The organism is Catellatospora bangladeshensis, assembly GCF_016862575.1.
GTDB lineage: Bacteria > Actinomycetota > Actinomycetes > Mycobacteriales > Micromonosporaceae > Catellatospora > Catellatospora bangladeshensis.
The window spans coordinates 1-57671 of record NZ_BONF01000014.1 but is presented as its reverse complement, the minus strand read 5'-3'; the positions used below and the strand labels follow the sequence as shown (position 1 = coordinate 57671).

The following is a 57671-nucleotide window of genomic DNA, read 5'->3' as shown; positions in this document are numbered from 1 at the left end:
GCTCTCCACCGTGATCATGGCGCACCCCAGCCGGCTCGCCCTCGCCGAGGCGCTCGCCGACCGGCTGCCCGAGCTGAAGCCGGACATCGTCGTCGACCCCGATCCGCAGGGGCCGCCCTCGTCGCTGCGCACCGCAGCCGTCGCCTGGTCGTTCGCGCCCGAGCACGCCACCCACCACCTGGTGCTGCAGGACGACGCGGTGCCGTGCGCCGGGTTCGCCGAGGCCGTGCACGCCGCCATCGCGCAGTACCCGCAGGCGGCGCTGTCGCTGTTCACCGAGTGGACCTCGATGACCGCCCACCACCTGCGCCTGGCGGCGCTGGCGGGGGCGAACTGGGCCGGGGTGGTGGACGAGTACGTGCCCAGCGTCGCGCTGGTGCTGCCCGCCGCGATCGCGCGGGAGTTCGGCGCGGCCGCCGTTCGCAACCAGCGGGACTGGATCTCCAAGGACGACGTGTCGCTGATGACCTTCCTGCGCGGCCGCCAGATCGCCGCCATCTGCCGGGTGCCCAACCTCATCGACCACGACTCGCCCGACAGCCTGACCGGCAACACCGAGCAGGGCCCGCGCCGGGCGATGTGCTTCGCCGACGACGTGCCCCCGGCGCCGGCCGTCGAGCCGCTCGCGCTGGCCGACGTGCTGCCGACGTTCGCGCACTATCAGATGGGCGGGTTCGGCTCGCTGCCGTTCCTGGCGCTGCGCAAGCAGCTGGAGGATGGCGGGCTGCCCTGGTCGATCCGGTCCGCCGAGCAGTGGTTCACCGACACCGGCCTCGACGCGGCGGCCGTGACGGCACTGGCCCGCGTCCACACCGACCGGTGGCGGCGGCGTCATCCGGGGCTCGCCGACCCGCTGCTGGACCGGCTGTGGCTGACGCCGTTCTCGGTCGGCGCGTGCCTGACCGGGCCGGCGGTGCGGGTATACCACCCGGACGGCACCCCGCTGCCCAGCCGCTTCCCGGCCGCGGACGAGGCGGCACTGGAGAGGCTGCTGGCCGACCCGGTGGTGCGGCGGACCTTCGCCACGCTGCCGCAGGCGCATCTGCACCCGGTCGCGTCCCGCGACGTGCTGGACGAGCTGGCCGAGCCGCTGACCGAGTTCGTGCTCGACGCCGTCCGGGCCGGTTACCGCCACGCCCGGGAGATCCGGCGGCGATGATCACGCTGCGCCGCGGCGACCGGCTCACCATCGCCTCCACCGGCACGGCCGACGTGCTGCTCACCGGCGAGGGCCACGAGCCGGTGGCGCTGCCCGACGCCGACGGGTCGGTGGCAGCCCTGCTGCGCGCGCTGGACCGGCCGCTGACCTGGCAGCAGGTGCGCGACGAGCTGACGCTGGACGCCGCGCGCTGCGACGCGCTGGCCCGGCGGCTCGTCACCAGCGGCGTGCTCACCCTGGGCTGCGCCGACGAGCACGGTGAGGTGGCCACCGCGCGCGTCCACTCCCGCCTCGCCGCGCTGCGGCTCGACGGCGACCTCGCGGTGGGCGAGCCGGTGCAGCTTTCGCCGTACGCGCTGCTGCGCCGCTCAGGCGAGCGGGCCGTGGTCGAGTCCGCCCGCGATTGCACCGTCGTCGAGCTGCACCGGCCCGCGCTGGCCGCGGTGGTGGCCGGGCTCTGCGCACCCACCACCCCGGAGGCGGCGGGCGGGCTCGCCCCGGGCGGCCTGGAGCTGGTGCGGCTGCTGGCAGCGGTGGGCCTGGCGGGTCCACCCGGACCCGAGACCGGTCCCGCTCCGCACGCCGCGTGGGCGCACATCCGCAGCCGCGCCGGCCTGGTCGACGCGCGCGGCGTGCCCGTGCGCAGCCTCGACGAGCCGCCCCCGGCGCCCGCGGCCGACACCGACATCCCGCTGCCCGCGCCGGACCTGGCCGCGCTGCGGCGCACGGACCCGCCGCTGGCCGAGGTCATGGAGACCCGCCGCTCGGTGCGCCGCTTCGGCCGCGCGCCGCTCACCGTGGCCCAGCTGGGCGAGCTGCTCTACCGGACGGCGCGGATCCAGCGCCGGTTCACCCCCGACCTCGCCGACCAGCGCTCCTACGCGCACACGCTGCGCCCGGTGCCGTCGGCCGGGGCCATGCACGAGCTCGACTACTACGTCGCGGTCCGCGCCTGCCGGGATCTGACCCCGGGCATCTACCGATACCTGCCCGACCGGCACGCGCTGGCGCTGGTCAACCGCGACACCGTGCCGCTGGTCCGGCTGGTCAACGCCGCGTACCTGGCGATCAACCGGGAATCCGTGCCGCCGGTGCTGATCAGCCTCGCGGCCCGGTTCGGCCGGAACTCCGGCAAGTACGGCGACCTGGCGTACTCGCTGACGCTGCGCAACGCCGGGGTGGTGCTCCAGTCGGTGTACCTCTGCGCCACCGCGATGGGGCTCGGCGCGTGCGCGGTGGGCACCGGCGACGCCGCCGACTTCGCCGAGGCCACGGGCCTGGACCCGGCTGAGGTGTCGGCCGTGGGCGAGATCGTGATCGGATCCCTGCCCGGGGAGGGCGAGTGACCGAGGAACGGATCGTCTCGGCCGACCCGCGGCTGCCGCCCCTGGGCTTCCGGCGGCTGCTGCTGGTGGCGGCGGGCTCGCTCAACGCCGCGTTCCTGCCGCGCGACCTGGTCTGGCTGCGCACCGCGTACCCCGAGCTGGAGACGCAGGTGGTGCTGACCCGGTCGGCGCTGCAGTTCGTCACCCCCGGCGCCACCGGCGCCATCACCGGCCGGCCCGCGCTGGTCGACGAGTGGCCCACCCCGGTCCCCGAGGCCGTCCACGTGACCCTGCAACAGTGGGCACAGGCCGTCCTGGTGTATCCGGCCAGCCTGAACTACCTGGCGCGGCTCGCGCTCGGGCTGGCCGACTCGCCCAGCCTGCTCGCGATCCACTGCAGTGCCGCGCCCGTGCTGGTCGCCCCGGCGCTGCCGCCCGGCGGCTGGGACAGCCCGGTCACCCAAGGCCACGTGACCGCGCTCGAAGCACGGCCGACGGTCACCGTGCTGCCGCCCGTGCCGGTGCGCAGCTTCACCACCGGCCGCGACGACGCGTACGGGCCGCCGCCGTTCACCGCCGTGCTGGGCACCCTGGAACTGCACCGCCGCCGGATCGAGGAGAAGACGACGTGAACGCCGCACCACGAGTGCTGTTCCTGGCCCGCGGCCACGGCTTCGGGCACGCCGCCCGCGACCTGCGCATCGTACGGGCCATGCGCGCCCTGCGGCCCGACGTGGCCGTGGACGTGATGGCCTCCGGCAGCGCCGCCGTCTACCTGGAGCTGTACGGCGAGACGTTCGCCGACATGGGCATCGGCGACCACGAGGACATGTCCCCGGCGGCGGGCAGACGCGTGTGGGAGCTGCTGGACCAGCGGGAGCCGTACGACCTGGTGGTCGCCGACGAGGTCGTGTGGTCGCTGGTGTACTGCGCCAAGCGGTGGCGGCGGCGGGCCATCCTGCTGACCGACTGGTTCTACTCCGAACTGGGCGCCCCGGAGTCCGATCCCCTGCTGGACGAGGCCGGCGAGATCCTGCTGCTCGACTTCTCCGCGGCGCACCCGGGCCCGTTCGGTGTACGCACCCCGATCCAGGCGCTCGGCCCGGTGGTGGGGGAGTTCGGGGTGGACCGCGCGGCGGCGCGGGCGGCGCTCGGGGTGGCGGCCGCGGACACGGTCGCCGTGCTGACCGTCGGGGGTATGACGAAGATGGCCGACAACGCGGCGATCGCCGAGCTGACCGTGCGCACCTGGCTGGCGCACGCCCCGGCCGGGCACCGGCTGTTCGTGCTGGCGGAGCCGTTCTGCGAGGTGCCCGCCGAGCGGGCCGCCGACGTCGTGTGGGCTGGGTTCACCGCCGAGCCCGAGACGTACTACGCCGGGGCGGACCTGGTGGTGACCAACGCCAACGGCACCGTCACCTGCGATCTGGTGTGGAACCGGATCCCGGTGTTGGCCATGACCCACCCGGCGGTCTCCTACCCGGACTCGTTCGGGCTGCGGGTCAAGGCCATGAGCGCGGCGGGCATGACCGTGCACGCCGAGGCCACGGTTTCCACGGCCGAGCTGTGGCGGCTGATGGGCGAGGCGATGCGCAACGAGCCCCATCCGGACCCGGCGCTGGAGTGGACCACCGGCGAGCAGGTCGCCCGTCACCTGCTGGGACGGCTGGACTTCATGCTTGCTAAAGCCGGCAGCGCGGCCGCCTGACCGGCCGAGCGACCGTGCGGTCAGGCCGGGAGCTTGCCGAGCAGCTCCTGCATCCGCCGGATCTCGATCTGCTGGTCGGCGTTGACCTCGCGGGCGAGCCGGTCGCTCGCCGGTTCGATGCCGCCACCCGCCTGGTACAGCTCATTGACCATGGCGACCGCGCCCTGGTGATGCCGGATCATGAAATCGAGGAAGAGCCGGTCGAACGCGGCGCCCTTCGCCTGCGCCAGCCGGGTCAGGTCGCTCTGGTCGAGCATGCCCGGCATCAGGCCGCCGTGCCCGACGTGGTTCGCGTGCGCCGACGGCAGCGGCTCCCGGCGGTCGGCCAGCCACGCCTGCATCAGCGCGATCTCGTCCTTCTGCGAGATCTCGATCCGCTCGGCGAGCTGCGCGATCTCGGTGCGCCCGCTGCGCCCGGCGACCAGCGCGGTCAGCTCCAGGGCCTGCGCGTGGTGCGGGATCATCCGGCTCATGAACGCGACGTCGGCCGCGTTGTGGGGCGGCGCGGACAGCCGGGCGACGTCCTCGGGGGACAGCGTGCGCGCGGACTGGCCGGGCGCGCCCGGCTGCACGACGCGGTGGGTCGGGACGGCGGCCGGACCGGCGCCGTCGCCACCCGACACGGCCACCCCGATGAGGACGGCCGCACCGATCGCGGCAGCGGCGGCCACGGCGGCGACGACGATGCGGCGGGACGCGAGCACGAACCAGACGTTAACCGATGCCCGGCAGGCTCGGCGACCGCCCGAGCGGACTCGGCGAGGTTCGCAGCGGACTCGGCGAGGTCTGCGGCGGGCCCGGCGAAGGTTCGCGTGACATGTGGAGGGGCGGCCCACCGGCGTGGCGGGCCGCCCCTCGGCGGTCACGCCGGGCTCAGCCGAGCGTGGCGCACTGGCCCGCGGCGGGGCCGTTGACCGTGTTGGCCGCGCCGAGGTCGATCGGCGCGGGGGAGTTGCCGGAGCAGGCGATCGCGCCGCCGATCGTGCTGTCCGCGACGATCGGCTCGACACCCGGAGTGTTGTTGCCGGACAGCGAGACGGCACCGCTGACGGTCGCATCGACCACGGCCACGCTGCCCGTGCTGCCCGCGACGCTGAGCGCACCGCGGACCGTGCTGTGGTAGAGGTGCACCGCGGCCGCGCCCGACGACGACACCGAGCCGGAGATCGTCGAGTCGATCACGAGCAGGGTCGCGCCCCGGCGTACGGCGACCGGGCCGCTGATCGTCGCGCCGTCCAGGCAGGTCACCCCGGACACCGTGAGGGCGCCGTTGTGGCGGCCGGTGAGAGTCGTGGTGCAGGTGCGGGCCAGCCGGTCGAAGCGGGCGCGGGCGACCGCGAGGCTCGGCGCCCAGGTGATCGGCGTCTGCTGCTGCGCGTTGAACTGCGGCAGCCGCACCTCCCGCGCCGCCGCGATCTCCGCCGCGGTCAGGTGCGCGCTCGGCTTGAGCCCGAACACGTCCAGCCCGCGGGAGATCTCGCTGCCGTAGATCTCGCCGTTGTACCAGTACGCCGACCACATGCCGCCCAGCACGAGCCCGTTCGCCGAGATCGGGCCGCGGTCGAAGAACCCGATCTCCTTCGGGTGCGCCGAGTCGGTGTAGTCGACCAGCGACACGCCACCCTGATACCAGGCCTGGGCCATGATGTCGCGGCCCGGCACCGGGATCAGCGAGCCGTTGTGCGCCACGCAGTTCTCGGTCAGCGTCTGCGGCACTGGCAGCTTGTAGTAGCTGCGGAACTCCATCCTGCCGTCGACGATGTCGAAGACCGCGTTCGCGCCCCAGCTGGCCTGGTCGGTCGGGCGGCACCGTGCCGCCGTGCCGCCGCCCCACTCGTCGGTGAAGATGACCTTCTTCCCGTCGTTGCTCAGGGTGGCCGAGTGCCAGTACGCGAAGTTCGGGTCGGCGACCTCGTCCAGGCGCACCGGGTTGGCCGGGTCCGAGATGTCGATCAGGATGCCGTTGCCCTCGCAGGCCCCGGCCGCCAGCCCGAGCGCCGGGTACGCGGTCAGGTCGTGGCAGGCGTCGGTGATGGGCGTCGGGCCCCAGTTCGAGCCGGACGGGTGCGTCGGTGCGGGCGGGATGTTCTGCAGCCCGTCGATCGCGCCGGTCTCCGGGTCGGCGAACAGGCGCGGGCCGCTGACGACGGCCGCCTCGCCGGGCGCGTTCACCGGGACCTTGATGACGTCGATACGCCAGCGCGACGGGTTCTCGCCGCTCGCCGGGTTGTTGTTGCAGCCCGCCAGCGTGGCCGCCGGGCGCACCCCGGCGGTGCCGGACACGTACACGTACACGCTGGCCGGGTCGTCCGGGTCGGTCACCACCGTGTGGGTGTGCGAGCCCCGGCACAGCTGGACGGCCGCGACCTGCGTCGGGGTGGTGATGTTGCTGATGTCGAACACCCGCACGCCCTGGAAGCGCTCGCCGACCGCCGGGTTGGTGCCGCAGTCGACCCGGGCTCGGCTCTCCTCCACCGACATGAACAGCAGATCGCCGTGTACGGAGACGTCGCCCTGCCCGCCGGGGCAGACGACGCTGGTGACGACCGTCGGCGCGGCCGGGTTCGCGATGTCGAAGACGTTGAACCCGTTGAAGTTGCCCATGATGGCGTAGTGGCCGGTGAAGGCCAGGTCGGACGCGACGAACGCGAAGTCGCCCGGGTTCGCGGGGTTGACGAAGCCCGGGGGCTTGTCGACGTGGGCCAGGTGTTCGAGGTTGCTGATCGCCGACTGGGCGTCGAGCCAGCCCGCGCCGAGGCCGATCCGCGGATCGGGGTCGGCGGCGGCCCCGGCCGGCGTGGCTCCGATGAGGAGCAGGGCGGCCGCGCCCGCGGCCAGTGCAGGGCGGATGCTGCGTCTGAGGGTGGGTGCCATACGTCGCGCCTCTCGTCCTTGTGGGACCAACCGGCGCGGCAGGTAATGGGTGGACGCGCTGCCGCACCTCACCGGACGGTATCGAAGGAGGAAGATCAGGGCAAGCACCCACATCTGTTGCGAATCAAGCTGATCCCGTGGCACCGGGACCCGGCGGCCCCGGCCGCGTACGCAGGCCGAGGTCCTCCAGCCAGCGTACGAGCTGCCGGTGCACCGCGTCGGCGCCGATGATCTCGTCCGGGGCGGGCCACGCGGCGGGGTGGATCAGCACCGGCCGGGTCTGCCAGCCGCCGAGCCCGCCGTGGCAGCCGACCAGCTCCTCGAATGCGGCCACCTCGTCGGTCGAGGTGTCCAGCGGGCTGTTGAGCACGATGTCGCCGACGTGCGGCAGGGTGTCGTGCCGGGCCAGGTCGGCCGCCGCGTGCGGCCCGAACGCGGCCAGCGGGTCCGTGCCGTCGACCCGCCCGTCCGCGAGGTGGCGCACCCCGTCCCGGCCGAGCACGACCGCACCGCGCGACGCCGACCGCACCATCACGAACCCGATGCCGGGGTGGGTGACCAGGCCGGTGAGCAGGTTCGGGTGCTGCGTCTCGATCTCCTCCATGGTCAGCCGGCGGCGCTCGCGGGCCAGGTACACCATGCCCAGGTTGCCGGACGCGACCACGACCAGGTCCACGCCCTCGGCCGGGGCGGGCGCGGCCGGTTCGTGATGCGCCTCCAGCACGCTCGACGTCAGCCTGCCGACGACCTGCCGCTCGCCGCTGAGCTCGGTGAGCAGGGCGCGCACCCGGCCCCACTGCTCGTTCTCGGGCGCGCCCGCCACGTCCGCGTCCTCGCCCGACATGAGCCTGCGCACCAGGGCCTCCAGCGTGAGGCCGTGGCGCTGCAGGAACGTCGCCCCCTGGCTCTGCCCGTGATCGGACAGGACCACGAAGTGGTACGGCCGGGGCGTGTCCGCCGCGACCTGCTCCAGCGTGCCCAGCACCCAGTCGATGCCGTCCAGCGACGCCAGCGACTCGGCCCGGGTGGGCCCCGCGTGGTGCGCGATCTCGTCGTAGTCGACGAAGTCGCAGTAGATCACCGGCGCGCCCCGCATCATGTGCTCCGCGATCAGGGTCAGATTGAGGTCCCGCAGCAGCACGTTGGTCACCCCGCGCAGCGCCACGTACGACGCGCTGCGGTGCACCCGGGGCTCGATGTCGCGGGCGCGCTGCCGCCGCGCCTGGAACACCTCTTTGATCATCTCGCCGATGGTCAGCACCAGCGACCGGGTCAGCCCGAACGGGTCCACCAGATACGTGCTGACCTCCCGGGTCGGGCCGCGCCGCGCCCCCTTGCGGGCCACGGTGCTCATGGTCAGCAGGCTGACCGGTGCGTCGCCGGAGAACACGTTGCTCAGGCTCACCCCGCCGTCGGCCAGCAGCCCCCGGCCGTCGGAGAAGCCGCGCTCGACGTACTCGGCGTCCCGGGGGTGGTTGGTGACGACGAGCCGCCCGGTCTCCTTCTCCAGCCAGCGGAACGCGGGCACGTGCGCGCTCGCCCCGTGCAGCAGCCCGGCCTGGCTGGCCGGGGTCGTGGCGGGCAGCTGCGCGTGCCATTCGGCCAGCCGGTGGCTGCCCGAGCGGATCCAGCGGGTGAGCGCGGGCAGGTTGCCGGCCTGGACCGCCCAGCGGGCCAGCGGCGCGGACAGCCCGTCGATCTGGATGATCACCACCCCGGGCACGGTCGTGGTGAGCGCCTCGCGGCGGTCGCGGCGGGTGGTCCGCAGCAGGTGCGCCAGCACGGCCGAGTTGTCGCCCGCGGTGACGACCCACATTCCCGCGCTGACCAGGGCGGAGTAGACCCAGGAGCCCCAGAACGCGGGCCAGAAGCCGTGCACCTCGATGTTCGGGGCGGCGGACAGGGCCAGGTAGACGAGCAGGGCCTGGGTGAGCAGCCAGCCCGCGACGACCCCGGCCCAGCCGAGCCGGGCCGCGAACGCCGCGAACAGCGGCCGCAGCAGCGCGGCGGCGACCGCGAGCAGCACCGCCGCGAGCAGCACGTCCCAGCCGGTGTGCGCCGACAGCCCCGGGGTGACGGCGATCGCGATGCCCAGCGCCGCCCAGTCGAGCAGCAGCACGGGGATCGCCAGCCGGAGCTCGCTGATCGCGGGCCGCAGGCGTTTCACGGGTGCCACGTCAGCCCGCTGCCCGGCGCGAGCAGCGCCACCTCGGTCGGCAGTCCCCGGGCCGCGACGGCGGCGGCGAACGCGCGCGCGGGCGTACGCAGCCGGTCGGCGAAGAAGGGGCGCAGCCCGTATGGGAACAGCGTGCCCCAGTGCACTGGCACGGCGCGGCGCGGGCGCAGCAGCTCGACGGCGTCGGCGGCGCGCTCGGGGTCCAGGTGGCCGGGGCCGAGGTTCGGGCCCCAGCCCCACACCGGGATCAGCGCCAGGTCCAGGTCGGGGCACAGCCCGCGCATGCCCGCGAACAGGTCGGTGTCCCCGGCGAAGTACGCGACGGTCGGCCCGTCGCTGATGAGATAGCCGACCGCGGCGGCGCGTGGCCCGAACGGCTCGCGCCGCCCGTCGTGCACCGCCGGGGTCGCGGTGACCGTCACCGGCCCGACCTGATGGGACTCACCCGCCGCGAGGGTGACGACCCGGCGGAACCCGCGCTTGCGCAGGAAGCCCCCGGCTCCGTCCGGCGCGATCAGGCGCACGTCGCGCCCCAGCAGAGCCAGCGAGTGCAGGTCGCAGTGGTCGTGGTGCAGGTGCGACAGCACCACCGCGTCGACCTCGGCGTAGTGGCCCACGGCCACCGGCGCGGCGTGCCGCCGCAGGAAAAGCAGGCGACCGCGCAGCACGGGGTCCGTGAGCACCCGGACGCCGCCGATCTCGATCAGCACCGTCGAGTGACCCAGGAACACCAGCGAAGCGGACACAGCAACCCCCGGCGGGCAGCGCCTGCCCTCGTAGTCGCATTGTTCCCGCAGACGCCCGGCCAGGACGGCGGTTCCGCCGGGATCGGCCCTCCGGCACGAGTGTCAAGATCGCGGTCTTGTGTCAGAAAGTGCGGCTGGACCGCGGTTTCTGCACGAAACGCTGATCACCGGTGTCGCAGCGACGACCTGACGGGGCGGCTGATCATCAAGCGACGCCGCCGCCGATGACGCCGGCCGCGCGGAGCGCCGTGAGCTGCTCGGCCCCGACGCCGGATGCGCGCAGCACCTCGTCGGTGTCCTGGCCGATCTCCGGCGCCGGCCGGGGCTCCGCCGGGGGAGTGCCCAGGAAGCGGGGCGCGACGCCGGGCTCCGGCAGGCCGTCGGCGGTGCGCCGGTAGGTGCCGCGCGCCGCGTTGTGCGGATGGGCGGCGGCCTCGGCGAAGTCCAGCACGGGGGTGACGCAGGCCTGGGTGCCGTCGAAGGCGGCCGTCCACTCGTCGCGGGTCCTGGTCGCGAAGACCGCGCCCAGGCGGGCACCCATCTCCGGCCAGGCGGCGCGGTCGTGCTGGCGGGTCAGCAGCGGGTCGTCGGCCAGCCCGAGCACGTCCAGCATGGCGGCGTAGAACTGCGGTTCGACGCAGCCCACCGCCACGTGGCCGCCGCCGGCCGTGCGGTAGGTCCGGTAGAACGGGGCACCGCCGTCGAACAGGTTGGCCTCCCGGCCCTCCTGCCACAGGCCGGTGCGGAGCAGGCCGTGGATCAGGGCGAGCTGGATGGCGGTGCCGTCGGTCATCGCGGCGTCGACCACCTGGCCCCGGCCGGTCTGCCGGGCCGCGAGCAGCGCGGCGGTGATGCCCAGTGCCAGCAGCAGGCCGCCGCCGCCCATGTCGCCGACGAGGTTGAGCGGCACCGCCGGGTCGCCGTCGCGCGGGCCGATCGCCGACAGGGCGCCCGCCAGGGCGATGTAGTTGATGTCGTGCCCGGGGGCCTGGGCGAGGGGTCCGTCCTGGCCCCAGCCGGTCATCCGCCCGTACACCAGGCGCGGGTTGCGGGCCAGGCAGGCGTCGGGGCCGAGGCCGAGGCGCTCGGTGACGCCCGGACGGAAGCCTTCGACGAGCGCGTCGGCCTCGTCGAGCAGCCGCAGCACCAGGTCCACCCCGGCCGGTCGCTTCAGGTCCACCGTGATGGAGCGGCGGCCGCGGTGCAGGATCGGGTGCATCGAGGCGCCGCCGTGCTCGGCGGGACGGTCGACGCGGACCACGTCCGCGCCGAGGTCGGCCAGGATCATGCCGCAGAACGGGCCGGGGCCGATGCCGCCCAGCTCGATGACGCGTACTCCGGCCAGCGGTCCGGCCTTCTCGTGGGACATACCGTGGATCCTTGTCGGCGGTGCGGCGTTACGGCTGCGGCATGGGGATCTGCGCCACCGTGAGCTTGCCATGGCGGACCAGGTCGTAGTCGTGGTCCCGCTGCCAGCGGGCGCGCGCCAGCACCAGCGGGCTGGCGCTCTGGTCGAAGCTCAGGTGCGCGGTGCCCTTGCGGTGGGCCAGGAACAGTCCGGGGCGGCGGCTGGGGTTGAACCCGCCGAGCGAGGCCAGGCGCTGCGGGCGCCGCTTGGGCGTCACCGCCTCCCGCCAGGTCCACGGCGCCGCGCCGGACAGCACCTCGCAGGCGTTGGCCACCCACCGGTCGGTCCACCGGCGCAGCTCGAAGTTGTCCGGCAGGCCGGACAGCAGCCGCCGTGACCTGGGATCCAGCGTCACCCCGCAGGCGTCCAGCGCCGTGACGGCGTCGCCCGCCTCCAGCATGGCGGTGACCTGTGCGGCAAGCTCGGCAGTGGTCTCGCCGCCGAGTCCCCACAGCCGATCGAGGGTGCCGGGGCCGGTGCGCCAGAACTCCGGGTGGGTGTCCCATCGGTATGGCCGGGCGAGCCCGCGCACCTGGGCGAGCCGGATGGTCAGCGCTGCCTCGGCCCGCGGCGCGGGACCGTCCGCCACCAGCCACAGTCCCTTGCCGAGGGGGTGCGTCGGCGGGGCGCACTCGCGCAGCAGCACCTGCGTCTTCGTGGCCAGGCGCGCGCCGGTCCGGTCGCGGGGGAAGCGCCAGGCGATGCCCGGGGTGAACAGCGCGTCCAGGTCCGCCCGCAGCGCGGCCTCCTGGTCGCGGTCCAGCAGCGCCACCATCAGCGGATCCAGGTCCACCGCGACGGGTATGTCCGCCGAGGTGAGCTTGGACTGCACCAGCCGGTTCATCCAGCGCTCCCGGCGCGCCCACGGCGTCGTGGTCGGGACGACCGACCAGGTCGACTGCCACCGGCTCCACTCGCGCACCTGGCCGGCGACCTCCTCCGCGGAGGGCGTGTGCAGGTCCGCGACGGGGCTGGCGTAGCCGTGGCCGCGCGTCCGGTACGGACATTCGTGGAACGCGACCCGGTAGCCCGGCAGCCGGGATGCGCCGTCCGAGCTGGTCGCCTGCTCCCAGGTGCCGGGGGTGGCGCCGGCGGCGAGCGCGGTGACGGTCACGACGGCGTACGCGTCCTCGCCCGGCATGGGGATCCAGGCCCCGGCCGGTGGGGGCGCGGTGTGCGAGCGCCGGGGCGCCGGGCGCAGCACCGGGTCGAACCCGGCCGCGCGCAGGGCCCGTACCGCGGCGGGTAGGCACACGCCATCGATCTCGTCGACCATGCCGAAGATGATCGCAGAACGCGGTGTCGGTTTGGGATCACAGGTTGCTCCCAGCTTCGCGACTGTCGGGAACAGGATGCTTTGCCTGGCTTACGGTGTTCTCATGCGAAATGCCCGTAAGATGTGGGCGGCTCTCGTCGCGCCCGCGCTGCTGCTGACCGGCTGCTCCCTGCTCCAGTCGAAGGCCTCCGATCAGGGGCTGGCCGGCGTCGGCGACCCCTACTTCCCGACCTACGGCAACAGCGGCTACGACGTCGCCCACTACGGGCTCAAGGTCAGGTTTGATCCGTCCAGCGGCCGCCTCGACGGGACCAACACGGTGCGGGCGACGGCGACCCAGCCGCTCGACCGCTTCCACCTGGACCTCTACGGCCTGACCGTCGCCACGGTCACGGTCGACGGGCAGCCCGCCGAGGCGACCCGGGAAGCCGACGAGCTGATCATCACGCCCAAGGCGCCGATCGCGAAGGGCGCCGCGTTCACCACCGAGATCGCGTACGGCGGCCGCCCCGCCGACACTCCCGAGAAGGACGCGGAGAACAACGGGTTCTTCACCAGCCGCCGGGGCGCGGTCGCGGTGGGCGAGCCGCAGTCGGCGGCGGCCTGGTTCCCGGTCAACGACCACCCGAGCGACAAGGCGCTCTACGACATCGAGCTGACCGTGCCGGCCGGCTACAGCGGCATCAGCAACGGGCTGCTGCGCGGGCGCAGCGAGCAGGCCGACGGCTGGAACAGCTGGCAGTGGCAGGTCACCTCGCCGATGGCGTCCTACCTGGCGCTGATGGCCGTGGGCAGGTACCGGGTGGTCCAGGGCGTACACAAGGGCAAGCCGATGATCACCGCGATCGCCGCCAAGGTCCCGGTGGGCGAGGCGGACGAGAACCTGGCGCGCACCCCGGAGGTCGCCGACTTCCTGGAGACGATCGCGGGGCCGTACCCGTTCGACGCCTACGGCGGCATCGTGGTGGCCGACCGCCGGGTCGAGGACGAGATGGAGAGCCAGACCCGGCCCGTGTACACGGCCGCGACCTGGGAGGACGGCCCGGACACCGGGATCCTGGCGCACGAGCTGGCGCACCAGTGGTTCGGCGACAGCGTCTCGGTCGCCACCTGGCAGGACATCTGGCTCAACGAGGGCTTCGCGACCTACGCCGAGTGGTTGTGGCTGGAGCACGACGGCGGGCCGACCCTGCAGCAGCAGTACGACCAGCGCTACGCCGACCGCAAGTCGGAGCTGTGGGAGGTGCCGCCCGGTGACCCGGGCCGGGAGGAGATCTTCTCCGACAGCGTCTACGAGCGCGGCGGCATGACCCTGATCGCGCTGCGCAAGCTCGTCGGCGACGAGAAGTTCTCGGCCATCCTGCGCACCTGGACGCAGCGGCACCGCGACGGCAACGCCAACACCGCCGACTTCATCGCGCTGGCCGAGCAGACCTCGGGGCAGCAGCTCGACGCGTTCTTCGACAAGTGGCTGTACGCCAAGGGCCGCCCGTCCTGACAGCCGTGTGCTTCGTGGGAGCCGGTCCTTCGTGGACCGGCTCCCACGGCTGTACGCAGGATCTTCGATCTGATGCTTGACAATGGTTTCAGCAGTGTTGACACTTCCTGCAACCCGAAACCATTTCGACTCACCGCGAAGCATCGGGCCGTAATGTGAGCGCTAACATAGGAGACCGACTATGCGTTTTCGCTCCATGCTGGCACTTTCCGCCCTGGCGGCGGGCTTCGTGGTGGTGCTGTCCGGGGCGCCGGCGTACGCGGCGACGCTGCCCACCGGCGCCCGGTCGCTGGAGTCCGTCAACTATCCCGGGCGGTTCGTGCGGCACCTGGACTCCCTCGGCCGGGTCGACGCGGTCACCTCGGCCAGCACCGCACAGGTCAAGCAGGACGCCACGTTCACCGTGGTCAACGGGCTCGCCTCGCCGTCCTGCTATTCGTTCCAGACCAAGAGCGGGCTGTTCCTGCGACACCGCGACTACCGGCTGCGGATCGACGCCAACACCGGCGACGCGGTGTTCCGGGCCGACGCGACGTTCTGCGCCGTCGACGGGTCCACCGCCGGTTCGGTGTCGCTGACCTCGTACAACTACCCGTCCCGGCGCATCCGGCACCGCGACTTCGCGCTGTGGCTGGACGCCTACCAGGACACGGCGGCATTCCGGGCGGACAGCTCGTTCCGGATCACCGCACCGTGGGCGCCGAAGACGACCGCCGGGCCGGTGATCCCGGGCCTGTTCGCCGACCCGCACCTCGCCTACTTCGGCGGCCGCTACTACCTCTACCCGACCACCGACGGGTACGCGGGCTGGAGCGGCACCTACTACAAGGCGTTCTCCTCGGCCGACCTGGTGAACTGGACCGACCACGGCGTGATCCTCGACCACGGGCCGGACGTGTCCTGGGCCGACAACTCCGCGTGGGCCCCGGCCGTCGCCGCGAAGAACGGCCGCTACTACCTGTACTTCAGCGGCGGCGCGGCAAGCGGCAACACCGCCAAGCAGCTCGGCGTGGCGGTGGCCGACAGCCCGGCCGGGCCGTTCCGCGACGCGCTCGGGCGGCCGCTGGTCACCAGCGGGCAGTTCAGCGGCGGGCAGGCGATCGACCCGATGGTCTTCACCGACGACGACGGCCGCTCCTACCTCTACTGGGGGCAGGGCGTCGCCCGGGTCGTCCCGCTGAACAGCGACATGATCTCGTACGACGCCGCGCAGGTGCGCACCATCACCCCGTCCGGCTACAACGAGGCGCCGTTCGTGTTCAAGCGCAACGGCACCTACTACCTGATGTGGTCGGAGAACGACACCCGCAGCGAGGACTACCGCGTCGCGTACGCCACCGGCACCTCGCCCCTCGGCCCGTGGACCAAGCGCGGCATCGTGCTGCAAAAGCGCCTGGACGCAGGCATCCGCGGCCCCGGCCACCACTCGGTCGTGCAGCTGCCCGGCACCGACACCTGGCACATCGCGTACCACCGCTTCGCCGTGCCCGCCGGCAACGGCACCAACCGCGAGACCGCCATCGACCGCATGGAGTTCAACGCCGACGGCACGATCCGCCCGGTCGTGCCCACCCTCTGACCCCTCCCGCCCCCAAGGAGAGATCCGTCCATGTCACGACCCCGCACCAGGCTGGGCACCCTGCTCGCCCTCGCCTGCCTGATCCTCGTCTCCTGGTCGGTGACGGCGCCGAAACCCGCCGCCGCCCTCGACCCGTTCACCGGCTACCTGATGGTCCACTTCACCGGCGAGACCGCCAACGGCGAGCAGATCTACCTCGCCCACAGCACCGACGGCCTGCGCTGGACCGACCTGAACAGCGGCGGCCCGGTGCTGCTGTCCACCGTCGGCACCCGCGGCGTACGCGACCCCGCGATCGTGCGCTCGCCCGCCGGGGACCGCTACTGGATCATCGCCACCGACCTGCGCATCGCCAGCGGCACCTCCTGGAGCGACGCCGCCAACGCAGGCAGCAGATCGCTGGTGGTGTGGGAGTCGACCGACCTGGTCAACTGGTCGGCCCCGCGCCTGCTGAACGTGGCCGGCGCCATCTCCGGCGCGGGCGACGCCTGGGCGCCCGAGGCGATCTACAATGCCGCCACCGGCGACTACGTCGTCTACTGGGCCACCAACGCCACCCTCAACGGCGTCAAGAAGCACCGCATCTACTACGTGCGCACCAGCGACTTCCGCTCCTTCACCGCGCCGCAGCTCTACATCGACCGCGGCGCGGGCCAGGGCATCATCGACACCCAGATCATCGAGGTGCCGAACAGCGTCGGCGGCTACCGCTACTACCGCGCCTCGGCCGACGGCCACATCACGATCGAGGCCAGCAACTCCGTCCTGGGCAGCTGGACCAACATCGGCAACCTGGCACACATGGGCATCTCCAACGGCACCGGCGGCGGCAACGTGGTCGAGGGCCCGATGTGGATGCAGTTCAACGGCCGCAACGAGTGGGCGCTCTGGCTCGACCAGTACGCCACCGGGCGCGGCTACATGCCGATCACCTCGACGAACCTGGGCAGCACCGGCAACTTCCAGACCCGGTCGGACTACAACCTGGGCACCAGCCGCAAGCGGCACGGCTCGATCATGAACCTGACCGCCGCAGAGTCCAGCCGGGTGCTGGCCAAGTGGGGCAGCAGCGTGGCGGTGCGGCGGCTGCAGTCGTACAACTTCCAGACCCGCTACGTGCGGCACATCAACCTCGACGTGCGCATCGACGCCAACGTCAGCCCGGCCCAGGACGCCCAGTTCCGGCCCGTGCCCGGCCTGGCGAACAGCTCCGGGTACGTCTCGTTCGAGTCGGTGAACTACCCGGGCTACTACCTGCGGCACAGCAACTACGACTTCGTGCTCGCGCCCAACGACGGGTCCACGACGTTCGCGGCGGACGCGACGTTCAAGCAGGTCGCGGGGCTTGCCGACAGCACGTGGTCGTCCTACCAGTCCTACAACCACACCGACCGCTACATCCGCCACTACAACTACCTGCTGCGGCTCGACCAGATCACCACCACGCAGGCACGGGCCGACGCCACCTTCCGCCTGACCAGTTGATCACGGCGGCCGTACAACCATCGACCACATAGGACCCGTTGTAGGTACGTAGCCCGCGTCCGACCCCCGGACGCGGGCTCCGTACGGATGGGGGTTCGATGTGAACGTACGACGAACGCGAAGTCTCAGCCTGCTGATGGCCGTGGTGCTCACCGTCACGCTGTCCGGCTTCGGCGGCGCCCTGCGGCAGGCACCGGCGACCGCCGCCGCCCCGGCGGTGCTGCCGTCGGGGCACACCTACACGGTCACGCTGCTCACCGGGGACGTGGTCACCGTGCGCACCCGGGCCACCGGGTGCCCGGCGGTCACGGTGCGCCCCGCCGACCCGCACGGCGTGCTCGACCGCAGCTGCGGTCCCGACGGGCACGTGCGGGTCGTCCCCGGCAAGGTCGCCGGGCTGATCGGCCCGGTCCTCGACGCGTCCCTCTTCGACGTGACCACGCTGATCCTCGAAGGCCACGACGACGCGCGGAGCCGGGAACTGCCGCTGATCGTCCGCCAGGCCGCGCAGCCGGACCAGCGCCTGGCCGCGCCCGCCGCCGGGCTGCGCGTCACCCGCTCGCTGCCCAGCATCGCGGCCGTGGCCGCCCGCCAGCCCAAGGCGAAGGGCCCGGACCTGATCCGCGCCCTGTCGGCCGCCGCCGCCCGGACCCCGGCCGCGACCCGCGGGACCGCCGCGTCCACCCGGGTCTGGCTGGACCACCGGGTACGCGCGACCGCGCAGTCCACGAGCGCGGCGGCCCTCGACCCGAACCTCGGCCAGATCCGCGCGCCGCAAGCCTGGGCCGCCGGATACACCGGCCAGGGCGTCAAGGTGGCGGTGCTGGACACCGGGGCCGACTTCACCCACCCCGACCTGCAGGGCCGGATCGCCGCCCGCGCCGACTTCACCGTCGAGGACGGCGACGCCGCCGACCGCCACGGGCACGGCACCCACGTCGCCGCGACCATCGCGGGCAGCGGCGTGGCCTCGGAGGGGGAGCGCCGCGGCGTCGCCCCCGGCGCCCGGCTGCTGGTCGGCAAGGTGCTCGGCGACAGCGGCGAGGGCACGGACTCACAGGTCATCGCCGGTATGGAGTGGGCCGCCGAGCGTGCCGACGTGGTCAACATGAGTCTCGGCGGGTGGGAGCCCAGCGACGGCACCGACCCGATGTCGCTGGCCCTCGACGAGCTGACCGCCAAGCACGGCACCCTGTTCGTGGTCGCGGCGGGCAACGACGGGCCGGTCGACGGCGCCGTGTCCTCGCCGGCCGCCGCCGCGTCCGCGCTGACGGTCGGCGCGGTCGACCGCGGGGACCGGCTCGCCGACTTCTCCAGCCGGGGCCCCCTGGTCAACACCCGTGCGGCCAAGCCTGAGCTGGTCGCGCCCGGCGTCGACATCGTCGCGGCCCGCGCCGCGGGCACCAGCCTCGGCACCATCGTCGACGCGCGTTACACCAGCCTGAGCGGCACCTCCATGGCCGCTCCGCATGCCGCGGGCGCCGCCGCGATCCTGGCCCAGCGTCACCCCGGCTGGAAGCCCGCGCAGCTCAAGGCCGCCCTCGTCGGCGCGGCCGATCCGCTGACCGGCGGTGACGCGTACGAACTCGGCGCCGGTCGCCTGAACGCCGCCCGCCCCCTGCACGGGGTGGTGAGCGAGCAGCCGATCGTCGCGCTGGGCACCTTCACCCACCCGCAGTCGGGCACCGCGGAAGCACCCCTGTCCTGGGCGAACACGTCGGAGTCGGCCAAGACGCTGCGCTTCGGCGTGACCGTCACCGACCGCCACGGCACCGCCGCGCCCGCCGGCACCGCGACCCTGTCCAGCACGGACGCGGTGGTGGCGCCCGGCGGCCGGGCCTCGACCGTGCTGCGCATCGACCGGGCTCGGCTCGCGGCCAGACCAGGCCTGCACACGGCGGTCGTCACGGCCCGTACCGCGGGCGGCGCGGTCGTGTCGCGCACCCCGGTCACGTTCCATGTCGAGCCGCGCAGCCACGACCTCACCCTGACCGCGGTCCCGCTGCCGGGCGCACCGGCGGACGCCGACGTCCTCGCGTTCGGTGTCGTGGTCAACCTCGACGACCCGAGCCTGTTCGCCGAGTACGTCGGGGTCCAGCCCGGGGAGCCCGTCGTGCTGCGGGTGCCCGCCGGGCGCTACAGCGTGCTGGCGTCGCTGTGGGATCTCGGGCCGGAGAGCACCCGCATGGGCCTTACCGGTGATCCCGAGGTCGTCATCGGCGCAGACACGGCGCTGGTCTTCGACGGCGCCGCCGCGCGCCCGGTCACGGCGTCGGTCGACGGGGTCGACACCGTGCCGGTGACGGTCGGCATCACCTACGAGCAGACCGGCCGCCGGGGTCTGGGCTGGTCGGACTTCGCCTTCGCGTGGGGCGCGGACGCGGCCCGGGGCAGCGTGTTCGCCGTGCCGATGACGGGGCCCGGCGTCGGCACGTTCAGCGTGCACGCCGCCTACGGCCTGACCGCGCCCGGCGACGCGCCGAGCCCGTACCTCTACGACCTGATCCGGCCGCTCGGCAGCGGCATCCCCGCCGATCCGCACTACCGGGTCGACGGCGCCGAGCAGGCCCGGCTGGCCCGCATCGACCAGCGCTTCCACCTGCTGGACATCCCGGGCACGCACGTCAGCCACAAGCGCTACGGCTTCAGCCCGACCGGGGCGTACATCGCCGAGACCATCCTGGACAACCTGCCCGCCCAGCGGACCGATTACGTGACACCGGGATTCGCCTGGCTCGACGAGGCCTTCTACCCCGTTGGCGAGGCCGGGTTCGACATGGTCACGCAGGAGGCCCAGCGCACCTATGCGGCGGGCAGCCGGCAGAGCCTGGTCTGGGTACGCCAGCCGATGCGCACCGACTGGTATGACGACCCGGCGGTCTCCTACAGCGGCTGCCGGCCGTCCGCGCCGTTCCGCACCCGCGGGATGCTGCACGTCGAGCTGATGGACCTGACCGACCAGCACCAGCGCTACGGCTGCTTCCCGATCGGCGACGAGTCCACCTCCTCGCTGACCCTGCACCGCGACGGCAGGCTCGTCGGCGAGCGCCGGGCACCGTTCGGGGAGTTCGAGATCCCGCAGGCGGCGGCCGAGTACCGGCTCCGGTACGACCTCGACCTGAGCGCGGTGCTGCCGGTCTCCACCCGGGTCACCACGGCGTGGACGTTCCGCTCGGCGGGCCCGTCCGGCACAGGGCGGGCACCGCTGCCGCTGTTCGCGCTGGACTACGCGCTGCCGCTGGACGCGGCGAACCATCCCACGGCGGGGACCAGCGTGTTCACGGTGCGGCAGGCCCACGGCGTGCCCGTCCAGGACGTCACCGCGTTCCGGGTGTGGGCCTCGCTCGACGACGGCGCGACCTGGCAGGCCGTGCCGGTCAGGCAGCAGGACGCGGCGTCCTTCGCCGCCCGGTTGCCGGTGCCCGCCGCCGGGCAGGCGGTGTCACTGCGGGTGAAGGCCGAGGGCGCGGCCGGCAGCGGCATCGACCAGACCGTCATCCGCGCCTACCGGGCAGGCTGACCCGATGCGGCACGGCGGCGGCTCGCACTCGCGGGCCGCCGCCGTCCCCGCTCAGGCGCTGTCGCGCCGGGCCTCGTACAGGAAGCAGCCGTACTCGACCGCGCGGACGTGGACCAGCGCGACGCCGGGGTCCGCGAACATCTCGGCGAACACCTCCCGGTGCGTCTCGCCGCGGTCGATGCGGCGGCCGCCGAGGATGCGCCCGTCCCGGTCGTAGCGGCGGAACACCCGCTCCGCCTCACCCAGGTAGCCGGGCTCACCGGCGGCCGGTCCGCCGCACGGCGACGCATGCACGAACACCGGCCCGCGCTCCAGATACGGGCCGGGGTTCGCCCCGGTCTCGGCGGACCAGCGGCGCAGCGGCTCGTACGCGACCAGCGCGATCCGGTCTCCGGGGGCGGCCCGGCGCAGGCAGCAGCGCAGGGGCGCGCCGCCCTCGGCGTCGGTGGACAGCTCGGGCGGGCGGCCCGCGTCGTCCGCGTTCAGCAGGTCGGCGACGACCTCGGCGGGGATGGCGTGAACGGTGTACATGACGGCAAGTCTGGTCGCGGACCCGCGCGGAGTCCGGCGGGAATCGGAACTCGCACTCGGCGGGCAGTTCGGCGTTGTGGCCGTTCAGCGCGACGGCGGCGCGTAGCGTGAGGATGTTCCGAGGTGATCCGGCGACGCCCGGTGCGGTGCGCGCCGCGCTCAGGGGGGCTCCCAGATGGATCTGAAACTCGAAGTCATCGTGATACCCGTGTCCGACGTGCCGCGGGCCAAGGCCTTCTACGAGAAGGCGGGCTTCCGGCTGGACATCGAGGCCAAGCCCAGCGAGGACTGGCACTGCATCCAGTTCACGCCGCCCGGCTCCGAGTGCTCGATCATCTTCGGCAAGGGCATGACCACGGCCGAGCCGGGCTCCTTCCAGGGCATCTACCTCGTCGTGCCGGACATCGAGGCGGCCCGCGCCGAGCTGGTGGAGCGCGGCATCGACGTCAGCGAGGTCTTCCACGACGGCGCCGGGGTCTTCCTGCACGGGCACGGCAAGGGCGACTTCACCTACCCGCCCGGCTTCGCGGGCAAGGAGAGCGGCCGGCACCCGGACCGGACCGACTACGGCTCATTCGCCACCTTCACCGACCCCGACGGCAACGGCTGGGTACTGCAGGAGGTCCGCAAACGCCTACCCGGCCGCTGACCCGGGCCGGTCGAGCCCCACCCCGGCCCGCAGTTTCGGGGAAACTGCAGGCTCGGGCACCGGCGTGGCTGCACTTTCCCCGAAACTGCGAACCCGGAGCGCTTGAGGAGCGAGTACGGGCAGAGCTGGCGCCGGCGTCCGGCTGGACGATCACGTACGACGGACGGCGGTCAGGTGCGACCGGGAGGCCGCGCACGGCCGCCGTCCGTCCGTTCCGGAACGGCGCACCCTGCCGCTACGGTGATGCGCCGACAGGGGAGGGGTGGCAGTGGCCGAGGCGGAGACCGGGAGCACCCGGGCGGGATGGCGTACACCGGCGGGCATCGGCACGATCGCGGCGGTGCTGAGCGTGATCGTGGCCGTGATCGCCCTGTTCGTGGACCCGGGCGGGGACGACGGCGCGACGCCGTCGGCGGCGTCCAGCCCCGCGCAGACGTACATGTTCGTGTACGGCACGACCATGCCCGGCCACCTGCGCTACCCGGACATCGAGGACTTCGTCGCGGAGGCCACCGAGGCAAGCGTGCCCGGCCGGCTCTACGACAGCGGCGCCGGCTACCCGGCGGCCAAGTTCAGCGGCCAGGGCACGATCCACGGCTACCTGCTGCGGTTGCGGCCGGACCGGGTCACCGAGGCGGTCACGGCGTTCACCCAGTTCGAGGCGGGTATGTTCCTCCACGTGCAGGTCACCACCGCAGACGGGGTGACCGCGACGGCCTACGAGTGGATCAACTCGGTGGACGGCATGAAGCAACTTCCCGACGGCAGGTGGGAGGCCGACGCGGAGGCATGACGCCCCGGGCGGCGTGAACGCCGGGCCGCGTGCCGTCGACGTGCGGGAATGGGGTATCAACGGCACATGGAATTCGTGCTGTTCCCCGGCCGCCACCACGTGCTCACCCGGTTCCAGGCCCGCTACCTGAGCGAGCTGGCCGGGCCGGAGACGACCGTCATCTGGGCGGTGACCTCGGCGAACCACGCGAACACCCGCCGCAACCCGGTGCCGTACCACCGCCGCGAGGCGGCGATCGAGCGGTTCAGCGCGCAGACCGGCCTGCGCTCGCTGGTCGTGCCGGTGTTCGACACGGCGCCGACGGACCGGTTCGCCGAGGTGACCCTCAAGAACGTCACCGTGGACACCGGCCTCGCGCTGGGCACGGGCAATACCGTGGTGGCCTGCTCCACGCCCGAGGTGGCGGCGCTGTACGAGCTGCTCGGGTTCAAGGTCGTCACGGTGGAGGGCGCGGTTTCGCCCGAGCCGGAGCGGCCCTGGGACGTGCTGCTGCGGCTGGCCGCCGGGGACGAGACCTGGCGCGAGCTGGCCCACCCGGCCACCGTCGACGTGTTCGACCGCTACCGGCTGGCCGAGGCCGTGCGCACCGTCGTCAACGACCCGGTCGTCGGCGACGAGGGCGGGCTCAGCTCGACCCGCGACTACCGGACCTACGTCGAGGCGTTCGCCGACGGTGCGGCGCGCAAGTGGTCGGCGGTGCGCGAGCACGTGCGGCCGGGCCGCATCGTGGACATCGGCTGCGGCGCGGGGGCAGTGCTGGAGCTGGCCGACCGCGAGCCCGCGCTGCGGGAGAGCGACCTGATCGGCGTCGAAGTGGCCCGGCACCTGTTCGACGAGTGCGTGCACAAGAAGGCGCAGGGCGCGTTCACCAACCCGAACGTGTTCTTCTACCGCCGCAACGTGCTGGGCGGGGCGGTCCTGCCGCCGAGGTCGGTGGACACGACGCTGACCTTCGCGCTGACCCACGAGATCTGGTCGTACGGCGACCGCTACGCTTCGCTGCGCGCGTTCGCGCAGGCGATCTACGACCACACCGTGCCCGGCGGCGTGTGGATCAACAGTGACGTGTGCGGCCCGGACGAGCGCGAGCGGCCGGTGCTGCTGCATCTGGAGCGCGGTGACGGCCAGAACCCGGCCGCGCCCCGCCGGGACCTGGCCGCGCTGCCGCCCGCCGAGGTCACCGCGTACGTCGCGGGCCTGTCCACGCGGGCCAGGTTCGACCAGTTCGCCGTCGACTACCGCTTCCCGTTCGCGTGGGAGGCGGCCGGGGACGCGGTGCGGCTGTCGCTGGCCGACGCGATGGACTTCCTGACCCGCAAGGACTACACCGGCAACTGGCTGCCCGAGATGGCCGAGCAGTTCTGCGGTATGGCCTACGCCGACTGGCGGGAGCTGCTCACCGGCATCGGCTGGGAGCTGGACGTCGCGTCGCGCGCGTTCCGCAACGACTGGATCGCCGAGCACCGCCTCGCGCCCGTCGCGTCGCTGACCGGCCTCGACGGGCAGCCGCTGGACTGGCCGGTGACGCACCTGCTCGCGGTGGCCCGGCGGCCGCTGAACACCTGACCCTGCGGGAGGCCGGCACGGGGCCGGCCTCCCTCACCCGAGCAGGGGGTCCTCGGTCAGAGCCTGCCCGCCCCGGCGCCCGCCGTGACGGACGCCTTCACGGTGCCGGAGCTCTGCGCGGTGTAGCCGTACGGGACCGCGGCCACCGAGCCGTTGGTCTCGCACGGGCCGGAGTTGGTCAGCGAGTTGTCCCGCGCGACCAGCCGGCCGGGGTCGGAGTCCGCGTAGCCGCTGGCCGACCAGCATGCCTGCTGCACGTTCTCGAACACGTTGCCCTCGACGAGCACCCCGGCGTTCATGGTGGACGCGATGGCGTACGACGAGGAGTTGTTGTTGACGTTGGTGTAGTAGTTGTTGAACACGTGGACCGTCTCGCCGAAGCGGACCCGGGGGCTGCGCTCGAAGGTCCGGTCGAACCAGTTGTGGTGGTACGTGATCCGCAGGTGCCCGGTGTCCTCGCCGGAGTTGCCGTCGGAGTGCCCGACCAGCGACGTCTTCCAGTGGTCGCGGATGATGTTCCACGACACCGTGATGTAGTCACCGGCGTGGGTGATGTCGATCATGCCGTCGTAGAAGTCGACGTCGCTCTCGATGGTGCTGGACAGCGTGTTGTGGTCGATCCAGATGTGGGTGGCGTTCTCGATCTGGATCGCGTCGCCGCCCGGCACCCCGCGGATGTTCAGGTTCTGGATGATCACGTTGGCCGGGTGCATGTCCTCGATGTTGAGGGTGGTCCCGGAGACGCCCGAGCCCGCGCCGACGCCGCGGATCGTCTTGTTCGCGGTGACCTCGATGGTGCCCGAGCCGCTGAGCATGCCGTTGACCAGGATCGTCCGGGCTCCCGCGGCCTGCGCCTGGGTGCGCAGGTCGGCCCAGCTGGACACGGTGACCGTCGGGCCGGTGCCGCCGCCGGTGGTGCCGCCGGCCTGGCTCGCCCAGCCGACGAGGCCGGTCGGGGGCGGCGGCGGGCTGGTGCTGGGCGATGGCGGCGGTGGTGAGCTGGGCGGGGCCGATGGCGAGGCGGGTGTGGACGGCGACGCCGGGGGAGAGGACGGGCTCGGGCCGGCCGCGTCCGTCGCCAGGACGTCGTCGAACGAGGCCGCCGCGTAGTTGGCCAGCAGCCCGGCTCGCCCGGTGGCGTACGATCCGTCCGATGCCGACACCAGTTGCGCGCCGTTGACGGAGCCGACCAGCGAGCTGCCGGTCGCGCTCAGCGACAGGGTGTACCAGGTGCCCGTCGCCGCCGTGAACGGCGCCGAGGCGAGCGTGGTCGTGCTGCCCTTGCGCAGCTGCACGGTGCTGCCGGTGAGCACGAGCGCGTAGAAGTTGGACGTGCTCTGCGCGCGGGCGGCGACGCCTGCGCCGCGCGAGGACGAGCCGCTGAACGTGTCGGGCCGGACCCTGGCCGAGACGGTGGCCGTGGACCAGGACGTGGACCCGGCCAGCGCCTTGGCGCTCGCGCCGGTGCTCGACTGCGAGTACACGCCGGACGAGACCGCCCAGCTGCCGCCGGAGGTGGTCCAGCCGGTGGCGTTGCCGTCGTTGAAGTCGTCGGAGAACAGCGTGGCCGCGTTGGCGGCGACCGCGCCGACGCTGATGACCAGCGCCGCGACGGCCGTGCTGACACCGGCGGCCACGGCGCTGCGGGCGCGCCTGCTCCGCCGCGGGGGGACGTGCGCTTCCTGCACTGTAGGACCTCCCTGTGTTGGAATGCGCTTTCCCGCCAACATAGGAAGGTTCACTTATAACAGTCAATGGATTGGATGTGCAGCTTTGTTGCACCAAATCGGGCCAGAAGTGGCTAGCCGGCACGTCGATCGGTCCGGATTGGTGAGCTATGGCGAACTTTGGGCCGCTGCCTCGGCTCCCCTCATTCGCAGGATTTCGCCGATCCTATGGCAAGCGCTTTCCGGCCGCCAGCCGCACGCGGCCTGCCGCCCGAGCACGACGGCCCCGGCTCCATGCCGGAGCCGGGGCCGTCGGCGTAGGGAAGCGCTCAGCCGACCAGCAGCTTGTCGAGCGCCGCGTCCAGCGAGCCGCTGTCGGGCGACGCGTAGGACTTCAGCGTCTCCTTGTTGTACGTGAGGAAGCTCGGGCAGCGGTTGGCCGGCGCGTTGATCGTGCCGCCGTCGGCCACCTTCTCGCCGGTCTTCGCCGCGTGGAAGGTCAGGGTGTAGCGCGAGGACAGGTAGTCGACGGTCAGCTTCTTGCCGTCGGTCGCCTTGATCTCGCACTTCTGGCCCTGGGCCTCGCTGCCCTCCACGTAGGTGAGACAGCCGACCACGCTCACCGTCGTGTAGTCGGCCGACTTGGCGTAGTACGGCTTGGTCGAGTTCACGGACTTGGTGTTCCACCGCGTCGGCCGGTCGGGCGAGTTGGCGAAGACGTACGCCTTGGCCGCCCCCGGGGTGTAGTCCGCCGCGTTCAGGATCGCCCCGCCCTGGCACACCTCGGCGAAGTCGGAGGAGTAGCGGGCGGTCAGCGCGTTGTTGCCGCCGGGCTGCTCGGCGGTGGGCGCCGGAGCCGCGGTGCTGCTCGACCGCGTGGGCTTCGGGTCCGGCAGGACCGGGTCGTCGTCGGCGGCGTTGGCGAACAGCCACACGCCGACACCGCAGAGCACCAGCAGCAGGACGAGCACACCGGCGACGATGCCGATGATCAGCCCCTTGTTGGACTTCGCCGGGGGCTGCTGGCCGCCGGGGAAGTAGGCGGGCTGCCCGTAGGCCGGCTGAGCCGGGCCGTGGTGCGGCGGCGGGTAGGCCGGCGACACGGGCTGCTGTGGCTGCCCGTAAGGGGGCTGCGCGGACTGGTACGGGTCGGACGGCTGCGGAGGTTGCGCGAAGGGGTCGGTCACGTGTCGTTCCATTCACCTTGCGGGGGAGCTTTAAACCAACGTCTGGGCACGTTAACGACACCTGTCAACCAGATCAACTGGTCGTCCCATGATGTGATGCGTTACCTCTCGGCCCGTGACGCTCCGTCGAGCAGCGCGTAGCCCAGCGGCGTGACGGTGTGCAGGGTGTGCCTGCCGCACGGGCGGGCCCACAGCAGCCCGGCCCGGCGGAGCGTGGTGGCGTGCTCGCTGGCGCTGGACAGCGATACGCGCACCTGCACGGCCAGCTCACCGGTGGTGCAGCCGTGCGGATGGAGTGCGACGGCGCGCAGCACCGCGGCCCGGGTCGTGCCGAGCAGCGCGAGCAGGCGGTCACCGGGCGCCGCCGGGCCGGCCGCCCAGCCGAGTTCGTCGTCGATCGGGTACACCAGCACCGGCGGCCGGTCCGCCGCCCGCAGCGTGACCGGCGTCCGACGGCAGAAGAACGAGGGCATCAGGACCAGGCCGCGCCCGTCCAGGTGCAGGTCACGGTCGACCGGATAGGCGACGTGCAGCGTCGGCGCCTCCCACCGCACCGCCGGGTGCAGCGTCGTGAGCAGCCGGTCGACGCCGCCGTCCACCATGGACCGTGCGCCGCGCGCCCGAGCGGCCGCGACCTGGCTGGCGATGAGGTCCCAGTGCGGGCCGAGCACCGCGTCGAAGTAGGAGCGCATCACCGCGGCCAGCGCGCTCAGCGCCCGCCGGTCGCCGTCGGCCAGCCGCCGCAGCCACCCCGACGACGGCCGCCGCGCCACCAGCCGGTGCAGGTCGGCGCGCAGATGCTCCCGGGGCGTGGCGAGCACCGCGTCGATCCCCGCCGCGATGTCGCGTACGCCGCTGGTGGGGGTGAGGAAGTCGGCCGAGTAGCCGGTCGGCGGGGCCAGGCCCATCAGCGCCCGCATCTGCGGGGTGAGCCGGGCGATCGCGCCCGCGCGCCACTGGCCGAGGATCGGCGGGGTCGCGCCGCCGCGCAGCAGGTGCTGGCTCAGCAGGGACTCCCACAGCGGATCGGCGCCGGCGGCGAGCCGCACCGCGCCCAGGTCCGCGGCGGTGAAGTGTATGCGCAGCATCGCCCGACCTCCGCTGCGGCGCAATCTACCACGGCCGACGCTTCGGCTCAGCCCGAAGCGACTGGCGCCCGTCGATGCGTGCATCGATGCTCGTGCCGACCGTTTCCGATCGGGGAGTTGATGGCATGAGACGACTGACCCTGTTGCTGACGACGCTGTTGCTGCTGGTGGTGCCCGGAGTGCCCGCGCAGGCGGCGGGCTCGTTCACCAACCCGCTCAACGGCGGCGCCGATCCGACGCTGACCTATGTGAACGGCAACTACTACCTGGCGACCACGCTGGGGGACCGGATCGGCATCTGGAAGTCGCCGCGCCTGGCGGGGCTGGCCACCGCCGGGGAGACGACCGTGTGGCGGGACGGCGATCCGAGCCGCAACCAGCAGCTGTGGGCTCCGGCGCTGTACCGGTTCGGGCAGCGCTGGTACATCTACTACACCGCCAGCAACGGCACCGACGCCGCGCACCGCAACTACGTCATCGAGTCCGACGGCGACGACCCGCTGGGCCCGTACCACTTCAAGGCCCGCATCGCCGACCACGGCGAGTACGCCATCGACGGCGAGCCGTTCGTGCACAACGGGCAGATGTACTTCGCCTGGGCGGGGCCCGGCCGGGGCATGGGCGGCCCGGCGCAGCTCTACCTGCAGCGCATGGACACCCCGTGGTCGGTGACCGGCTCGCGGGTGGCGCTGCCGGCCAGCGGCGGCTGCACCGAGGTGCGCGAGGGCCCGACCGGGCTGCGCGGCGCGAGCCGCCTGTTCCTGGTGTACTCCAGCTGCGACACCGGCAAGCCCGACTACCAGCTGTGGATGAAGTCGATCGCGAACGGCGCCGACCCGCTGGTCCCGGCCAACTGGGTCCAGCACGCCGGGCCGGTGTTCTGGCGCAACGACGCCGCGGGCGTCTACGGGCCGGGCCACAACGGCTTCTTCAAGTCGCCCGACGGCAGCGAGGACTGGATCGTCTACCACGGCAAGACCACCTCGGCGTACACGTATGCGGGCCGGACCACCCGGGCCCAGCGGATCAGCTGGAACGCCGACGGCACCCCGAACATGGGCCGCCCGTACGCGCTGGGCACCGCGCTGACCCCGCCCGCGGGCGACCCGGACAACCCATCGACGGCCTGGTCGCAGATCGTCGACAACACCACCGAGGGCCGCTTCACGGCGAGCACCGCGTGGGGCGTGTCGGCGTACTCCACTCAGCGCTACGGCGCCGACTACCGCTACGCCGAACCGGTTTCGGCCAGTGACGCCGCCTGGTACAGGTTCGCCGTTCCGGAGACCGGGACCTACCGGGTGGACGCCTGGTGGCCCGCGCTGCCGGGGTACAGCACGAAGGCGCCGTACGTGATCGTCACGCCGAGCGGCAACCAGACCGTCCACGTCGACCAGCGCTACAACGGCGGCGGCTGGCGCACGCTGGGCACCTTCACGCTGAGCGCGGGCGACGAGAACAAGGTCGGGGTGAGCCGCTGGACGAACGGCACCGGCCTGGTCATCGCCGACGCCGTACGCCTCACCCGCGTCTGAGCACATGCGGGCCGTGACCGGAAGCCGCCGGTCACGGCCCGCCCCCGTTCAGTGCCCGCCGCAGCAGGACCCCGCCGAGCCCACCGGCGTGACGCCCGGCCGGCTCCACTGGGCCGTCGGGCGGCCGTCCACCCGCCACTGGTGACCCTCGACCGTGGGCCAGCCCGCAGGCGATTCCTCCCAGCGCTCCTGGCGGCCGTACACGGTCAGGTCGAGCGCGTGGTAGCTGGTCAGCAGCGCCTCCACCCCGCGATCGGTGGTCCAGTACGTCTCGTAGACCTGGTCCCCGTCGCGCAGGTAACAGACGATCATGCCGAAGCCGCGCCCGTCCCGCAGCGCCGGATCGGAGTCCTTCGCCGAGTACCACGGGAACCCGTAGCCCATGAACTCGGCGAACGGCGCACTCTCCGCGTACGAGCCCTCGCAGAACACCGCGTAGGTCACGTCGCGGGCGTGCAGGTAGTCCAGCCGGTCCAGGTGGCAGGTGGCGAAGGTGCAGCCCTCGCACTGGTTCTCCCACGGCTCGCCGTGGTGCCACATGTGGTAGTACGCGATCAGCATCCGCCGGCCCTCGAACACGTCCAGCAGCGGCGTCGGGCCGTCGGGACCGTGCACGGTCGCGCCCGGCGGCACCGGGGTCATCGGCAGCCGCCGCCGTGCCGCGGCGATGGCGTCGCCCTCGCGGGTGTGCGCCTTCTCCCGTGCGAGCAGCTCGTCGCGGGCCCGCGACCAGGTCTCACGGTCGACCACCGGCGGCAGCGCGGCGCCGGTCAGGGTCTCAGCCGTCATCATCTCTCTCCTTCCGGACGAAGGTCCTCGCAGACATGACCGGCGTCGGCGGCCGAACTCGTCGCCCGGCGGAGAAGAAATCGGGATCAGCCCTTCAGCACCGTCTCCATGTGCCGGGCCGCCTCGGCAGCCGCCTCGTCGGATGACCGGCCGCCCTGGCGGGCGACCATGTACGCGGCGTACCAGTCCGACCAGTGGTGCTTGGGTGCGCTCGCCTCGTACGCGCCGTGGTGCTCCTCGGTCTCCCGCAGCAGCTCGGCCAGGGTGTCGACGTCCATGGTGTTACCTCCTCGGTGGGGCGGCCGGTCAGCGGCCCGGCAGCCGTTCGGTTACCTCCTGCAGCAGCCAGCTGTTGCCGTCCGGGTCGCGGAACGTGGCGAACGAGGCGTAGCTGCGCCGGTCGTCCGCCGGGCCGTCGACCCGCTCCTGGGCGCCGCTGTCGTACACGTTGTGGTAGATCTCGCTCACCTCGACGCCCCGGCCGACCAGGTCGGCCCGCGCCTTCTCCAGGTCGCTGACGACCAGGTAGGTGTTGTGGGCGCTGCCCGGCGCCGCCGGCGTCACGCCGCGCCCGAAGTGGACGGAGCACCCCGAGCCCGGCGGGGTCAGCTGCACGATCCGGAAGCCGGGCCCGGCCTCGTAGTCAGCGTCCTGCCGCCAGCCCAGACCCCGGTAGAAAGCCAGGGAGCGGTCCACGTCGGCGACCGGGATGACCACGACTTCGAGTTTCATGTCCAGGGCGGGCGGGGCGACGTTGTCCTGATTCGCCTGCGGGCTGCTCATCTGCGACCTCCCGTGACGCATGCCCGGTTCCGGCGTGGTGCCGGAACCGCTCCGACAATTGTCGCGTATCGGTCATCGCCGGGTCCGGTCAAGTGCGCCCCCGGTTCGGCCGCCGCATCCTGTCGGATTGCGGACCGACCCTGAAGGGCGCCCACATTGCCTGTTTCAGGCAGCGCTCACGACCGCCCGACCCGCGGCTGCCGCCGTTCGCTGAGCCGCAGGCCGACGCCCCGCACCGCGTCGATCGTGGTGCCCGTGCCCAGTTCGTGCAGCTTGCGGCGCAGCCGCTTGACCAGTGACTGCACGTCCGCCCGCTGCTCGCCGCCCTCCTCGTGCCACACCGCCCGGTGCAGCTCGGCGTAGCTCCAGACGCGGATCGGCGCGGTGGTCAGGCAGGTCAGCAGGTCCAGCTCCAGCCGCGTCAGCTCGACTTCGCGGCCCTGGCAGCGGGCCCTCGACCGGACCGAGTCCAGCACCAGGGCGCGGTCGCCGCCCATCGTGGGCGCGGCGGCGGCCTGGTGCGGGCCGGGGATCAGCCGGCGCAGCTCGCCGAGGTCGGCCACCAGCAGCAGCGGGGCGATGCCGTCCAGCCGCTCGGCCAGCCGGATCCGCTCGGCCGGTGACGGCGCGACCGCGATCAGCAGCGTGTACAGCTCGTCGGCCGGGTCGAGCCCGTCCGGCGTCATCTCGTCGTCCTCGGTCACAGCACCCACCCCGGGACTCGTCATTGGACTGACCGTGTTGGGCAATCCGGCCGCCCGCGACGCCTGCGTTGACGACAAGTTGCTCACGGCCAGCTATTGATCGTCCGTTTTGCTCGATCATAGTGTCCAAACGGGCTACCGGCGCGACACGCACGGTCAGGGGAATGGAGGAGGGATCGTCGAACCGGATCCGTCCGGACGCATCCCCCTGCACGTCCCCCCGCCCCAATCGATCCGGGCCGTTCTGGGGGAGGAAACACCGATGTTCAGACGTCCGACATGGAGATCCACAGGCAGAGCAGTGGTCAGTGCGGGAGCGGCGATCGTCCTCGCCGCGACGGCGCTGACCGGCGTCGGCACGGCGGCCCAGGCCGCCGGCACCGAGGTGGGCGACAAGATCCGGCCGGAACTGGTAAAGCAGTTCCAGGCCAAGAGCGAAGGCGACTTCTGGGTCCGATTCACCGAGCGGGCCGACCTGAGCAAGGCGAGCGCCATCAAGGACTGGGCGCAGCGCGGCACCGCCGTCGCCGACGCCCTGCGTAAGACCGCGAGCGAGAGCCAGGCCAAGGTGCGGGCCGAGCTCGACGACGCCAAGGTCAAGTACCGCACGTTCTGGGCGACCAACGCCATCCGGGTCACCGGCGGCTCGCTGTCCATGGCACAGAACCTGGCCACTCATGCCGAGGTCGAGGGCCTCTACGCCCCGGTCGCCTACAAGGTGCCCGAGACGACCCCCGGCACCGACGAGCACACCGTCAACGCGCTCGAATGGGGCATCGCCAACATCAACGCCGACGACGTCTGGTCACAGTACGGCGTGCAGGGCGAGGGCATCACCATCGCCAACATCGACACCGGGGTCCAGTTCGACCACCCGGCCCTGGTCGCGTCCTACCGCGGCAACAACGGCGACGGCACCTTCGACCACGACTACAACTGGTTCGACGCGGCCGGCAACTGCGACATCCCGTGCGACGACGACGGCCACGGCACGCACACCATGGGCACCATGGCCGGTTCGGCCGGGGCCAACCAGATCGGTGTCGCGCCGGGCGTGAAGTGGATCGCGGCCAACGGCTGCTGCCCCACCGACGCCGCCCTGGTCGCCTCGGGTGAGTGGATGCTCGAGCCGACCGACGCCGCCGGGCAGAACCCGGACGCGAGCAAGCGGCCGAACATCATCAACAACTCGTGGGGCACCGAGGTGCCCTCCAACACGCCGTTCATGGAGGACGTGACGCTGGCCTGGACCGCCTCCGGCATCTTCGGGGCCTGGTCCAACGGCAACAACGGGCCCGCCTGCCAGACCAGCGGCTCGCCGGGCAGCCTGGTCAGCAACTACTCGACCGGCGCGTACGACGTCAACAACAACGTCGCCGGGTTCTCCTCCCGGGGCGCCGGTCAGAGCGGCGAGATCAAGCCGAACATCTCGGCGCCCGGCGTGAACGTCCGGTCGAGCGTTCCGGGCAACGGCTACGCCAGCTTCAGCGGCACCTCGATGGCCTCCCCGCACCTCGCGGGCGCCGTCGCGCTGCTGTGGTCGGCCGCACCGGCCCTGGTCGGCGACGTCAACGCGACGCGAGCGCTGCTCAACGGCTCCGCGATCGACAAGGCCGACGCCCAGTGCGGCGGCACGGCGGCCGACAACAACGTCTACGGCGAGGGCCGGCTGGACGCGCTGGCGCTGCTGAACGCCGCCCCGATCGGCGACACCGGGACGCTGTCCGGCACGGTCACCTCCACCGCCACCGGCAGCCCGCTGCCGGGCGCGACCGTGACCATCACCGGCACGGACGTCTCCCGCGAGCTGACCACCGGCGCCGACGGCACCTACTCGATCCTGCTGCCGGCCGGTGCCTACCAGGTCGCTGCGGCGGCGTTCGGGTACACCGGCGCCACCAAGCCCGCCACGATCGCCGACGGCGCGACCACCACGGTCGACTTCGCGCTGGCGCCCGTGCCGAGCTACACCGTCAGCGGCGCGGTCACCGACGGCTCCGGCCACGGCTGGCCGCTGTACGCGAAGGTCACCGTCCAGGGACCGTCGGGCGTGTACGACTACACCGCGCCCGGTAACGGCCGCTACAGCTTCACGCTGCCGGCGGGCTCGACCTACACCCTGAAGTTCGAGTCGCAGTACCCGGGCTACCAGTCGGTGACCAAGGACGTCACCGTCACCTCGGGCAACGTCGTGGCCAACGCGGCGCTGCCGGTCAACGCCACGACCTGCGCGGCGCCCGGTTACGCCTTCGGCTCCGACGGCGAGTACGAGACGTTCGACGGCACCACCGTGCCGGCGGGCTGGACCGTCGTGGACAACGCCGGCACCGGCCAGGTCTGGAAGTTCACCGACGACGGCGGCCGGGGCAACCTGACCGGCGGCAGCGGCAACTTCGCGATCGTCGACAGCGACGACTACGGTCTCGGCGGCAACCAGAACACCTCGCTGGTCAGCCCGGTGGTCAATCTGACCGCCGTCACCGCCCCGGTGATCCGGTTCAACCAGGACTTCAACCAGCTCGGCTCCGACCGCGCCGACGTCGACCTGAGCCTCGACGGCGGTGCGACCTGGACCAACCTGCTGCGGCAGGCGGCCGACTTCCGCGGCCCGCGCACCACCGAGATCCCGATCCCGCAGGCGGCCGGCCAGTCGCAGGTGCAGGTCCGCTTCCACTACTACGACGCGTCGTACGAGTGGTGGTGGTCGGTCGACAACGTGCTGATCGGCAGCGCGGTCACCTGCTCGCCGGTCGACGGCGGCCTGGTCTTCGGCCACGTCCGCGACAAGAACGACGGCTCGTACGTCAACGGCGCCACCGTCACCAGTGGCGACCGCCCGGCGGACAAGGCCGTGACCGCGGCGACCCCGGACGACTCCGGGCTGGCCGACGGCTTCTACTGGCTGTTCTCGAGCCTGACCGGATCGCACCCGTTCACCGCGCAGGCCGGCGGCTACGTCAGCCTGAGCAAGCCGGTCGACGTGCAGGCCGACTGGGCGACGGCGGCGAGCTTCCAGCTCGCGGCCGGGCGGCTCAAGGTGCAGCCGGCCTCGCTGAGCGCGACCGTGCAGATGCCCACCGGCAAGGCCACCAAGACCTTCACGGTGACCAACACCGGCGGCGCCCCGGTCGACGTCGTGTTCAGCGAGCGGGAGGGCGGCTTCGTGCTGCTGCGGGCCGACGGCTCGCGGGTCAGCAAGCAGGAGCTGCTCGGCTCCGCGGGCGCGCCGCTGCAGCGGCTCACCACGGCCACCTCGCTGGCGGCCCGGCCGTCGGGCATGTCGGCCAACGCCGTCACGCCCGCCGCCGCGCCGCAGGCCGACCCCTGGGCCGACATCACCGACTACCCGGCCAACGTGATGGACAACCGGGTGGTGGCCCTGGACGGCAAGATCTACTCGATCGCGGGCGGCAACGGATCCGCCTCGACCGCGAAGAACTACGTCTACGACCCGATCGCCCAGACCTGGTCGCCGATCGCCGACCTGCCCGCCGCGCGCAACGCGATGGCGGTGGGCGTCGTCGGCAGGAAGATCATCGCGACCGGCGGCTGGGGCGCCTCCGGACCGGACGCCGGCACCTGGTCGTACGACCCGGCGGCGAACACCTGGACCGCGCTGGCGGCCAACCCGGCGCCGCGCGCCGCGGCCGGTCAGGCGGTGATCGACGGCAAGCTGTACGCGATCGGCGGCTGCACCACCTCCAGCTGCACCCCGATGTCGAACACCGTGGTCCGCTACGACCCGGCGGCCGACAGTTGGACGACCGTGGCGGCGTACCCGAAGTCGGTGGCGTTCGCCTCCTGCGGCGGGATCGACGGCACGATCTACTGCACCGGCGGCAACGACGGCTCCGCCGCGCAGAAGGCCAGCTACGCGTTCGACCCGGGCGCGAACAGCTGGACCGCCATCGCCGACGCGCCGGTCGACAGCTGGGCCAGCTCGTTCGCGGTCGCGAACGGCAAGCTGCTGGTCGTCGGCGGCTCGCAGGGCGGCGCCATCACCAACGCGGGCTTCGCCTACGACCCGGCCGCCGGGTCGTGGTCGGCGCTGCCCAACGCCAACACCGCACGCTACCGCGGTGGCGCGGCCTGCGGCTTCTACAAGATCGGCGGTTCCTCGGGCAACTTCAACGCGGCGCCGGACAGCGAGGCGCTGCCGGGCTTCGAGGGCTGCGCCGAGGCCGCGGCCGACGTCAGCTGGCTGACCATCGACAAGGGCGCGGTCACGCTGGCGCCCGGACAGGCGGTCACCGTCACCGCCGTGCTGACGGCGAACGTCGACCAGCCGGGCACCTACACCGCCTCGGTCGGGATCAAGGAGAACACGCCGTACACGGTCGCACCGGTCGACATCACGATGAACGTGACGCCCCCCAAAACCTGGGGCAAGCTCATGGGCACCGTGACGGGCACCAGCTGCCAGGGGGTGAACTCGCCGATCGCCGGTGCGGTGGTCCAGGTGGACTCGTGGGCCATGTCGTGGACCTTCGCGACGGACGCCCAGGGCAAGTACGCCTACTGGATGGACCGCCGCAACAACCCGCTGACGCTGATCGTGGCCAAGGACGGCTGGAAGCCCCAGACCCGCCAGGCCAGGGTCAACGTCACCACGCCCACGGTCGAGGACTTCGCGCTGGCACCGATCCGGTGTTGACGTGCGACCGTTAGCCTGCTGAAACGGCTCCGGCCCGCCCGGTCTTCGGATCGGGCGGGCCGGACCACGTCTACCGATGCTCAGCCAGGAGGTCCGGCCGGGGACGTTCAGCCGGACGTGCCGGCCGGGAGCGTCAGCGCGCGGCGAGCCGGAAGCCGACCCCACGCACGGTGTCGATCGTCGCCGCAGCGTCGAGCCGGGCGAACTTGGCGCGCAGCCGCCGCACCACCGAGTGCATGTCGGAGCCCCGGCCCAGGTGCCGGTTGCCCCAGACGGTGTCGTGCAGCCGCTCGTAGGTCCACACCTGCCCCGGCGCCTCGCACAGGCAGCGCAGCACGTCGTACTCCAGCCGGGTCAGCTCGGCCTCCCGGTCGCGCCAGCGCAGCACCCGGCGGTCGGAGTCCACGGCCAGGCCGGGGGCCAGGCGCAGCGGCTCCTCCGGCGGTTCCGGCGGCGCGGCCTCCGGCAGCAGGTCGACCACGCCGAGGAACTCCCGCGCCTCACCGGCGTTCGACACGATCAGGAAGGCGCTGCTCGCACCCAGCAGCCGGGTCAGCTGCCGCCGCTGGGCCGAGGACGAGGCGATGCCGATGACCAGGGCCGGGGCTTGCTGCACGCGGGGATACCTCCAGGATGCTCGGCGCTCAGCGGCGCACGGGACGGAAGCGGGCTCGCAGGCCCGCCGGGGCGAGCCGGCCGTGGAAGCGCGGCGCGGCGGTGGCGGCGTTGCCCGACTCGACCGTGTAGGCCTGCGCCAGGCGTGAGGTCGCCAGGGTCAGCTGCCGCATGGTCAGCGCGGACCCGACGCACACGCGTGGTCCCGCCCCGAACGGCAGGTACGCCGCCCGCGGGGCGGCCTGCCCGGTGAGCCAGCGGCCCGGATCGAACTCGTCGGGCCGCGCCCACCAGCGCGGATCACGCTGGATCAGGTACGGGTTCAGCAGCACCTCGTCGCCCGGGGCCAGCGACCAGCCGCCCAGCGTGGTGGCGGCGCTCGCGGTCCGGGTCATCAGCCACACCGGCGGCTGCAGCCGCAGCACCTCCTTGACCACCGCCTCGGCCAGCGGCAGCCGGGCCGCAGGCACGCCGTGCCCGGCCTCGTCCCGCAGGTCCGCGGCGAGCCGCGGCCTGGTGGCGAGTTCCTTGACGATGGAGGTGTACGCCGCCGCGGGGATGCCGTGCCCGCCCATGAGGATGCCGCGCAGGGTCGCCGTCACGGTGCGGTCGGGCATCGCCGGGTCCGCGCCGAGCACGAACCCGAGCAGGTCCCGCCCGCCGCCACCCGAGGCGCGCCGCCGGGCCACGATCCCGGTCAGCGTCTCGACGGTGTGCCGGTGCACCCGGAAGAAGCGGCGGTGGCGCGGCAGCGGCAGCCAGGCCGGGAACTGGTACGACGAGCCGGTGAACGGCTCGGTGATGGCGAGGTTCTCGGCGAGCAGCGCCGGGATGCCGGCCGCGTCCGGGCCGAAGCAGTACTCGGCGATCGTGTGGGCGGTGAACGAGCGCATCAGGTCCACCACGCCGGTCTCGCTTTCGGCGGCCGTACGCAGGTGCTCGTCGAGCAGCTCGACCGTGCGTGCGTCGGCGGCGGCCGCGGCGGAGTGGTTCAGCCCGGCCCACACCGTGCGGCGCGCCGACATCCAGGCGTCGGCCTGCGCGGTGGCCTGAGCGAGGTCGGGCCGCGGGGCGAACGGCGCCAGCTCGGTGAGGAAGCTGGTGTTGGTGCGGGCGAGCGCGTCGTGGGTCAGCTCGGGATCGGTGACGAAGACGGTGCGCTCGTCGAAGGAGAACACGTCGCCGTATGCGGCATGTGTGCGGCGCAGGAAGCCCATGCGGTCCGCGTCGTAGGCGGGGGTGTTGCCCATGAGCCAGTGCCCGCGCGGGCCCGGGGGCCGTACGCACTGCTCGGGCTGCGACATCAGGCTCCCTGAAAAAGCCACAGGATCCCGGTCCGGGATCCTGTCATCGGCGCGTTGACGGGCAGGGCTACTGCTCGTAACCGTAGAACCAGTAGGGGTAGCGGCCGCTGACCTGGGACCTGCCCATCAGCCGGGCGGCGACGTGACGCAGCACGCGAGCCATGTGACCTCCTCTGATCAATATCCTTAGATATTGCAATGAATGTTGCCATGAGGAACCTGCCCGCGCAATGGAAACGGCGCCGTGCGGTCGTCCCGCACGGCGCCGTTCACATTCCCTTAGCGTGGTCAGTCGTTGCCCTGCTCCATCGCGGAGATGCTCAGCAGGCCCTCGTGGTCGGCGGTCTCGCCGCGGTCGGCGATCGCCTCGGCGCCGCCCTCGGGCAGCACGCCGATCAGCACGGTGGTGGCCGGCTGCGCCGCGGCGGTCAGCGCGGTCTGCGGGCCGCTGCCCACGATGCCGATCCGGGCGTACTGCTCCAGCTTGGCGCGGGAGTCGGCGATGTCGAGGTTGCGCATGGTCAGCTGGCCGATGCGGTCGACCGGGCCGAACGCGGCGTCCTCGGTGCGCTCCATCGACAGCTTGTCCGGGTGGTAGCTCAGCGCCGGGCCGGTGGTGTCCAGGATGGAGTAGTCCTCACCGCGCCGCAGCCGCAGCGTCACCTCGCCGGTGACCGCCGAGCCGACCCACCGCTGCAGCGACTCGCGCAGCATCAGCGCCTGCGGGTCCAGCCAGCGGCCCTCGTAGAGCAGGCGGCCCAGCCGCCGGCCCTCGGCGTGGTACGCCGCCAGCGTGTCCTCGTTGTGGATCGCGTTGACGAGCCGCTCGTACGCCGCGTGCAGCAGCGCCATGCCGGGCGCCTCGTAGATGCCGCGGCTCTTGGCCTCGATGATCCGGTTCTCGATCTGGTCGGACATGCCCAGGCCGTGCCGCCCGCCGATGGCGTTGACCGCCAGCACCAGGTCGACGGCCGAGTCGAACCGGCTGCCGTTGACGGTCACCGGGCGACCCTGCTCGAAGCCGATCGTGACGTCCTCGGGGGCGATCTCCACCTCGGGGTCCCAGAACCGAACGCCCATGATCGGCTCGACGATCTCGATGCCCGTGTCGAGCAGTTCGAGGGACTTGGCCTCGTGGGTGGCGCCCCAGATGTTCGCGTCGGTCGAGTACGCCTTCTCGACGCTGTCCCGGTAGGGCAGGCTGCGCTCGGCCAGCCACTCCGACATCTCCTTGCGGCCGCCGAGCTCGTGCACGAACTGGGCGTCCAGCCACGGCTTGTAGATGCGCAGCGACGGGTTGGCCAGCAGGCCGTAGCGGTAGAACCGCTCGATGTCGTTGCCCTTGAAGGTGGAGCCGTCGCCCCAGATCTGCACGCCGTCCTCGAGCATCGCCCGGACCAGCAGCGTGCCGGTCACGGCCCGGCCCAGCGGGGTGGTGTTGAAGTAGGCGCGGCCGCCGGAGCGGATGTGGAACGCGCCGCACGCCAGCGCGGCCAGCCCCTCCTCGACGAGGGCGGCGCGGCAGTCGACCAGCCGGGCCAGCTCGGCGCCGTAGGCCGTGGCCCGGCCCGGCACCGAGGCGATGTCGGGCTCGTCGTACTGCCCGATGTCTGCGGTGTAGGTGCAGGGCACCGCTCCCTTCTCGCGCATCCACGCGACCGCTACCGAGGTGTCGAGGCCGCCGGAGAAGGCGATTCCGACGTGTTCGCCGACAGGAAGGGAGGTGAGAACCTTGGACACGGGGGAAGTATATGCGCACGGGCGCATCGTTATGCAAGTCGGGGTATGCGTTTCACTCGCTCCGGTGACGCAGAGCACGTCGAGGGGCTGCCGTGACGGAGGAGAATGCGGCGCGGCGGCCCGTCGGCCGCCGCGCCGCCGGAGGCGGGCCGACAGCGTCGCGGTGCAGCTACCGCCGCCACCACCATCGGAGCCGCCGATGGTGATGTTGGAGCTGCCGCTGCTCTGGTAGCGCACGGTGGCCAGGATCTCTGATAGTCGTGGCTGCCCAGCCAGGGCGCCCCGGTCCGCCGACGGGAAGGGCGATGGCGGCGTGTTCGGCCGCCGCAGGCGTGACAATGGCGGCGTGTCCATGCGCGATCTGCTCCGGAACCTGCCCGTCTTCGACCGGCCGCTGCCCGCCTTCGACCCCGGCGCCGCCCCGCCGGACCCGATCGACCTGCTGGAGGGCTGGCTACGGGAGGCGATCGCGGCCGGGGTGTCCGAGCCGCACGCGATGACGCTGGCCACGGCCGGCCCGGAGCGGCTGCCGGACCTGCGGGTGCTGATCCTCAAGGACCTCGACGCCGAGGGCCTCTACTTCGCGAGTGAGTCGATCAGCGCCAAGGCCGGCCAGCTCGGCGCCAACCCGCAGGCCGCGCTCGGCTTCTACTGGCGCGAGCAGGGGCGGCAGATCCGCGTCCGGGGCCCGGTCCAGCCCGCCGGGCCCGAGGTCAGCGCCCAGGACTTCCTGGCTCGGCCGCTGAGTTCGCGCGCCGCGAGCCTCATCGGGCGGCAGAGCAGCGTGCTGCACGACCCGGCCGACCTGACCGAGGCGCTGGCGGAGGCGCAGGCTCGGCTGGAAGCCGACCCGCATCTGGTCGCCGAGCACCACACGGTCTACCTGCTCAAGCCGATGAGCGTCGAGTTCTGGCAGGGCGACGCGCAGCGCCGGCACATCCGGCTGCGCTACCGCCGCACCGAGGACGGCTGGCGCACCGAACGCCTCTGGCCCTGATCAATGGATCGAAACAGTTGACAGCGTGAATGCCGAGGTATTTAGTAAGGAAACTTACCTTACAGTTCCTGGCTTGGCCGCTCCCGAGCCACCACACCAGGAGGGGAGCAGCCGATGCTCCACACTCGACGGCGCGTGCCGCTCGCACTCGCCACCACCGTCGCCGCCCTGCTCGGTGCGGCCCTCGTGATCCTGCCCGGTGCGCCGTCGCGCCCGGCCGCCGCCGCGCCCGCCGTGTTCGCCCACCCCGGCGTCCTGGTCAGCCGGGCCCAGCTCGACTTCGTCCGCGACCGCGTCAACGCGAACGCCCAGCCCTGGCGGCAGGCGTACGACCAGATGACGGCCAGCCGCTACGCCTCGCTCAGCCGCGTCGCCAAGCCGCGCGCCGTCGTCGAGTGCGGCTCCTACTCCAATCCCAACTACGGCTGCACCGACGAGCGCGAGGACGCCATCGCGGCCTACACCACCGCGCTGGCCTGGTACATCACCCGCGACAGCCGCTACGCCCAGCAGGCCATCCGGCTCATGGACGCCTGGTCGGCGGTGATCACCGACCACACCAACAGCAACGCCCCGCTGCAGACCGCCTGGGCCGGATCCACCTGGCCGCGCGCCGCCGAGATCATCAAGCACACCTACCCCGGCGGCTGGCCCAACGCCGGCCGCTTCGCCACCATGCTGCGCAACGTCTACCTGCCCGAGGTGATCAACGGGAACACCACCAGCAACGGCAACTGGGACCTGAGCATGATGGAGGCGGTCATCGGCATCGCCGTGCACCTGGAGGACCGCACCGCCTATGACCGCGCGGTCAGCCGCTTCCGCAACCGCATGCGCGCCTACTTCTATCTCAGCACCGACGGCGCGGTGCCCTACGGGCCCGGCGGCGGCATCGACACGCCCAGCGAGATCATCGGCTACTGGCAGGGCCAGAGCACGTTCGTCGACGGCCTGTCCCAGGAGACCTGCCGTGACTTCACGCACACCGGATACGGCATCTCCGCCGCCACCCACATCGCCGAGACCAGCCGCATCCAGGGCCAGGACCTCTACCCGGAGTTCACCGACCGGCTGCGCCACGCCCTCGGCTTCCACGCCAAGTACCAGCTCGGCGCCGCCGTGCCGTCCTGGCTCTGCGGTGGCGGCCTGCACCTGGGACTCGGCCCGATCACCGAGGTCGGCTTCAACGCGCTGAACTTCCGGCTGGGCATCGGCATGACCAACACCCAGACGCTCACCCTCAACCAGCGCCCCGCCGGCACCAACAACCTGTTCACGGCTTGGGAGACCCTCACCCACGCCGCGAACCCGAACTGAACGGCCGCCCACCCGGCGTCCGGGCGCCCGGCGGGAACACCGCCGGGCGCGCTCACCGCCCGCTCCTCACCACACCGCGGGCCTGCCTGCCGTCTGAGTCGTCAGGCGCACTCGCGGCACACGTCGCGGTCCGGGTAGGCCCGCTGGTTGCGGTGCCGGACCAGGAAGCAGCTGGTGCAGCGGAACTCGTCGGCCTGCTGGGCCACGACCGGGACGCTCAGCTCCTCGTCGAGCTGGTCGGCGCCGGGCAGGTCGTACGTCTCGGCCAGTTCGGTCTCGTCGACGTCGACCTTGGCCGAATCAGGCGTGTTGCGCCTGGCGCGCAGCTCCTCGAGGCTGTCCTCCTCGATCGCGGGCGTGCGGGGCGCGTCGTAGTCAGTGATGGCCATCTGTCATTCCCCCTTGTGATGCACGGTTCCTAACACCTGCCCGCCGGTGCCTATTCCGGCCCCGGAGGACCGGCCCCGCACGGCATCCGGCGGACGTGATCGGTATTGCAGATCTAACGCCCCGGAGGGCGTTTCGGTTTGCGATTCGGCAGATTCATTCCGGCGACTTTCCGACCGGACGGTCCGTCCCGCGGTCCGGGACCGGCGTGGCGACCGCGTACCCGGACCGGCCCCCTCCGCTAACCTGGGCGCCATGCCGGAAGCCGCCCTGCCCCCGCCGTCCCGCCGCCCGCTGCGCGAGATGCTGGAACGGGCCGACGACGGCGTGCTCCTGGTCGGCATCACACCGCCGCGGCGCAGCGTACCGGTCGCGCAGGCGGCCCAGATCGCCGAGGTGACCATGGCCCGGCTCACGACCGTGGACATCGACGGGCTCATCCTCTACGACATCGACGACGAGAGCGACCGCAATCCGCAGGAGCGGCCTTTCCCGTACCTGCCGACCATGGACCCGGCGAGCTTTCATCGCGAGCACCTTAGCTCGTTCGGCAAGCCCGTCGTCATCTATCGCTGTGTGGGCAAGTACACGGAGCCCGAACTGGCCGGCTGGCTCGGCGGTGTGGACACCGATCAGGTGCTGAGTGTGTTCGTCGGCGCCTCCTCGCGGGACAAGGGCGTGCAGACCGGCCTGACGCAGGCGTACGCGCTGCGCGGCCGGGTCCGCCCGGACCTGCCGCTGGGCGCGGTCGCCATCACCGAGCGCTACAGCCGCAGCGGCGACGAGCACCTCCGCATGATCACCAAGCAGGACCGGGGCGCCGCGTTCTTCGTCACACAGGTCGTGTACGACGTCGACGCCACCAAGAGCCTGCTGTCTGACTACTTCTACGCCTGCCGCCAGAAGGACGTCGCGCCCCGGCCGGTGATCTTCACGCTGTCGGTGTGCGGCTCGATGAAGACGCTGGAGTTCCTGCACTGGCTCGGGGTGGACGTGCCCCGCTGGCTGGAGAACACGCTGCGCTGGTCCGCCGACCCGCTCGCGGAGTCGTTCGAGCAGTGCCTGAGCGCCGCGCGCGAGCTGTCCGCGTTCTGCCGCCGGCTGGGCGTGCCGTTCGGCTTCAACGTGGAGAGCGTCTCCATCCGCAAGGTGGAGATCGAGGCCTCCATCGAGCTGGCCCGCCAGGTCCGCGCCCTGCTGGACGCCTGACCGGCCACCCGCGGCGCTGTCCGTCAGATTCCGTGCGTACGGACGGCGATCGGCGCGGAAGGCGGCGGGTGGCGGGTGCAGGTGCCCAGGATCGTGCTGCGAGCGATGCTGTCCGCCCCCGGGCGGCGGCTGACCATGCCGGTGATCGGAGCCGGGTTCGCGGGCACGTGGGGCATGGGGCTGAACATCCTGCTCCACCGGTCCTATGGGGAGCATCCCTGGACCGCCTGGGCGGCGCCGTCCGCCGGCCTCGCGCTCGGCGTGGGCATGCTGCTCATCCTGCGTATCGTGGTGGGCGATCACCGGCCACGGCCCGCGATGCGATGGGCGGTCGCGGTGCTGGTGTGCTGGTCCCAGGCGGTCGTCCTCCACCTCGCGCTGGACGAGATGTCCGGCCGCTCGCCGGCCGTCACCTGGCTGGTCATCGCCACGTTCGTGGCCGGAGTCCCGCTTCTGCAGGCATGGTTCGGCCGGATGCAGCGCCGGAGCGTACGGGACAGCCCGCGGTCGATCGCCGAGGAACGGCACGCCGCGGGCCTGGTGGCCGACTGCGAGCGGATCCTGGCCGGCCCGCTCAAGCCGAAGCACCGGCGGCAGGCGGAGCGCAACCTGGTGCAGGCGCTGATCACCCAGGCCATGCACACCGACCAGAGCGACGGGCTGGTCCGCGCGACCGACCTGCTGCAGCGGCAGCTCGCCGGTGAGGACCGCGGCACCCTGGACGCGCTGCTGCTGGCGGAGGCTTTGGTGGCGGCGATGGACAGAAAGGCCGACAAGCACGGCGACCTTCAGGGCTACGCCGAGGCGCTGGAGATCCTGGCGCAGACGGGCGCCTCGCTGCCGCCCGAGTGCAACGTCGAGATGCGGGTCTGCCGTGCCCGCGCGCTGTATCACTTCACGATGGCCGGCCGGGCCGGCCCACCGGAACAGGCCAGTCAGCACGCTGACCTGGCCGTCGCCATGGCGCGCCGTGCGGTGGAGCTGGCGCCGCGAGCCCACCAGCCGGACGTGTACACCGACCTGGCGTACTGCCTCGGCCGCCGCTGCGGGGACGACCTCTCCGATCTGGACGAGGCAGTCGAGTGGTGCGAACGGGCCCGGCAGCGCCTGCGCCGGCGGCCCAGGGAACGGGCCTGGGCCGACACCGTGCTCGCGGAGCTGCACCTGGTGGGAGCCAAGGCGCTGGACGCACGCGACCTGAGCGGGCTCTCCGACGCCGACCAGCAGGAGGTAGCCGACACCGTCGCCCAGAGCCTGATGACGGCGATCCTGCTCAGCGAACAGGCGGTCAAGTACGGCGGGTCGGGGCATCGCCGCCTGGCCCGGGGCCACCTCGCGCGGGCCATGGCGCTCGCCGAGCGCCGCTTCCACGACGGCCCGTCCCAGGAGCAGGTCGCGGCGGCGTGGCGGGCGGCCGCCGAGGAGACCCGCCGCTACTCGCTGCCGGCCCACCTCGACCTGTCGCTGGACTGGACGCTCTGGACGCTGGCGGTCGAGGTCCCCGAGCTGTGCGTCGAGGCGTTCACCGAGCTGATGCGCGTCGTGCCGCAGCTGACGGGCGCGCAGTACCTGCCCGAGGAGCGGGACCGGGTGCTGCTCACCGCCCAGCACGTCGCGGCCGAGGCCGGGTACTGGCTGCTGCTGGCCGGCCGCGAGCGGGAGGCGGTCGTCGCGCTCGAACTCGGCCGGGCGGTCGCGATGAGTGAGGACCTCGTCCGGAACCGGCTCCTCCCGAGCCTGGCCGCCCGCGGCGCGGTCGATCGCGCGGGCAGCCACGCCTTCAGCAGCCCGGCCCAGCGGGTCTGGGCCGATCTGGACAGGCTGCGCCGGGAGACCGGCGCCGGCCGGGACGTGGACTTCGCTCAGATCGCGGCGGCCGCCGTCGACGGGCCGCTGGTCTACCTCGCCTCCGCGGGTCAGGGCGGCTACGCCGTGATCATTCCGGTGGGCGGCGGCGAGCCGGCCTGGCGCCGCCTGCCCGACCTTACCGACGAGCGGGTACGCGAGCAGGCCGACCGCTACCTCGCCGCGATGCGGCCCGGCGCCGACCCGCCGCAGCGTGAGGTGGTGCACCACCTTCTGCCCTGGCTGTGGGAGCACGGCCTGCGCGACCTGGCCGCGGAGCTGCCCGCCGGAGCGCTGGTGACGCTGGTGCCGGTCGGCGTGCTGGGACTGCTGCCCGTGCACGCGGCGGGCGGGCCCGCCGCGCCGGGAGCGCCGTTCGCCGACTGGGACTTCCTGCTGGACCGGGTGCTCGTGCGGTACGCGCCCAACGCGCGCATCCTCGCCGAGGCCCGCCGCCGCGCCGCCGAATGCGAGAACCGGCCCCTGACGCTGCTGACGATGGACGCGCCGGACGCGCTGCCGGACAGCCCGCTGCGCTACGCCCGGCACGAGACGGCGGTCATCGCCGCACGCTGGCGGGCCGGCGGCAACACCGGGGTGACGCTGCCCGACGCGAGCGGGCCGCAGGTGCTCGCGGCGCTGCCCCGGCACAGCGTGTGGCACTGGAGCTGCCACGCGCAGGCGTGGCCGGACGACATCCTGCAGAGCGCCCTGCACCTGCAGGACGGCCCGCTGCGCCTGCGCGACCTCCTCGACGTGCCCGAGTCGCCGCGGCGCCTGGCGGTGCTGTCCGCCTGCGACAGTCACGTCACCGGCCGCACCCTGCCGGACGAGGCGGTGAGCCTGCCCGGCGGGCTGATGCAGATCGGCGTCGCCGGCGTGGTCGCCACGTACTGGCGAGCGCACGACCAGGCGGCCGTGTTCGTCACCGCGAAGTTCTACGAGCTGTGGCGCGAGCGCGGCCTGCCGCCCCCGGCCGCGCTCGCGCACGCGCAACGCTGGCTGCGCCGGGCCACCCAGGGCGAGCTCGACGCCTACCTGCCGGGTGTGCTGATCCGGCCGAAGGACCCCGTCCACGCCGAGCGGTGGTCGGCGCAGCGCGTGTTCGACGTCCCGTACCGCTGGGCGCTGTTCGCGTTCAGCGGCGTGTGAGAGAAGGAGGACCTGTGGCCGAAACCGTCACCGTCGTCGTGCCCGGCCGGGCAGATCCCCGCCTGGCCGACGACCTCGCCGCCGAGCTGGGCGTCTACCCGTACGTGGAGGAGAGCGGCACCGCTCGCGCGGTCGACGTGGACGCCGTCGTGCTCGTGGTCTACGCGGCCGTGGCGACCTTCACCGAGGCGATGGTCCAGCAGTTCGGCACCGAGGCGGCGACCCGCCTGCTGCAGGTCTTCGAGCGGCTGCGCCAGGCCGCCCCGCCCGGCCAGTCCGTGATCCGCCTGGTCGACGAGGAGAACCAGGTGGTCGTTGAGGTCGGCGAGGAGGCGTGCCGGGACGCGCGCGCCATGCCGAGCCTGCTCCAGCTCGAACGCGACGTCTTCCGGCCGGGCGTACGGCTGAGCTGGGACGCGGCGGCTGGACGGTGGCGGCCCCGGCGCGGCGAGCCGGTCAGCTGACCCGCAGCCGCATCGCCTCCCCGGTGAGCGCGCAGGTCGGCAGCGGCCCGCCGGGCTGGCGCGGCTCGACGCGGCGGCAGCGCTCGCCGGGGCAGGCGTACCGCTCGTAGAGCAGCGGCGACCCGGCCGGCGCCCCCGGCAGCGCACTGCGCGTGCCCGCCTCGTCCAGCAGCTCCAGCATCACCCCGTCCAGTTCCAGGCTCCAGGCGGCGTCGGCCGCGGCGTGGCCGGCCGCCGCAGCGTCGACCAGGGCGTCCACCCGGGCGGCGCTGGTCGGGTCCTGTGCCGCGAGCCGCAGGGCGGCCAGGTTGCGGCACAGCCGCGCCCGCCAGTCCGACGTGGCGCGCCGCAGGCCGGGACCGGGCGGCGGGAACGGGAACCCGCCGGGCGAGGTCTGCCCGGGATCGGGCTCACCCGGCACGCGGCCGTTCGGCGGAGGTGCCACGCTCGGCGGGGGCTCGGTGACGACGGGAAGTCTTGAGGCCGTCACCCGGGGCGGCGAGGGCGCGCCTCGGCCGAGATACGCGTCGGCGGCGAGGGCGGCCAGGCGCAGGAACCAGCCGCGGTCCTCGTCGCGGGTGGACGCACGGCCCACGAAGATCAGGGCGTTGCCGAGCACGGAGAGGATCGCCTGCTCGCGCCATTCGTCGATCAGCGACCGGGCACAGCCCTCCGCCGCGGCGTGCACCCCGACGACGGTGCGGTGCAGCCAGCCCGGCACCGGCCCGCCGCGGGGCGCGGTCGCGGGATGCAGCACCAGGCCGAACAGCGCCTCGCGCGCCTGCGGATCCAGCCCCGCCAGTGACCGGGCCACGATGTAGAGCACCAGGTGCGCCGGGTCGCGGGTGAGCGGAGCGCCGGACCCGTACTTCATCAGGTCGATCAGCCGGAAGCCGTCCGGGGCGACCACCGGCCGCACCGGCACCAGGACGTTCTCGGTGTGCAGGTCGCCGTGCGCCTTGCCGGTGACCGCGACGATGCGGCGTCCGGCCGTCATCGCCGGATCGGTGACCAGCCGTAGCGGGTTGGCCAGCGGCCCCGGCTCGCCCGGCAGCTCGAGCGTCGCCGCGGTACGTGTGCTCGCCAGCGCGTGCAGGTCGCCGCCCGGACCGAGCCGGTCGCGCACATGCAGGCGCAGGAAGGCGGGCACGTCCATGATCTTGGTGTCGCGGTGCGCGGCCCATTCGCCCAGCACCGACCGGACGATGTGGGCGCACGCGGTGGGCAGCGACTCCTCGTCGGATCCGGTGCGGGCGGCCTCCAGCAGCGCGGTGAGCACCTCCAGGTCGGCCAGCCCCACATCGGTCGCCTCGCCGGTGGCCAGCTCCTGGAAGGTGAACCAGAGCTTGTCGTCGACCCGGACCGGCTCACGGGCGGGCTGCACCAGGTGGCGCCGCGCGAAGCCGCCGCCCTCGTGCACGGCCCGCTGCTGCTGCACGTACTCCCCGTGGGCGCGCGCGGCGTCGCGTACCGTGTCCAGCTTCAGGATGATCTTCCGGACACCGGTGTAGTGGTGATGCTCGCGCACCGCGCAGACGACGGCTCCGGACCGGGCGTTGGGGTAGGGGCGGGCCAGCTCGAACGCCGTCCCGCTCTGCACCGCGAACTGCCACAGCGCCGCGGCTGCCCGGGCCGGCAGCAACGCCCGCAGCGCGGCGTCGACGGGTTCGCGTGCCGGAGGGGTCTCGCTCGTCATGCCGTCTCCCAGGTGAGCGGTGCGCAGTGCCATCGGGGTCTGACGGACACGTTCGCGGCGGGCTAGGTGCCCTTGCGGGCGATCGCGGTGACCGCCTTGCCCCCGCGCGGTTCGAGAGTCTGCTGGTCCAGCGCGACGCCGAGCCGGTGGGCCAGCTCGATGCCGTGGACGTCGACCGCCGCCTCGGTGAGCCGGGCCAGCTCGTCCACGGCGGGCGCCGCGAGCTGCCTGCCCCACCCGCACAGCAGCAGTCCGGGCAGCACGGCCGGCCACCATACCGGCACGAGCAGCAGAAAGAGCACGCCCCAGGCGGCCCACCCGGCGGCGGCCTCCCACCGGACCCGCGCCTCGCGGACGTCGGCGCGGACCGCGGCGGGCAGCAGCAGCCAGAGCAGGGGCCACGCGGCGGCCAGGTCCAGGGCGTACTGCCCGTCGACCCGGCGCTCCAGGGCGGCCATCCGGTCGGCGAGCGGACCGGGGCAGGTCGGCTCGGCCAGCGCGAGCCTGTTACGGCGGGCCGCGGCGTTGCGGAACGCGGCCAGGTCCGCCGCGGTCGCCCCCGGCGCGAGGGCGATGCCGCGGGCGGTCTCCGTCGCGGCGCACGCCGCCGACCAGCGGCGGCCACGGCGGCGCAGCAGCGCGGCACCGAGCCGCCCCCAGTCCTGGCGCAGCCACAACCGCTCCACCGCGCCGCCGCCCGCCAGCGCGGCCGTGCCGGCCACGGCCCAGGCCAGGAGCAGGGCGATCACCCAGGCGGCCAGTACGGGCGGGTCCGTGGCGGCCCGGCGCAGCGGACCGGCCAGCGCCGCGAACCGCAACGCGTCGGCCTGCCCCAGCACGCTGCCCACCACGGCGCAGCAGACCCACAGCGCACCCGGCACGGACAGGGCCCGGCGCCACTCGTACGGGCGCGGCGGGCCCAGCGGTTCCAGCGCGGCCACGGCGGCTCCCCTCCGGACGGTCGAACGCCGCTCGCGGCGCACGGCGGGCACCTCGGCGGCCGGTGGCCCGGCTCCGCACGCGCGGGTGCTCGGAGGGTCCAGTCTGCCGGGCCCTCCGGTCCCACCACATCGGACACCCAGCCGCCCGAGCGTGCCCGGCCGGGGCCGCCGGGCGGCTCACTTGATGGCCACGCCACCCCAGAACGCGTCGGGCACCTGCTCGATCGGCCCCTCCGGGCGCCACCGCGCCACCGGGACGATGCCGTCGTCGGTCACCCGCCAGCGGCCCAGCAGCGCGCCGAAGTCCTCGGGCTCGCGCATGTGGAAACCCGGCCCCATCATCGCCAGCGCCTGCGGGTAGGCCGCCAGCTCCATCGCGTCGAAGTCGAAGGCGAGCCGGCTGCCCGCCGGGACCAGCTCGTACATCTCGTCCAGCGCGCGGGCCAGGGCCGCGTCGTCCAGGAACGCGGCCAGCCCGAGGAAGATCAGGCCGACCGGCCGGTCGCGCCAGCCGGGCAGGGCGGCGTCCAGCGTCTCGGCGCCGATGCCACGCGGGTCTGCGGCGTCACCCGCCATGTACGTCACGCCGGGCGTGCCGTCGAGCAGCGCCCGTCCGGCGGCCACGATCTCCGGGTCGAGGTCGGTGTAGAGGACGTGGGCGCCGGGCACGGCCTCGTGCACGTTGCCCTGGGCGGGGATGCCCGCGCCGAACACGAGGAACCGGTCCACGCCGCAGTCGGCCAGATACCGCGCCGCCCGCCCCGAGAACGCGCGCAGCGAGCGGAAGATGTCCGCGCACGGCCCGTACGCCCCCTCGAAAGCCTGGGCGGCCGCGACGTCGACGGGGTGGTGGTTGCTCCCGCCGAGCCAGTAGTCGATCATCCGGGCGGTGCTCGGGGCCTGGGGTGCCTCGGTCATGGTTCTCCTTGTCCGGGTGGCGCGTGCTGTCGTGACCGGACGCGGATGCCCGGCCGGTCCAGTTCTAACACGCGGCAGTGGCAGCTCCGTCAGGCACCGAAGTCGGGCAGCACGAGGGACCCGTCCTCGGCCAGCGTGAAGCCGGGATTGTGCGCGATCTCCCAGACGTGCCCGTCCGGGTCGGTGAAGTACCCGGCGTAGCCGCCGTAGAAGGTCTCCTCGGCGGGCTTGGTGACCCGCGCGCCCGCCCGCTCGGCGACGGCCAGGATCTGGTCCACCTCTTCGCGGGAGCGGACGTTCTGCGCCAGCGCGACGCCGCCGAAGCCGTCGCTGCCGCGATCGTTCAGCCCGCCGTCGTCAGCCAGCTTGCCGCGCCCCCACAGCACCACCGCCATGCCCCCGGCCTGGAAGAACACGGTCTCGTCGACCTCCTGCCCCCGCCAGCCCAGCTGCTCGTAGAAGCGCCGAGCCCGGCCCACGTCCGCGACGCCCAGGGTGATGAGGCTGATGCGCTGATCCATTTCTGCACCCTATCCCCGCCGAGCGTGGGTCTAGACGAGTTGTGGTCGCCGGAACGACCACAACTCATCCAGACCCAGGCTGGACATGCTCGGCTCAGCCGAAGACACGCAGTTCGTAGATGCGGGTGGCGATGTCGGTGGTCTGGGTGGGGGTGGTGATGTTGAGGCGGACGTAGCGGCCGGAGAGGGCGACCGGGTGCAGCGTGGTCGCGGCGGTGTTGCTCGTGACGGCGACGGCCTGGGTCCAGGTGGTGCCGTCGTTGGACACCGCGATGGTGTACGCCCGCGTGTTGAACGACGCCGACTCGCCGCCCGCCTGGGCGTGCGCCACCTCGAACCGGGTGATCGCCCTGGTGGAGCCGAGGTCGACGCGCAGCCACGCGCCCGTGACCGCCGAGCAGAACTTGTCCGTGTTGCCGCCGTTGACGGTGCCGTTCACGGCCTTCTCCGGGCCCTCGGACCCCACGCAGGCGGTCGTGCCGGTCGCGGGCCGGTTGAGGGCCAGGTTGGTGCCCGCCCCGACGGCCGGGCCGATCGCCACGTTGTCGAAGGCCCCGGCGGCGTTGAACACGCGCACGCCGTTGGCCCCCGACGCGAACGTCGCGTCCGTGACGTCGATCTTCGGGGTGGCCAGGTCGCCGACGTACACCTTGATGGACGACCCGACGGCCGTCACCCGCATGCGGTAGGTGGTCCCGGCGGCGACGGTCATGGCGGTGGCCTGGAGCTGGGTCCAGTTGTTGTTGACCCGGCCGAGCACGACCCGGCCCGCCGGGCTGATCCCGGCGTAGTAGCCGGTGTAGCTGTCCGTGCCGACGGCGGGCTGCTTCACCCGGAAGATCAGGCCCGCGTCACCGCCGCCCGAGGTCACCGTGACGTCGGCGTCGAAGCTGAAGTCGGCGAAGTTCGTGTCGAGCAGCGCCTTGCCGCCCAGCGAGCTGCCCGCCTGGTAGCGCCCGCCGCTCGCGGCGAACGACCCGCCGTAGGCACGCCAGCCGAGCGCGTTGCCGTCGTTGAAGTCGTCCTTGACCCGCATGGTCACCGGCTGGATGGTGCCGTCGGCGTTGAAGTACATGCGGTCGTACGCGAGCTGGCGGTGGTTGCCGTCGGTCTCGCTCAGCGGCCGCCGGTGGTAGACGATGTACCACACGTCGGTGCCGGGCACGTTGATCACCGAGTTGTGCCCCGAGCCGCGGGCCACCGCCGGGTCCTGCGCGAGCACCTTGGCCAGCCGGGTGAACGGGCCGGTCGGCGACGTGGACATGGCGTACGACACCGAGTAGTCCGGGCCGGTCCAGCCGCCCTCCGACCACATCAGGTAGTACTTCCCGTTGCGCTTGAACATCTGCGAGCCCTCGACGTAGCCCGACGGCGTGATCTCCTTGTACGTGCTGCCGTCGCCGAACGTGCCCAGGCTGATCATGTCGGCGTTGAGCTTGACCACGTTGGCGTGGCCCCAGCCGCCGTAGTACATGTACGCCTGTCCGTCGTCGTCGATGAAGACGTCCTGGTCGATGGGCTGCGCGCCGTTCTGGAACTGCCCGATCAGCGGCCGGCCGAGCGCGTCGGCGTACGGCCCCTGCGGCTGGTCGGCCACCGCCACCCCGATGCCGCCGAGCGCGGAGTTGTTCTGGATGTCGTTGGCGGCGAAGTAGAGGTAGTACTTCCCGTTGCGGTAGACGGGCGCGGGCGCCCACATCGCGTACGACGCCCACGACACCCGGGCCGTGGTCAGCACGTTCGGGTGCTTCGTCCAGTTGACCAGGTCCGTGGAGGAGAACGCGTCGAGGTAGGTCTGCTCGCCGTAGGTCTTGGACGTGGTGGGGAAGACCCAGTAGGTGCTGCCGTAGACGGCGACGTCGGGGTCGGCGTACCAGCCGTCGGTGAACGGGTTGCCCGACTCGGCGGTGGTCTGATCGGCCGGACCGGCGACCACCGGGCCCGCCTGGGTCAGCAGCAGCAACACGGCGGCGAGGATGGCGAGGGCTGGTCGCACGGCACGGCGACCGCGGATGTTCGGCATGCGGGGGCTCCGGATCAGCGGGGGACCTGTCGAGGGGCGACGCCGAACGCACCTGGCACCAAGGATAGGTGTACGACGATCAATGTCAAGGCGGTCCACGGCGTGGCGGCTCAGGACAGCGCCGCCGCCGCGGTGGTCCGCACGGCGTCGGTGAGAGCGGTCAGCACCACCGATTCGAGCCGCCAGTGCTGCCAGTACAGCGGCACGCTCACCCGGCGGCCCGGGACCAGCTCGCGGTAGCGGCCCGCCGCCAGATCCGGTCCGGCGAACCGCTCGGGCACCAGCGCCCAGCCCAGGCCGAGCCGGATCGCCTCGTCGAACGCGGCGACCGCCGGGATGTAGTGGATCGGCGGGTCCAGCTCACGCCTGGTCACCGTACGCATGAACCGGTGCTGCAGCTGGTCCTTGCGGTTGAGCAGCACCGTCGGCGCGACCGCGAGCGCCTCGCCGGTGACGCCCCCGGCGAACCAGGCGTCGTGGAACGCGGGCGCGGCCACCGCGATGTAGTCCATCGCGCCCAGCCGCTGCACCCGGCACCCCTGCACGGGCACGTGCTGCGAGGTGACCGCCGCCATCACGGTGCCGCTGCGCAGCAGGTCGGCGGAGTAGTCCTGGTCGTCCTGGTGTACGTCGAACATCAGCCGCAGCTCCGGCGGCAGCGCGGCCAGCGCGGGCATGAACCAGGTCGCCAGCGAGTCGGCGTTGACCACGATCGCCGCCCTGGTCCAAGCCGCGCCCTGGGCGCCGTGGGCGGCGCCGAGAGCCTCGCGCTCCAGCAGGGCGAGCTGCCCGGCCAGGCGCAGCAGCGGCTCCCCGGCCTCGGTGGCCTGGCACGGCTTGACCCGCCGCACCAGCACCTGCCCGACCGCCTCCTCCAGTGCCTTGATGCGCTGGCTGACCGCGGACGGGGTGACGTTCAGCGCCCGCGCTGCCGCGTCGAAACTGCCCTCGCGCACCACGGCGGCGAAAGTCTCCAGCTGCGCCGAGTCCAGGCTCACATCAGCGATGCTAACGGCACCTTAGAAACATTAGCTGGAGTGTGGCCTGGCAGGTGCCTACCGTCGGAGACATGATCGCTTCGCTGTTCGCCGGTTTCACCTCGTCGTTGGCCCTCATCGTGGCCATCGGCAGCCAGAACGCGTTCGTGCTGCGGCAGGGGCTGCGCCGCGAGCACGTGCTCGCCGTCGTGGTGACCTGCGCCCTGTCCGACGCGCTGCTGATCACGGTGGGTGTCGCCGGTCTCGGCACGGTGGTCACGGCCCAGCCGGGTCTGCTGCCCGCGATTCGCTGGGGCGGTGCCGCCTTCCTGCTCGCGTACGCCGTCCTGGCGGCCCGGCGCGCGCTGCGCCCCGCCGCGCTGACCCCTGCGGACCGGCCGGGCAGCACGCTGCGGGCGACGATGCTGGCGTGCCTGGCGTTCACGTTCCTCAACCCGCACGTGTACCTGGACACCGTGCTGCTGCTCGGCGGGCTCGCGGGGCAGCACGACAGCCGGTGGCTGTTCGCGGCGGGCGCGGCGGCGGCCAGCGCGGTCTGGTTCGTCAGCCTCGGCGCCGGCGCCCGCCGCCTCGCTCCGGTACTCGCCCGTCCGGTCACCTGGCGCGTCCTCGACGGCGTCATCGCCGCGACCATGGCCGCCATCGCCGTCACCCTCATCGCCTGACCTCCGATCCGCCCGTCCCACCGGGCCGGGGCGCGGGCGGGGCAGCGGTGCCCGGGCCGGCCGCACCGCCGACCCGGGCACGTCGATCCGGTCAGTAGGTTCGCTCGCCGGTGAGGCCGAAGAAGTCGTGCCACTTGACCCCGCCGGCGAACCCGCTGCCGGTGGACAGCCCGACGTACACGTCGTTGCTCGGGTTCTGCGAGAACACGATGATGTCGTCCCGGTTGTCCCGGTTGACGTCACCGAGGTACGGGAACTCCCCGGCCAGGCAGAAGAAGTCGTTCCACTTGACCGTGGTGCCCGAGAAGCCGGTGCCGGTGGACAGCGCCACATACACGTCGGCCTGGGCGTTGCAGGTGAAGGTGACCAGGTCGGCCCGGCCGTCGCCGTTGACGTCGCCGACGCGGGGCGACTCGCCGTCCACGCCGAAGAAGTCGTGCCACTTCTGGCCCGCCCCGAACGAGCCGCCCGTGGACAGTGCCACGTACACGTCGTTCGTCCCGCCGAGGGTGAACGTGATCAGGTCGTCGCGGCCGTCGCCGTTGACGTCGCCGAGCGCCGGGAACTCGCCCCACGGGGCGAAGAACTCGTGCCACTTGACCGGGTTCGCGAACGACGAGCCGGTGGACAGCGCCACGAACACGTCGCCCTCGCCGTCGTGGGTGAAGACCACCAGGTCGTCACGCCCGTCGTTGTCGACGTCGCCGACGGCGGGCAGCTCGCTGCCGATCACCAGCCGGTCGTGCCACTTCACCCCGGCCCCGAACGCGCTCCCGGTGGACGGCGCCACGTACGCGTCGTACAGCGGCGCACCCGTGAGGGTGACCGCGTCGTCGCGCCCGTCGCCGGTGAAGTCGCCGGTCAGCGGCGTCTCGTTGAACGGCGCGAACCAGTCGTGCCATTTGCCGCCGCCCGCGAACGCCGTCCCGGTGGACGGGGCGACGTACGCGTCACCGTTGTGGTCCTGGGTGAACGTGACGACATCGGCGCGCCCGTCGCCGGTGAAGTCGGTCGGCGACCCGCCGAACATGCCGCCGCCGGTGAGCCTCACCCGCATCAGCCACACGTTGTACGGGTCCCACTGCGACATGGTGAAGTACAGGTACGGGCTGTTGGAGTCGGCCGACCACGGGTGCAGGAACGACCCGTACAGCCCGGCGTACTGCGCCGCGGTGGCGATGACCTCCTCGGCGCCCCACGGGCCCATCGGCGTCGGCGCCGTACGCAGCACCAGCGCCGCCCGCGCCTCGTTGAGGTACGCCATCACGTACCGCCCGAGGTAGCGGCTGTACAGCACGGACACCTCGCCGACCGGCCCGGCCGCGACCACGGCCGACGCCCACTGATCGGTGATCCAGCCGGAGCCGTTCCAGTAGCGGTAGGCGGACGGCTCCAGCAGCTGCGTCTCCGGCACCCGGGCCAGGTAGGCGTTGCCGAACCGGCCGTTGGGGGTGCCGTAGAGGTAGACGTACCCGCTCTGGCGCAGCATCGCCGCCATCTGGAACCGGTTGTCCGAGGCGGGCGTGTTCTGCCAGCGCGCGTCGGCGTCCTTGACCCAGGTCTGGCCGTTGTCGTCGGAGTACGCGATGCCCGCGTAGTTGGTGTACCAGCGCCCGGCGTCGCCCCAGTGGTTGATCGACATGTAGTGCATGTACTGCCGATTGCCAACCGAGATCGCGGCGGTCGGGATGACCGTCATCTCGTCGAAGTTGATCTGCTTGCACGGCAGCACCGTGCCCGCGTGCCCGGGACGGTCGAGCACCGCGCTGTCGTACGTCATGCCGTCGGCGAGGCGCCGGTCGCTGCTGCGCACCAGCGTGTTGCAGCGCCAGTCGATGGTCGCGCCGTTGCCGACGCCGCCGCCCGGCCCGGTCCAGCCGTTGCCGAACGTGTCGCCGAACAGGGTCAGGATCTGCCCCGACCCGTTGTCCCACATGATGCCCAGGTCGGTGGCCTTGAGCTGCCACTTGGTGTCGGTGGCGTTGATCGAGCCGGGTCCGGTGAGCTTCGCGATCCGCTCCGCGGACCCGCTGACCGCCGCCAGCGCCGCGGGGGCGGCGGCGGGGCCGGAAACCCCGGGCGGGGCGGCCGAAGCCGCCCCGCCCAGTCCGGCCAGCACGAGCGCCGTGATCGCCACGGCGCCGGTCAGCCGGGGAGACCTCACAGCGTGATCTCCCCG

The 57671-nt window shown here is 72.8% G+C and carries 43 protein-coding genes and 1 pseudogene (1 of these 44 running past the window's edge); 19 read left to right on the top strand and 25 right to left on the bottom strand.

What is annotated here, in order from left to right; all coding sequences use genetic code 11:
- The 4 genes in view from Cba03nite_RS14055 to Cba03nite_RS14040 are tightly spaced (each overlapping or abutting the next) and all read left to right on the top strand, a layout consistent with a single transcriptional unit that may run on beyond the window.
- Positions 1-1159 carry the 3' portion of a hypothetical protein gene (locus Cba03nite_RS14055; protein ID WP_203745912.1) on the top strand. The gene continues 14 nt to the left of window position 1, outside the view, so 1159 of the gene's 1173 nt are visible here — the last part of the coding sequence; the start codon falls outside the window, past its left edge; its stop codon occupies positions 1157-1159.
- Positions 1156-2505 (top strand): SagB family peptide dehydrogenase, encoded by a 1350-nt coding sequence (locus Cba03nite_RS14050; protein ID WP_203745909.1) that lies wholly within the window; start codon positions 1156-1158, stop codon positions 2503-2505. Before Cba03nite_RS14055 ends, Cba03nite_RS14050 begins: the two co-directional genes overlap by 4 nt.
- Positions 2502-3116, top strand: coding sequence for a flavoprotein (locus Cba03nite_RS14045; RefSeq protein ID WP_203745907.1), 615 nt, complete (start codon positions 2502-2504; stop codon positions 3114-3116). Before Cba03nite_RS14050 ends, Cba03nite_RS14045 begins: the two co-directional genes overlap by 4 nt.
- Positions 3113-4192 carry a hypothetical protein gene (locus Cba03nite_RS14040; RefSeq protein ID WP_203745905.1) on the top strand — a complete coding sequence of 360 codons (1080 nt, stop codon included), beginning with the start codon at positions 3113-3115 and terminating at the stop codon, positions 4190-4192. Before Cba03nite_RS14045 ends, Cba03nite_RS14040 begins: the two co-directional genes overlap by 4 nt.
- Positions 4193-4212: 20 nt before the next feature.
- Here Cba03nite_RS14040 and Cba03nite_RS14035 read toward each other — a convergent pair whose 3' ends face one another.
- The 6 genes from Cba03nite_RS14035 to Cba03nite_RS14010 all read right to left on the bottom strand — a co-directional run bounded on the left by Cba03nite_RS14035 (position 4213) and on the right by Cba03nite_RS14010 (position 12672).
- Positions 4213-4896, bottom strand: a complete 684-nt coding sequence (locus Cba03nite_RS14035; protein ID WP_203745903.1) for a DUF305 domain-containing protein — start codon at positions 4894-4896, stop codon at positions 4213-4215.
- A gap of 169 nt (positions 4897-5065) precedes the next feature.
- Positions 5066-7066 carry an LVIVD repeat-containing protein gene (locus Cba03nite_RS14030; protein ID WP_203745901.1) on the bottom strand — a complete coding sequence of 667 codons (2001 nt, stop codon included), beginning with the start codon at positions 7064-7066 and terminating at the stop codon, positions 5066-5068.
- A 124-nt stretch (positions 7067-7190) separates the two neighbouring features.
- The gene (locus Cba03nite_RS14025) at positions 7191-9233 is read right to left on the bottom strand and encodes a phage holin family protein (protein WP_239125723.1); all 2043 of its coding nucleotides are present in this window, start codon (positions 9231-9233) and stop codon (positions 7191-7193) included.
- Positions 9230-9988: an MBL fold metallo-hydrolase gene (locus Cba03nite_RS14020; RefSeq protein WP_203745880.1), complete on the bottom strand. Its 759-nt coding sequence runs from the start codon at positions 9986-9988 to the stop codon at positions 9230-9232. Before Cba03nite_RS14020 ends, Cba03nite_RS14025 begins: the two co-directional genes overlap by 4 nt.
- 205 nt (positions 9989-10193) lie before the next feature.
- Positions 10194-11357: a CaiB/BaiF CoA transferase family protein gene (locus Cba03nite_RS14015; protein WP_203745877.1), complete on the bottom strand. Its 1164-nt coding sequence runs from the start codon at positions 11355-11357 to the stop codon at positions 10194-10196.
- 28 nt (positions 11358-11385) lie between these two features.
- Positions 11386-12672 (bottom strand): hypothetical protein, encoded by a 1287-nt coding sequence (locus Cba03nite_RS14010; protein WP_203745875.1) that lies wholly within the window; start codon positions 12670-12672, stop codon positions 11386-11388.
- Between the two features lie 103 nt (positions 12673-12775).
- On the opposite strand from Cba03nite_RS14010, the gene Cba03nite_RS14005 reads away from it, so the two are divergent.
- The 4 genes from Cba03nite_RS14005 to Cba03nite_RS13990 all read left to right on the top strand — a co-directional run bounded on the left by Cba03nite_RS14005 (position 12776) and on the right by Cba03nite_RS13990 (position 20754).
- The gene (locus Cba03nite_RS14005) at positions 12776-14170 is read left to right on the top strand and encodes a M1 family metallopeptidase (RefSeq protein WP_203745873.1); all 1395 of its coding nucleotides are present in this window, start codon (positions 12776-12778) and stop codon (positions 14168-14170) included.
- Positions 14171-14351: 181 nt separating this feature from the next.
- Positions 14352-15749, top strand: a complete 1398-nt coding sequence (locus Cba03nite_RS14000) for a family 43 glycosylhydrolase (protein ID WP_203745871.1) — start codon at positions 14352-14354, stop codon at positions 15747-15749.
- Positions 15750-15779: 30 nt separating this feature from the next.
- Entirely contained in the window at positions 15780-17234 is a 1455-nt protein-coding gene (locus Cba03nite_RS13995) for a glycoside hydrolase family 43 protein (RefSeq protein ID WP_203745868.1), read from the top strand.
- Positions 17235-17334: 100 nt separating this feature from the next.
- Positions 17335-20754, top strand: coding sequence for a S8 family serine peptidase (locus tag Cba03nite_RS13990; protein WP_239125722.1), 3420 nt, complete (start codon positions 17335-17337; stop codon positions 20752-20754).
- A 51-nt stretch (positions 20755-20805) separates the two neighbouring features.
- Here the strand turns inward: Cba03nite_RS13990 and Cba03nite_RS13985 are convergent, their stop codons facing one another.
- Entirely contained in the window at positions 20806-21285 is a 480-nt protein-coding gene (locus Cba03nite_RS13985) for a DUF1203 domain-containing protein (protein WP_203745866.1), read from the bottom strand.
- Positions 21286-21460: 175 nt separating this feature from the next.
- Here Cba03nite_RS13985 and Cba03nite_RS13980 point away from each other — a divergent pair, with 175 nt between their 5' ends.
- The 3 genes from Cba03nite_RS13980 (at position 21461) to Cba03nite_RS13970 (ending at position 24293) form a co-directional block, all read left to right on the top strand.
- Positions 21461-21934 (top strand): VOC family protein, encoded by a 474-nt coding sequence (locus Cba03nite_RS13980; RefSeq protein ID WP_203745865.1) that lies wholly within the window; start codon positions 21461-21463, stop codon positions 21932-21934.
- Between the two features lie 268 nt (positions 21935-22202).
- The gene (locus Cba03nite_RS13975; RefSeq protein ID WP_203745864.1) at positions 22203-22727 is read left to right on the top strand and encodes a gamma-glutamylcyclotransferase family protein; all 525 of its coding nucleotides are present in this window, start codon (positions 22203-22205) and stop codon (positions 22725-22727) included.
- 66 nt (positions 22728-22793) lie between these two features.
- Positions 22794-24293, top strand: a complete 1500-nt coding sequence (locus tag Cba03nite_RS13970) for a class I SAM-dependent methyltransferase (RefSeq protein WP_239125720.1) — start codon at positions 22794-22796, stop codon at positions 24291-24293.
- Positions 24294-24349: 56 nt separating this feature from the next.
- Here the strand turns inward: Cba03nite_RS13970 and Cba03nite_RS13965 are convergent, their stop codons facing one another.
- The 3 genes from Cba03nite_RS13965 to Cba03nite_RS13955 all read right to left on the bottom strand — a co-directional run bounded on the left by Cba03nite_RS13965 (position 24350) and on the right by Cba03nite_RS13955 (position 28235).
- Positions 24350-25981: a pectate lyase family protein gene (locus Cba03nite_RS13965; RefSeq protein ID WP_239125719.1), complete on the bottom strand. Its 1632-nt coding sequence runs from the start codon at positions 25979-25981 to the stop codon at positions 24350-24352.
- Positions 25982-26289: 308 nt separating this feature from the next.
- Positions 26290-27147 carry a hypothetical protein gene (locus tag Cba03nite_RS13960; protein ID WP_203745861.1) on the bottom strand — a complete coding sequence of 286 codons (858 nt, stop codon included), beginning with the start codon at positions 27145-27147 and terminating at the stop codon, positions 26290-26292.
- 101 nt (positions 27148-27248) lie between these two features.
- Complete coding sequence (locus Cba03nite_RS13955; protein ID WP_203745860.1) at positions 27249-28235, bottom strand: ArsR/SmtB family transcription factor; 987 nt, start codon at positions 28233-28235, stop codon at positions 27249-27251.
- A gap of 125 nt (positions 28236-28360) precedes the next feature.
- Between Cba03nite_RS13955 and Cba03nite_RS13950 the strand changes: the two genes are divergently transcribed.
- Complete coding sequence (locus Cba03nite_RS13950; RefSeq protein WP_203745858.1) at positions 28361-29770, top strand: family 43 glycosylhydrolase; 1410 nt, start codon at positions 28361-28363, stop codon at positions 29768-29770.
- Positions 29771-29818: 48 nt separating this feature from the next.
- On the opposite strand, the gene Cba03nite_RS13945 is transcribed toward Cba03nite_RS13950, so the two are convergent.
- The 4 genes from Cba03nite_RS13945 to Cba03nite_RS13930 all read right to left on the bottom strand — a co-directional run bounded on the left by Cba03nite_RS13945 (position 29819) and on the right by Cba03nite_RS13930 (position 32046).
- Positions 29819-30559 (bottom strand): DUF899 family protein, encoded by a 741-nt coding sequence (locus Cba03nite_RS13945; RefSeq protein ID WP_203745856.1) that lies wholly within the window; start codon positions 30557-30559, stop codon positions 29819-29821.
- A gap of 86 nt (positions 30560-30645) precedes the next feature.
- Positions 30646-30837, bottom strand: a complete 192-nt coding sequence (locus Cba03nite_RS13940) for a bleomycin resistance protein (RefSeq protein WP_203745854.1) — start codon at positions 30835-30837, stop codon at positions 30646-30648.
- A 28-nt stretch (positions 30838-30865) separates the two neighbouring features.
- Positions 30866-31342 carry a VOC family protein gene (locus Cba03nite_RS13935; RefSeq protein WP_239125718.1) on the bottom strand — a complete coding sequence of 159 codons (477 nt, stop codon included), beginning with the start codon at positions 31340-31342 and terminating at the stop codon, positions 30866-30868.
- A 176-nt stretch (positions 31343-31518) separates the two neighbouring features.
- Positions 31519-32046 (bottom strand): winged helix-turn-helix domain-containing protein, encoded by a 528-nt coding sequence (locus tag Cba03nite_RS13930; protein ID WP_239125717.1) that lies wholly within the window; start codon positions 32044-32046, stop codon positions 31519-31521.
- 301 nt (positions 32047-32347) lie between these two features.
- Between Cba03nite_RS13930 and Cba03nite_RS13925 the strand changes: the two genes are divergently transcribed.
- A complete protein-coding gene (locus tag Cba03nite_RS13925; RefSeq protein ID WP_239125716.1) occupies positions 32348-36700 on the top strand; it encodes a S8 family serine peptidase in 4353 nt (1450 codons plus the stop codon).
- 133 nt (positions 36701-36833) lie between these two features.
- Here the strand turns inward: Cba03nite_RS13925 and Cba03nite_RS13920 are convergent, their stop codons facing one another.
- The 3 genes from Cba03nite_RS13920 to argG all read right to left on the bottom strand — a co-directional run bounded on the left by Cba03nite_RS13920 (position 36834) and on the right by argG (position 40359).
- Positions 36834-37316 (bottom strand): winged helix-turn-helix domain-containing protein, encoded by a 483-nt coding sequence (locus Cba03nite_RS13920; protein WP_203745850.1) that lies wholly within the window; start codon positions 37314-37316, stop codon positions 36834-36836.
- A gap of 28 nt (positions 37317-37344) precedes the next feature.
- The gene (locus tag Cba03nite_RS13915) at positions 37345-38619 is read right to left on the bottom strand and encodes a cytochrome P450 (protein WP_203745849.1); all 1275 of its coding nucleotides are present in this window, start codon (positions 38617-38619) and stop codon (positions 37345-37347) included.
- 288 nt (positions 38620-38907) lie between these two features.
- On the bottom strand, positions 38908-40359 hold the full coding sequence (argG, locus tag Cba03nite_RS13910; protein WP_203745848.1) for an argininosuccinate synthase: 1452 nt from the start codon (positions 40357-40359) through the stop codon (positions 38908-38910).
- 352 nt (positions 40360-40711) lie between these two features.
- Here argG and Cba03nite_RS13905 point away from each other — a divergent pair, with 352 nt between their 5' ends.
- Together Cba03nite_RS13905 and Cba03nite_RS13900 are read left to right on the top strand one after the other, a co-directional pair.
- Positions 40712-41356, top strand: coding sequence for a pyridoxine/pyridoxamine 5'-phosphate oxidase (locus tag Cba03nite_RS13905; RefSeq protein ID WP_203746072.1), 645 nt, complete (start codon positions 40712-40714; stop codon positions 41354-41356).
- Positions 41357-41470: 114 nt separating this feature from the next.
- The gene (locus Cba03nite_RS13900) at positions 41471-42673 is read left to right on the top strand and encodes an alginate lyase family protein (protein WP_203745847.1); all 1203 of its coding nucleotides are present in this window, start codon (positions 41471-41473) and stop codon (positions 42671-42673) included.
- 101 nt (positions 42674-42774) lie between these two features.
- Here Cba03nite_RS13900 and Cba03nite_RS13895 read toward each other — a convergent pair whose 3' ends face one another.
- Positions 42775-43062 (bottom strand): DUF4193 domain-containing protein, encoded by a 288-nt coding sequence (locus Cba03nite_RS13895; protein WP_203745846.1) that lies wholly within the window; start codon positions 43060-43062, stop codon positions 42775-42777.
- Between the two features lie 253 nt (positions 43063-43315).
- On the opposite strand from Cba03nite_RS13895, the gene Cba03nite_RS13890 reads away from it, so the two are divergent.
- The 3 genes from Cba03nite_RS13890 (at position 43316) to Cba03nite_RS13880 (ending at position 47730) form a co-directional block, all read left to right on the top strand.
- A complete protein-coding gene (locus Cba03nite_RS13890) occupies positions 43316-44269 on the top strand; it encodes a 5,10-methylenetetrahydrofolate reductase (RefSeq protein WP_239125715.1) in 954 nt (317 codons plus the stop codon).
- A 93-nt stretch (positions 44270-44362) separates the two neighbouring features.
- The gene (locus Cba03nite_RS13885; protein WP_203745845.1) at positions 44363-47266 is read left to right on the top strand and encodes a CHAT domain-containing protein; all 2904 of its coding nucleotides are present in this window, start codon (positions 44363-44365) and stop codon (positions 47264-47266) included.
- A 14-nt stretch (positions 47267-47280) separates the two neighbouring features.
- Positions 47281-47730, top strand: a complete 450-nt coding sequence (locus Cba03nite_RS13880) for a hypothetical protein (RefSeq protein ID WP_203745843.1) — start codon at positions 47281-47283, stop codon at positions 47728-47730.
- On the opposite strand, the gene Cba03nite_RS13875 is transcribed toward Cba03nite_RS13880, so the two are convergent.
- From Cba03nite_RS13875 to Cba03nite_RS13850, 6 genes and pseudogenes are all read right to left on the bottom strand, one after another.
- Complete coding sequence (locus Cba03nite_RS13875; protein ID WP_203745841.1) at positions 47723-49426, bottom strand: hypothetical protein; 1704 nt, start codon at positions 49424-49426, stop codon at positions 47723-47725. The two genes, Cba03nite_RS13880 and Cba03nite_RS13875, sit on opposite strands and share 8 nt — an antisense overlap.
- A gap of 62 nt (positions 49427-49488) precedes the next feature.
- Positions 49489-50367 (bottom strand): hypothetical protein, encoded by an 879-nt coding sequence (locus Cba03nite_RS13870; protein ID WP_203745839.1) that lies wholly within the window; start codon positions 50365-50367, stop codon positions 49489-49491.
- 177 nt (positions 50368-50544) lie between these two features.
- A complete protein-coding gene (locus Cba03nite_RS13865) occupies positions 50545-51285 on the bottom strand; it encodes an SAM-dependent methyltransferase (RefSeq protein ID WP_203745838.1) in 741 nt (246 codons plus the stop codon).
- Positions 51286-51374: 89 nt separating this feature from the next.
- Complete coding sequence (locus Cba03nite_RS13860) at positions 51375-51806, bottom strand: VOC family protein (protein ID WP_203745837.1); 432 nt, start codon at positions 51804-51806, stop codon at positions 51375-51377.
- Between the two features lie 94 nt (positions 51807-51900).
- Positions 51901-53691, bottom strand: a pseudogene (locus Cba03nite_RS13855) (family 43 glycosylhydrolase); the annotation flags it as partial.
- 248 nt (positions 53692-53939) lie between these two features.
- Positions 53940-54821, bottom strand: coding sequence for a LysR family transcriptional regulator ArgP (locus Cba03nite_RS13850; RefSeq protein ID WP_203746068.1), 882 nt, complete (start codon positions 54819-54821; stop codon positions 53940-53942).
- A 77-nt stretch (positions 54822-54898) separates the two neighbouring features.
- Between Cba03nite_RS13850 and Cba03nite_RS13845 the strand changes: the two genes are divergently transcribed.
- Positions 54899-55492: a LysE/ArgO family amino acid transporter gene (locus Cba03nite_RS13845; protein WP_203745836.1), complete on the top strand. Its 594-nt coding sequence runs from the start codon at positions 54899-54901 to the stop codon at positions 55490-55492.
- A gap of 91 nt (positions 55493-55583) precedes the next feature.
- Here the strand turns inward: Cba03nite_RS13845 and Cba03nite_RS13840 are convergent, their stop codons facing one another.
- Positions 55584-57656 (bottom strand): DUF5005 domain-containing protein, encoded by a 2073-nt coding sequence (locus Cba03nite_RS13840; RefSeq protein WP_203745835.1) that lies wholly within the window; start codon positions 57654-57656, stop codon positions 55584-55586.
- Between the last annotated feature and the right edge of the window lie 15 nt (positions 57657-57671).

What these genes read in the sequence shown, in the direction of transcription:
- Cba03nite_RS13955 (WP_203745860.1), bottom strand. Translation starts at nt 28,235, where the DNA reads ATGCTGCGCATACACTTCACCGCCGCGGACCTGGGCGCGGTGCGGCTC.
- Cba03nite_RS13845 (WP_203745836.1), top strand. Translation starts at nt 54,899, where the DNA reads ATGATCGCTTCGCTGTTCGCCGGTTTCACCTCGTCGTTGGCCCTCATC.
- Cba03nite_RS13970 (WP_239125720.1), top strand. Translation starts at nt 22,794, where the DNA reads ATGGAATTCGTGCTGTTCCCCGGCCGCCACCACGTGCTCACCCGGTTC.
- Cba03nite_RS13985 (WP_203745866.1), bottom strand. Translation starts at nt 21,285, where the DNA reads ATGTACACCGTTCACGCCATCCCCGCCGAGGTCGTCGCCGACCTGCTG.
- Cba03nite_RS13905 (WP_203746072.1), top strand. Translation starts at nt 40,712, where the DNA reads ATGCGCGATCTGCTCCGGAACCTGCCCGTCTTCGACCGGCCGCTGCCC.
- Cba03nite_RS13890 (WP_239125715.1), top strand. Translation starts at nt 43,316, where the DNA reads ATGCCGGAAGCCGCCCTGCCCCCGCCGTCCCGCCGCCCGCTGCGCGAG.
- Cba03nite_RS13980 (WP_203745865.1), top strand. Translation starts at nt 21,461, where the DNA reads ATGGATCTGAAACTCGAAGTCATCGTGATACCCGTGTCCGACGTGCCG.
- Cba03nite_RS13875 (WP_203745841.1), bottom strand. Translation starts at nt 49,426, where the DNA reads ATGACGAGCGAGACCCCTCCGGCACGCGAACCCGTCGACGCCGCGCTG.
- Cba03nite_RS13950 (WP_203745858.1), top strand. Translation starts at nt 28,361, where the DNA reads ATGAGACGACTGACCCTGTTGCTGACGACGCTGTTGCTGCTGGTGGTG.
- Cba03nite_RS13940 (WP_203745854.1), bottom strand. Translation starts at nt 30,837, where the DNA reads ATGGACGTCGACACCCTGGCCGAGCTGCTGCGGGAGACCGAGGAGCAC.
- Cba03nite_RS13995 (WP_203745868.1), top strand. Translation starts at nt 15,780, where the DNA reads ATGTCACGACCCCGCACCAGGCTGGGCACCCTGCTCGCCCTCGCCTGC.
- Cba03nite_RS13915 (WP_203745849.1), bottom strand. Translation starts at nt 38,619, where the DNA reads ATGTCGCAGCCCGAGCAGTGCGTACGGCCCCCGGGCCCGCGCGGGCAC.
- Cba03nite_RS13945 (WP_203745856.1), bottom strand. Translation starts at nt 30,559, where the DNA reads ATGACGGCTGAGACCCTGACCGGCGCCGCGCTGCCGCCGGTGGTCGAC.
- Cba03nite_RS14050 (WP_203745909.1), top strand. Translation starts at nt 1,156, where the DNA reads ATGATCACGCTGCGCCGCGGCGACCGGCTCACCATCGCCTCCACCGGC.
- Cba03nite_RS14005 (WP_203745873.1), top strand. Translation starts at nt 12,776, where the DNA reads ATGCGAAATGCCCGTAAGATGTGGGCGGCTCTCGTCGCGCCCGCGCTG.
- Cba03nite_RS13865 (WP_203745838.1), bottom strand. Translation starts at nt 51,285, where the DNA reads ATGACCGAGGCACCCCAGGCCCCGAGCACCGCCCGGATGATCGACTAC.
- Cba03nite_RS13860 (WP_203745837.1), bottom strand. Translation starts at nt 51,806, where the DNA reads ATGGATCAGCGCATCAGCCTCATCACCCTGGGCGTCGCGGACGTGGGC.
- Cba03nite_RS14015 (WP_203745877.1), bottom strand. Translation starts at nt 11,357, where the DNA reads ATGTCCCACGAGAAGGCCGGACCGCTGGCCGGAGTACGCGTCATCGAG.
- Cba03nite_RS14030 (WP_203745901.1), bottom strand. Translation starts at nt 7,066, where the DNA reads ATGGCACCCACCCTCAGACGCAGCATCCGCCCTGCACTGGCCGCGGGC.
- Cba03nite_RS14010 (WP_203745875.1), bottom strand. Translation starts at nt 12,672, where the DNA reads ATGGTCGACGAGATCGATGGCGTGTGCCTACCCGCCGCGGTACGGGCC.
- Cba03nite_RS14000 (WP_203745871.1), top strand. Translation starts at nt 14,352, where the DNA reads ATGCGTTTTCGCTCCATGCTGGCACTTTCCGCCCTGGCGGCGGGCTTC.
- Cba03nite_RS13935 (WP_239125718.1), bottom strand. Translation starts at nt 31,342, where the DNA reads ATGAGCAGCCCGCAGGCGAATCAGGACAACGTCGCCCCGCCCGCCCTG.
- Cba03nite_RS13895 (WP_203745846.1), bottom strand. Translation starts at nt 43,062, where the DNA reads ATGGCCATCACTGACTACGACGCGCCCCGCACGCCCGCGATCGAGGAG.
- Cba03nite_RS13900 (WP_203745847.1), top strand. Translation starts at nt 41,471, where the DNA reads ATGCTCCACACTCGACGGCGCGTGCCGCTCGCACTCGCCACCACCGTC.